This is a genomic window from Streptomyces sp. NPDC097640, from assembly GCF_040302705.1.
Lineage (GTDB): Bacteria > Actinomycetota > Actinomycetes > Streptomycetales > Streptomycetaceae > Streptomyces.
Genome location: NZ_JBEOSB010000001.1, coordinates 418,965 through 476,635, shown reverse-complemented (window position 1 = coordinate 476,635; position 57,671 = coordinate 418,965). Strand labels below are relative to the sequence as shown.

Annotated in this window: 40 protein-coding genes and 1 pseudogene (2 of these 41 cut by a window edge); 26 read left to right on the top strand and 15 right to left on the bottom strand. The window is 72.7% G+C overall.

Annotated features, from left to right (window positions below; genetic code table 11):
- Window positions 1–1,601, bottom strand: the 5' portion of a protein-coding gene (locus ABTY62_RS01510) for an MMPL family transporter (RefSeq protein WP_352127286.1). It extends 754 nt beyond the left edge of the window; only the first 1,601 of its 2,355 coding nucleotides appear in the window; its start codon is at window positions 1,599–1,601; its stop codon lies beyond the left edge, outside the window.
- A 102-nt stretch (window positions 1,602–1,703) separates the two neighbouring features.
- Between ABTY62_RS01510 and ABTY62_RS01505 the strand changes: the two genes are divergently transcribed.
- The 5 genes and pseudogenes from ABTY62_RS01505 to ABTY62_RS01485 form a co-directional block, all read left to right on the top strand.
- A complete protein-coding gene (locus tag ABTY62_RS01505) occupies window positions 1,704–2,345 on the top strand; it encodes a TetR/AcrR family transcriptional regulator (RefSeq protein WP_352127285.1) in 642 nt (213 codons plus the stop codon).
- 248 nt (window positions 2,346–2,593) lie between these two features.
- The gene (locus ABTY62_RS01500) at window positions 2,594–6,556 is read left to right on the top strand and encodes a non-ribosomal peptide synthetase (RefSeq protein ID WP_502997381.1); all 3,963 of its coding nucleotides are present in this window, start codon (window positions 2,594–2,596) and stop codon (window positions 6,554–6,556) included.
- The gene (locus ABTY62_RS01495) at window positions 6,556–15,831 is read left to right on the top strand and encodes a non-ribosomal peptide synthetase (protein WP_352127284.1); all 9,276 of its coding nucleotides are present in this window, start codon (window positions 6,556–6,558) and stop codon (window positions 15,829–15,831) included. Before ABTY62_RS01500 ends, ABTY62_RS01495 begins: the two co-directional genes overlap by 1 nt.
- 53 nt (window positions 15,832–15,884) lie before the next feature.
- Entirely contained in the window at window positions 15,885–16,757 is an 873-nt protein-coding gene (locus ABTY62_RS01490; RefSeq protein ID WP_352127283.1) for a TauD/TfdA dioxygenase family protein, read from the top strand.
- Between the two features lie 55 nt (window positions 16,758–16,812).
- Window positions 16,813–18,003, top strand: a pseudogene (locus ABTY62_RS01485) (glycosyltransferase); the annotation flags it as partial.
- A 17-nt stretch (window positions 18,004–18,020) separates the two neighbouring features.
- On the opposite strand, the gene ABTY62_RS01480 reads toward ABTY62_RS01485, so the two are convergent.
- The 4 genes from ABTY62_RS01480 to ABTY62_RS01465 are packed head-to-tail and all read right to left on the bottom strand — an operon-like array spanning window position 18,021 to window position 21,820.
- Complete coding sequence (locus ABTY62_RS01480; protein ID WP_352127282.1) at window positions 18,021–18,890, bottom strand: ABC transporter permease; 870 nt, start codon at window positions 18,888–18,890, stop codon at window positions 18,021–18,023.
- Entirely contained in the window at window positions 18,850–19,704 is an 855-nt protein-coding gene (locus ABTY62_RS01475; RefSeq protein ID WP_352127281.1) for an ATP-binding cassette domain-containing protein, read from the bottom strand. Before ABTY62_RS01475 ends, ABTY62_RS01480 begins: the two co-directional genes overlap by 41 nt.
- On the bottom strand, window positions 19,701–20,156 hold the full coding sequence (locus ABTY62_RS01470) for a MarR family winged helix-turn-helix transcriptional regulator (RefSeq protein WP_352127280.1): 456 nt from the start codon (window positions 20,154–20,156) through the stop codon (window positions 19,701–19,703). Before ABTY62_RS01470 ends, ABTY62_RS01475 begins: the two co-directional genes overlap by 4 nt.
- Before the next feature lie 35 nt (window positions 20,157–20,191).
- Window positions 20,192–21,820, bottom strand: coding sequence for a hypothetical protein (locus ABTY62_RS01465; RefSeq protein ID WP_352127279.1), 1,629 nt, complete (start codon window positions 21,818–21,820; stop codon window positions 20,192–20,194).
- A gap of 280 nt (window positions 21,821–22,100) precedes the next feature.
- Between ABTY62_RS01465 and ABTY62_RS01460 the strand changes: the two genes are divergently transcribed.
- On the top strand, window positions 22,101–24,656 hold the full coding sequence (locus ABTY62_RS01460; RefSeq protein ID WP_352127278.1) for a PA14 domain-containing protein: 2,556 nt from the start codon (window positions 22,101–22,103) through the stop codon (window positions 24,654–24,656).
- Window positions 24,657–24,769: 113 nt separating this feature from the next.
- On the opposite strand, the gene ABTY62_RS01455 is transcribed toward ABTY62_RS01460, so the two are convergent.
- Window positions 24,770–25,822: a LacI family DNA-binding transcriptional regulator gene (locus ABTY62_RS01455; protein ID WP_352127277.1), complete on the bottom strand. Its 1,053-nt coding sequence runs from the start codon at window positions 25,820–25,822 to the stop codon at window positions 24,770–24,772.
- 251 nt (window positions 25,823–26,073) lie between these two features.
- Here ABTY62_RS01455 and ABTY62_RS01450 point away from each other — a divergent pair, with 251 nt between their 5' ends.
- The 3 genes from ABTY62_RS01450 (at window position 26,074) to ABTY62_RS01440 (ending at window position 28,579) form a co-directional block, all read left to right on the top strand.
- Window positions 26,074–26,238 (top strand): hypothetical protein, encoded by a 165-nt coding sequence (locus ABTY62_RS01450; RefSeq protein WP_352127276.1) that lies wholly within the window; start codon window positions 26,074–26,076, stop codon window positions 26,236–26,238.
- A 149-nt stretch (window positions 26,239–26,387) separates the two neighbouring features.
- Window positions 26,388–27,092 (top strand): response regulator transcription factor, encoded by a 705-nt coding sequence (locus tag ABTY62_RS01445; RefSeq protein ID WP_352127275.1) that lies wholly within the window; start codon window positions 26,388–26,390, stop codon window positions 27,090–27,092.
- Entirely contained in the window at window positions 27,089–28,579 is a 1,491-nt protein-coding gene (locus tag ABTY62_RS01440; RefSeq protein WP_352127274.1) for a sensor histidine kinase, read from the top strand. The genes ABTY62_RS01445 and ABTY62_RS01440 overlap by 4 nt, the downstream gene beginning before the upstream one ends.
- Window positions 28,580–28,625: 46 nt before the next feature.
- On the opposite strand, the gene ABTY62_RS01435 is transcribed toward ABTY62_RS01440, so the two are convergent.
- A complete protein-coding gene (locus tag ABTY62_RS01435; protein ID WP_352127273.1) occupies window positions 28,626–29,177 on the bottom strand; it encodes a TetR/AcrR family transcriptional regulator in 552 nt (183 codons plus the stop codon).
- Between the two features lie 146 nt (window positions 29,178–29,323).
- Between ABTY62_RS01435 and ABTY62_RS01430 the strand changes: the two genes are divergently transcribed.
- A complete protein-coding gene (locus ABTY62_RS01430) occupies window positions 29,324–30,568 on the top strand; it encodes an MFS transporter (protein WP_352127457.1) in 1,245 nt (414 codons plus the stop codon).
- Between the two features lie 27 nt (window positions 30,569–30,595).
- On the opposite strand, the gene ABTY62_RS01425 is transcribed toward ABTY62_RS01430, so the two are convergent.
- The 5 genes from ABTY62_RS01425 to ureA all read right to left on the bottom strand — a co-directional run bounded on the left by ABTY62_RS01425 (window position 30,596) and on the right by ureA (window position 37,442).
- Complete coding sequence (locus ABTY62_RS01425; protein ID WP_352127271.1) at window positions 30,596–32,023, bottom strand: aminobutyraldehyde dehydrogenase; 1,428 nt, start codon at window positions 32,021–32,023, stop codon at window positions 30,596–30,598.
- The gene (locus ABTY62_RS01420) at window positions 32,016–33,686 is read right to left on the bottom strand and encodes a thiamine pyrophosphate-dependent enzyme (protein WP_352127270.1); all 1,671 of its coding nucleotides are present in this window, start codon (window positions 33,684–33,686) and stop codon (window positions 32,016–32,018) included. The genes ABTY62_RS01425 and ABTY62_RS01420 overlap by 8 nt, the downstream gene beginning before the upstream one ends.
- A complete protein-coding gene (locus ABTY62_RS01415) occupies window positions 33,683–35,032 on the bottom strand; it encodes an MFS transporter (protein WP_352127269.1) in 1,350 nt (449 codons plus the stop codon). The genes ABTY62_RS01420 and ABTY62_RS01415 overlap by 4 nt, the downstream gene beginning before the upstream one ends.
- 104 nt (window positions 35,033–35,136) lie before the next feature.
- The gene (locus ABTY62_RS01410; protein ID WP_352127268.1) at window positions 35,137–36,822 is read right to left on the bottom strand and encodes an urease subunit alpha; all 1,686 of its coding nucleotides are present in this window, start codon (window positions 36,820–36,822) and stop codon (window positions 35,137–35,139) included.
- Window positions 36,819–37,442, bottom strand: a complete 624-nt coding sequence (gene ureA, locus ABTY62_RS01405; protein WP_352127267.1) for an urease subunit gamma — start codon at window positions 37,440–37,442, stop codon at window positions 36,819–36,821. Before ureA ends, ABTY62_RS01410 begins: the two co-directional genes overlap by 4 nt.
- Window positions 37,443–37,567: 125 nt before the next feature.
- Here ureA and ABTY62_RS01400 point away from each other — a divergent pair, with 125 nt between their 5' ends.
- The gene (locus tag ABTY62_RS01400) at window positions 37,568–38,770 is read left to right on the top strand and encodes a PucR family transcriptional regulator (RefSeq protein WP_352127266.1); all 1,203 of its coding nucleotides are present in this window, start codon (window positions 37,568–37,570) and stop codon (window positions 38,768–38,770) included.
- A gap of 36 nt (window positions 38,771–38,806) precedes the next feature.
- On the opposite strand, the gene ABTY62_RS01395 is transcribed toward ABTY62_RS01400, so the two are convergent.
- Window positions 38,807–39,919 carry a TetR/AcrR family transcriptional regulator gene (locus tag ABTY62_RS01395; RefSeq protein WP_352127265.1) on the bottom strand — a complete coding sequence of 371 codons (1,113 nt, stop codon included), beginning with the start codon at window positions 39,917–39,919 and terminating at the stop codon, window positions 38,807–38,809.
- A 256-nt stretch (window positions 39,920–40,175) separates the two neighbouring features.
- Here ABTY62_RS01395 and ABTY62_RS01390 point away from each other — a divergent pair, with 256 nt between their 5' ends.
- Together ABTY62_RS01390 and ABTY62_RS01385 are read left to right on the top strand one after the other, a co-directional pair.
- Window positions 40,176–41,474 carry an SGNH/GDSL hydrolase family protein gene (locus tag ABTY62_RS01390; RefSeq protein ID WP_502997387.1) on the top strand — a complete coding sequence of 433 codons (1,299 nt, stop codon included), beginning with the start codon at window positions 40,176–40,178 and terminating at the stop codon, window positions 41,472–41,474.
- A 165-nt stretch (window positions 41,475–41,639) separates the two neighbouring features.
- Complete coding sequence (locus tag ABTY62_RS01385) at window positions 41,640–42,884, top strand: MFS transporter (RefSeq protein ID WP_352127263.1); 1,245 nt, start codon at window positions 41,640–41,642, stop codon at window positions 42,882–42,884.
- Between the two features lie 11 nt (window positions 42,885–42,895).
- Here ABTY62_RS01385 and ABTY62_RS01380 read toward each other — a convergent pair whose 3' ends face one another.
- Complete coding sequence (locus ABTY62_RS01380) at window positions 42,896–43,255, bottom strand: ArsR/SmtB family transcription factor (protein WP_352127262.1); 360 nt, start codon at window positions 43,253–43,255, stop codon at window positions 42,896–42,898.
- Window positions 43,256–43,381: 126 nt separating this feature from the next.
- Here ABTY62_RS01380 and ABTY62_RS01375 point away from each other — a divergent pair, with 126 nt between their 5' ends.
- The 11 genes from ABTY62_RS01375 (at window position 43,382) to ABTY62_RS01325 (ending at window position 55,923) form a co-directional block, all read left to right on the top strand.
- Window positions 43,382–44,656 (top strand): MFS transporter, encoded by a 1,275-nt coding sequence (locus ABTY62_RS01375; protein WP_352127260.1) that lies wholly within the window; start codon window positions 43,382–43,384, stop codon window positions 44,654–44,656.
- 143 nt (window positions 44,657–44,799) lie between these two features.
- On the top strand, window positions 44,800–45,954 hold the full coding sequence (locus ABTY62_RS01370; RefSeq protein ID WP_352127259.1) for a cation diffusion facilitator family transporter: 1,155 nt from the start codon (window positions 44,800–44,802) through the stop codon (window positions 45,952–45,954).
- Between the two features lie 381 nt (window positions 45,955–46,335).
- The gene (locus ABTY62_RS01365) at window positions 46,336–47,805 is read left to right on the top strand and encodes an ABC transporter substrate-binding protein (RefSeq protein ID WP_352127258.1); all 1,470 of its coding nucleotides are present in this window, start codon (window positions 46,336–46,338) and stop codon (window positions 47,803–47,805) included.
- A gap of 26 nt (window positions 47,806–47,831) precedes the next feature.
- Window positions 47,832–48,500, top strand: a complete 669-nt coding sequence (locus ABTY62_RS01360) for a haloacid dehalogenase type II (protein ID WP_311722020.1) — start codon at window positions 47,832–47,834, stop codon at window positions 48,498–48,500.
- Between the two features lie 5 nt (window positions 48,501–48,505).
- Window positions 48,506–49,783 carry an NAD(P)/FAD-dependent oxidoreductase gene (locus tag ABTY62_RS01355; RefSeq protein ID WP_502997386.1) on the top strand — a complete coding sequence of 426 codons (1,278 nt, stop codon included), beginning with the start codon at window positions 48,506–48,508 and terminating at the stop codon, window positions 49,781–49,783.
- Window positions 49,784–49,828: 45 nt separating this feature from the next.
- Window positions 49,829–50,776 (top strand): ABC transporter permease, encoded by a 948-nt coding sequence (locus ABTY62_RS01350; protein WP_352127256.1) that lies wholly within the window; start codon window positions 49,829–49,831, stop codon window positions 50,774–50,776.
- Complete coding sequence (locus tag ABTY62_RS01345; RefSeq protein ID WP_352127255.1) at window positions 50,763–51,668, top strand: ABC transporter permease; 906 nt, start codon at window positions 50,763–50,765, stop codon at window positions 51,666–51,668. Before ABTY62_RS01350 ends, ABTY62_RS01345 begins: the two co-directional genes overlap by 14 nt.
- On the top strand, window positions 51,658–52,344 hold the full coding sequence (locus ABTY62_RS01340) for a GntR family transcriptional regulator (RefSeq protein ID WP_352127254.1): 687 nt from the start codon (window positions 51,658–51,660) through the stop codon (window positions 52,342–52,344). Before ABTY62_RS01345 ends, ABTY62_RS01340 begins: the two co-directional genes overlap by 11 nt.
- A gap of 14 nt (window positions 52,345–52,358) precedes the next feature.
- Window positions 52,359–53,417: an ABC transporter ATP-binding protein gene (locus ABTY62_RS01335; RefSeq protein WP_352127253.1), complete on the top strand. Its 1,059-nt coding sequence runs from the start codon at window positions 52,359–52,361 to the stop codon at window positions 53,415–53,417.
- A complete protein-coding gene (locus ABTY62_RS01330; protein ID WP_352127252.1) occupies window positions 53,414–54,424 on the top strand; it encodes an ABC transporter ATP-binding protein in 1,011 nt (336 codons plus the stop codon). Before ABTY62_RS01335 ends, ABTY62_RS01330 begins: the two co-directional genes overlap by 4 nt.
- 29 nt (window positions 54,425–54,453) lie before the next feature.
- The gene (locus ABTY62_RS01325; protein WP_352127251.1) at window positions 54,454–55,923 is read left to right on the top strand and encodes an aldehyde dehydrogenase family protein; all 1,470 of its coding nucleotides are present in this window, start codon (window positions 54,454–54,456) and stop codon (window positions 55,921–55,923) included.
- Between the two features lie 12 nt (window positions 55,924–55,935).
- Here ABTY62_RS01325 and ABTY62_RS01320 read toward each other — a convergent pair whose 3' ends face one another.
- Complete coding sequence (locus ABTY62_RS01320; protein ID WP_352127250.1) at window positions 55,936–56,295, bottom strand: ArsR/SmtB family transcription factor; 360 nt, start codon at window positions 56,293–56,295, stop codon at window positions 55,936–55,938.
- Between the two features lie 171 nt (window positions 56,296–56,466).
- Here ABTY62_RS01320 and ABTY62_RS01315 point away from each other — a divergent pair, with 171 nt between their 5' ends.
- Together ABTY62_RS01315 and ABTY62_RS01310 are read left to right on the top strand one after the other, a co-directional pair.
- Complete coding sequence (locus ABTY62_RS01315) at window positions 56,467–57,276, top strand: alpha/beta fold hydrolase (protein WP_352127249.1); 810 nt, start codon at window positions 56,467–56,469, stop codon at window positions 57,274–57,276.
- 99 nt (window positions 57,277–57,375) lie between these two features.
- A protein-coding gene (locus ABTY62_RS01310; protein ID WP_352127248.1) for an alcohol dehydrogenase crosses the window boundary here: on the top strand, window positions 57,376–57,671 show its beginning. The gene runs 730 nt beyond the window's last position; 296 of the gene's 1,026 nt are visible here — the first part of the coding sequence; it begins with the start codon at window positions 57,376–57,378; its stop codon lies off the right edge, out of view.

Below are 57,671 nucleotides of genomic sequence, written 5' to 3'. Positions count from 1 at the left end.
TTGTCCCGCACGGAGGTGACGAGGGCCTTGGTGCCGTCGTCGTTCGGTCCGTCGCCGGGCACGAGACCGAGGACAGCCGTGGTGCCGGAGCTGTTCATGGCGGCCAGGGAGACCGTTGCGGCGCCCTTGGTGTCCTTCAGGTCGGCGGCGACCGCGGCGAGCGCGGTGGGGGTCAGAGGCCGTCCGCCGTCGGCGGAACGGGCGACGGCCATCAGGGGTCCGTTGAAACCGGGGCCGAAGGCGTCGCTGACCGCCTCGTAGCTCTTGCGCTGCGCGGTGTCGGAGTTGTAGCCGTCGCCGGACGGCAGGCCGAGCTTCATGGAGGCGGCGGGCAGCGCGAGGATCAGGGGAATCAGAAACGCCGCCGCCAGAGCGGAGTACTTGTGCCGGACCAGACGTGACCCCCAGCGGCTCGCCCGCGTGTGCGCGGCGGCGGATGCCTGCCGCTGGGCCCTGCGGCGGGCCTTGGCCGAGCAGATGCGCTCCTCGACCAGGCCCAGGAGGGCGGGCAACAGGGTCAGGGCGAGCAGGACGGCGATGGCGATCGTGGCCGCGGCGACCAGGGCCATGGTGTTGAGCAGGGCGATCCCGACCACCAGGAGCCCCGTCAGGGCGATGATGACGGTGCTGCCGGCGAACAGGACCGCGCTGCCCGCGGTGCCGATGGCCCGGCCGGCCGCCTCGTGCGCGTCCAGGCCGTCGTCCAGGATCAGCCGCCGCTGCCGGTTGACGATGAACAGGGCGTAGTCGATGCCGACGGCGAGTCCCAGCATCAGGGCCAGTACGGCGGTGAGCGAGTGGATCTCGAAAACGGTGGAGAGGGTGAAGGCGCCACCCACGCCCAGGGTGACGCCGACCAGGGCGATGACCAGCGGCAGGCCCGCCGCCACGACCGACCCCAGGGTGACCAGCAGGACGATGGCCGCCACGACGACGCCGACGATCTCGCCGACACCCACGATCTCCGGTATCTCCATCATCGACGCCGCCGGCAGAACGTCGAGGTGACCGCGCTCGGCCTGGCGCTCGGCGGCCCGGACGGCGCTGTCGATCGTCCCGGAGGGCAGCTCATAGGTCTGCTGGTCGAACTGGAACTGCATCAGGGCGGTGGTTCCGTCCGCCGAGACGAGGACCCCTGGTACGGGCCGGCCGTCCTCCTGTAGCGGCGTCGGCGCACGGCCTCCGCCCAGCTGCCCGACGGCCCGGGCCACCGCGGCCTGGGCCCGTGTCAGGGGACTCTTCTCGCCCTTGGCCAGCTCTGCGGCGAGGGCCTCGCGTGCGTCGACGACGTGGTCGTGGCGGTAGACCGCGTCCACCGCGGCGACGAGCGCGGTGCGGCTGTCCCCGCCGTCGACCCGGGTCCCGTGCTGTGCCCGGAACACCAGCATGCCCTGCCCGCCGGATGCCTCGGGCAGGGACTTCGCCAGATCGTCGATGACCTTCTGCGCCGGGGTGCCGTCGATGCGCACCTCGTTGCTCAGCTTGACGGGGTTGATCGCGAGCAGACCCACCACGGCGGACACCGCCGCCAGCCAGCCGGCGATGACGTACCAGGGCCTGGCGTAGGCGAAACGCCCCAGCCGGTACAGCAGCACGGACACAACTCTCTCCTCACTAAGTGAGAGGCTACTATCAAAGCGATAGGAAGCTATCACTTCCCGAGGGGTTGGGTAATCTGCGGTTCAGAGCGAGAGGAGTCGAAGGTGCCGAATGCCGCACCCCGTACACAGCGGTCCCGCCGGGTCGACGCCCGGTCCAGCGTGGAGCGCATCATCGCGGCCGGACGCACCGTTCTCGGCGCCGGCGAGGGCTCCTTGGAGCAGATCGCCACCGAGGCGGGCGTGGGGATCGCCACGCTCTACCGGCACTTCCCCAATCGCGAGGCCCTCGTCCGGGCCGTCCTGGACGACATCCTCGAGACCGACCTCCTCCCCCTGATCACCGACGCCGCGGCACTCCGCAACCCGCGCCAGTCCCTCCTGGACATCGCCACCCGGCTGCTCGACCTCATCACCGAGGAGCGCGGACTGGTCACCTTCGCCAGCAACTTCGCCGATGTCGCCGTGGACGTGCTCCAGCGCTTCACCACCTCCCTCCACCCCTTGCTGCTCCGCGCCCAGGAGCAGGGCGAGATCCGCACCGACCTCACCGCGGAGGACATCCCGCGCTTCCTCGTCATGGGCATCGCCGGCCTCGCGCTCCCCGGCACCACGCCCTCCACGCGGGCACGCTTCATCGCCCTGCTCTTCGACTCGCTCAACCCCGCCAGCGCGACCCCGCTCCCGCCCCTGCTCCCGGAGGAGAACGACCTCCGCACGGCGATCAGCGGCGTCACCCGCGACTGACCGGCGCGGCCCGCCCGCGACCCGACGCGTCCCCACCGGTCGCGTTCCGGGCTGCCATTGACATGGTCATCACGCTGCCGAAAAATCTTCCCGGCACGCTTCGCACTCCCTGATCCATGACCTTGGATCGTGGTCCCACGCTGCCGGTGAGCAGGTTCCCGGCGCGTCGTCGCATGGGCGCTGGTCGGTCCGCAGTACCTGGCTTCCGCATGTTCCGGCTCCACACGTGAGAAGGGCTGCTCTTGTCGATGACATCGTTGTGCGGTTCTGCCTCCTCAACCGGGCCGGCCCCCGTTCCGCGGCCTGACAGTCGGCCGCCGCTCTCCTACGGCCAGCGTCGGCTGTGGGCGCTTTCCCAGCGGGAGGGCGCCAGTGCCGCGTACAACGAGCCGATGGCCTTCCGGCTGCGGGGACGGCTGGACCGGACGGTGCTGCGGCGGGCGCTGGACGCCCTGACCGCCCGTCATGAGGCGTTACGCACCCGGCTGGTGCCGTTCGAGGGCGAGGCGTACCAGCAGGTCGATCCGGCGGACACCGGCTTCGCGCTGGCGGTGGACGATCTGACCGGCCGCCCCGATGCCGAGGACCGGCTGGCCGACCTGCTGCGCCGGGAGACCGTCGTGCCGTTCGACATGGCCGCCGAACCGCTGGCCCGCGGACGGCTGGTGGTGCTCGGCCCGGATCACCATGTGATCGTGCTGACCGTGCATCACGCGATGTTCGACGGCTGGTCCCGGAGCATGATGCTGCGCGAGACCGGCGCGCTCTACGCGGCCCTGCTGCACGGCGAGCCGGATCCGCTGCCGCCGGCACGGTGGCAGTACGCCGACTTCACCCACCGGCAGCGGACGTGGATGGCCGGCGAGGAGCCCGCCGCGCAGGAGGAGTACTGGGCCGGGAAGCTGGCCGGCGTGCCACCGCTGCTGGAGTTGCCGACCGACCGGCCGCGCCCGGCCGAGCAGGACCACTCCGGCGACCGGGTGCACCTGGAGATCGGCCCGGAGTTGACCACGGCGCTCAGGGCGGTCACCGAGGAGCACGGAGGTTCGCTCTTCGCCACCCTGCTGACCGGCTGGTCGATCGTGCTGTCCCGGCTGTCCGGGCAGCGTGACCTGGTGGTGGGCACCCCCACCGCCAATCGGCGGCGCGGCGATGTCGGCGGCATCATGGGCTTCGTCGTCAACACGCTGGCGCTGAGGTTCGAGTTGGCGGACGCGCCGACCGGCTCCGCGTTGCTGCGGCAGGTACGGGCCACGGTCCGGGCCGGGGTGAAGAACGTCGACCTGCCGTTCGAGCGGGTGGTGGAGCTGGTCAACCCGCCGCGCAGCGCCGCGCACACCCCGCTGTTCCAGACCATGCTCGCCTGGGTCCCGCCCATGGAGGGGGTGCTGGAGCTGCCGGGGGTGGCGGTACGGCTGTTGCCGATGCCGTTCGCCCCGGCCAAGTTCGACCTGGTCCTGGCGCTGGAGGAGGCGGAGGGGCGGATCGTCGGCGATCTGGACTACGCCACCGCGCTCTTCGACCGGGAGACCGTCGAACGCCATGTGCGCCATCTGGTCCGGGTGCTGGAGCAGCTGGCCCGGGAGCCCGGGCGGCCGGTCACCGAGTACGCGCTGCTGGACGAGGCGGAGACCGCCGAGCTGCTGGCCGACTGGGACGCCACCGCTCGAACAGCGGAGCGGGCCGCCGAACCGGCCGGGCTGGTCGAGCGGTTCGAGGCCCGGGTGCGGGCGGCCCCGGCGGCCACAGCGGTGGTGGACGGCGAGCGTCGGCTGGCCTACGCCGACCTCGACCGGCGGGCCAACCGGCTGGCGCACGCCCTGATCGCCCGCGGGGTGCGCCCGGACCAGGTGGTCGCGGTGCACGCCGGCCGGTCGGCCGAGCTGGTGGTGGGGGTGCTCGGCGTCCTCAAGGCCGGCGCCGGCTGGCTTCCCCTCGACCCGGGCCAGCCGGCCGAACGGCTGGCCGCGATGGTGGCCGACGCACGGCCGGCGCTGGTGCTCACCGACCGGCGGGGCGCGCCGGACGGCTGGCAGTCGCTGACGGCCGTCGAGGCCGAGGGCGCGCGGGACGACGCACCGGGCATCGCCGTTCCGCCCTCGCATCTGGCGTATGTGATGTACACCTCCGGCTCCACCGGCCGCCCCAAGGGTGTCGCGGTGACCCGCGGCAATGTGCTCAACCTCTTCGACCAGTGGCTGGCGCGGTTCGGCGCCACCCCGGGCGAGGCGACCTCGGCCTGGTCCAGCATCGGATTCGACGCCTCGGTGCACGAACTGCTGCTGCCGCTCACCACGGGCGCCGAAGTGCACCTGGTGCCCGAGGGGTTACGCGGCGACCCGGCCGCGCTGATGGGCTGGCTGCGCGAACACCGGGTGGTCCAGGCCTTCCTGCCGCCGGCCTATGTGCGGTGGATCGACGAGGACCCGGACGGCCGGCTGGCCGGGCTGGCGCTTCGCCAGTTGCTGACCGGTGTGGAGTCGCTGCCCGAGGCGGCGCTCCACCGGATGGCCTCGGCCCTGCCCGGGCTGCGGATCTGCTTCGGCTACGGACCGACCGAAACCACGCTGTACAGCACCGCCTACCTCGATCCGCGGCCGGTGGACCGGCCGTGCCCGATCGGCCGGCCACTGCCCGGCACCCGGCTCTATCTGCTCGACGAGCGGATGCGGCCGGTGCCGCCCGGCGTGGTGGGCGAGGTGTACATCGGCGGGGCGGGCGTGGCCCGCGGATATCTCAACCAGCCGGAGCTGACCGCCGAGCGGTTCCGGAGCGACCCGTTCGTCGCGGGCGGCCGGATCTACCGCACCGGCGATCTGGCCCGCCGGCTGCCGGACGGCAACGCCGAATACGCCGGCCGTCGCGACGACCAGGTCAAGCTGCGCGGCTTCCGGATCGAGCCGGGCGAGGTCGAGGCTGCTCTGCTGGCACTGCCGGGGGTGCGGGAGGCCGCGGTGGTGGTCGACCGCGACCCGGCCGGCGAACCACGGCTGGTGGCGGGGATCGCACGCGGCGGGGCGCCGCCCCGGCAACCGCACGAGTGGCGGGCGGCGCTGGCCGAGCGGCTGCCGGACTACATGGTCCCCGCGGTCTTCGTGGAGCTGCCCGATCTGCCGCTGGGCCGCAGTGGCAAGCTGGACCGGGCGGCCCTGCTGGAGCGGGCCCGGGCGGCGCTGCCGGCCCAGGTCAACACCTCGGCCCCGCGCGACCATGTGGAGCTGGCGCTGCACCGGATCTGGTCCCGGCTGCTGCTCCACCCCGCCATCGGCATATCGGACGACTTCTTCGATGTCGGCGGCACCTCCATCTCGGCCATCAAGATGGCCCACGCGATCGGCGAGGAGTTCGGCGAGACGCTGCCCATCCGCGAGGTGATCCGGCATCCGACCATCGAGGCACTCGCCGAACGGCTGCGCCGGGGCGCCCACGGGCCGCCGGGCACGAACCTGATCGAGTTCCGGGCCGGCGCCGGCCGGCGGCGGCTGATCTGTGTCCATCCGGCCGGTGGTACCGCCTTCTGCTACCTGCCGCTGGCCGGCGCGCTCCCCGAGGACATCGGGGTCTGGGGCGTCCAGGCCCCGGGCCTCAATCCGGACGAGGCGCCGCTGCCCACCGTCGAGGCGATGGCGCAGGCGTACCTGGAGCTGATCGACGCCCGACCGGACCAGTCGTTGGTGCTGTGCGGGCTGTCGTACGGCGGTCTGATCGCGCATGAGATGGGCCGACGGCTGGCGCTGGCCGGACACCCCCGGCTGAGCGTGGTACTGCTGGACACCCAGGCCTCGGACGACCCGGCCGAGCGGGCCGCGATCCAGCCGGTGGAGTACGAGGAGTTCACCGAGAAGCTGGTGCGGTTCAACGGCATGTATCCGGGCATCGAGGCCGCCCAGCTCACCCGGTACTTCGCGACCTACAACCACAGCCGGATGACCGCCCGCGACCACGAGCCGCGGCCGACCACCGCCCCGCTGACCCTGATCGAGGCCGCCGCCGACGGGCCGGGCGCGGCGGGCCCGCACCCGACCCGCGAGTTCTGGCGGCGGCGGGCCGGGGCGGGGCTCACGGTGGTACCGCTCGACTGCGGCCACTGGGAGCTGCTGGAGGCCTCGCAGGTGCCGACGGTGGCCCAGGTGGTCGTCGCGGAACTGGCCCGGCTGGACGCCGCGGAGCCGGGCCGCCCGGCCGTACCGTCCGTGGCGCTGGGGCTCTGATGACGACCTCGAGCGGCATACCGGCCAGGGTGGCGACCGGTCTGGCCCACGGCGTCCACCTCCAGACGCGGCTCACCCCCGACGCGATCGCGCTGGTGGACCAGGGCCGCCGGTTCAGTTACGCGGCGCTGGACGCCGCGGGCGCTCACGTCGCCGCGGCGCTGCGCGGCCACGGGGTGCGCCCCGGCGATGCAGTCGCGGTCGGCCTGCCCCGATCCTGGCAACTGGTCGTGGTGGTGCTCGGTGCGCTGCGGCTGGGCGCCCGGGTGGTGCCGCTGGACACTCAGAGTCCGCCGGAGCGACAGGCGCACATCCTGACGGACTCAGGCAGCGTGGTGCTGGTGCACGGCACCACGGCGCCCAAGGACCCGCCGGCCACGGTGCGTCCGCTGTCGGCGGCGCGGCTGCTGAGCGCCGTATCGGACCACCGGGCCGGGCCGGGAGAATTCGACGGGTTTCCGCAGCGGCCGGCCGGGCTGGTCCTCTACACCTCCGGCACCACCGGTCGGCCCAAGGGCGTGGAGCTGCCGGAGGCCGGTGTCATGCGGATGGCCCTGCCCGGCTGGCTGCGGCCGGTGGCGGGGGCGCGGTACTCCTGCCTGTCCAACCCGGCCTTCGACGCGATCGACTTCGAGATATGGACACCGCTGCTGACCGGCGGTTGCTGTGTGGTGCTGCGGGACGACGACGTGCAGTCGCCGCACCGGCTCGCCGCCGCGCTGCTGCGTGAGCGGATCGACACGGTGCTGGTCACCACCGCGCTCTTCCACGCCGTGGTGGACACCGTGCCCGCCTGCTTCGCCGGCGCCCGGGAGGTGCTGATTGGTGGCGAGCAGCTCAACCCGGCCGTGGTGCGGCGCTGGTACGGGCACAACGCCGGCACCTCCACCGTGCTGCGCAACGCCTACGGACCCACCGAGGTGTGCACCATCGCGCTCAGCCACCCGCTCCCCCGCGACGTCGACGCGGACGTGGTACCGGTCGGCCTGCCGATCCCGGGCACCGGCGCGCTGCTGGTGGTGCCGGGCTCCGAACGCGTCGCCGAACCGGGCGAGGTGGCCGAGCTGCTGCTGTCCGGGCCGGGCGTGGCGACCGGCTACCGCAACCTGCCCGAGGAGACCGGCCGGCGGTTCGTCCGGCTGCCCTGGTACGACGGCGGACGGGAGCGCCACTACCGCACCGGGGACCTGGTGCGGGCCGACCCCGACGGCGTGATCAGCTATCTGGGCCGGATGGACCGGCAGGTGAAGGTGCGTGGCTTCCGGATCGAGCCGGCCGAGGTGGAACGGCGGATAGCGGCGCACCCGGCGGTCCGGCAGGCGTATGTCTGCACCCGGGAGGATCCGGAGGCCGCCGGACACGAGCTGCTGGCCTATCTGGTGGCCGGCCCGGAGCTGGGCTTCGAGGAGTTCGACCGGCATCTGACGTCCGCTGTTCCGGCCTATATGAGGCCGCGCCGGGTGCACCGGGTGGACGCGCTGCCGCTGACCGGCAACGGCAAGGTGGACCGGGCCGCGCTGTTGCGCCGTACGGACCGCCCGTGGCAGCGCTCGGCCGACACCGGCCCGGTCGCCCCGGTCACCGCCCGGCAGCGCGAGGTGCTGGAGCTGGCCGAGACGGTGCTCGCCACTTCGGGGCTGCGCCCCACCGACCGATGGATCTCCAGCGGGGGCGACTCGCTGCGGGCTCTGCGGCTCCGGTTCGAGATCCGCCGCCGCTGGGGGCACGAGCTGAGCCAAGCGGCGGTGCTGCACGCCGACTTCGCCACCATCGCCGAGGCGATCGACCAGGCAGGCTCTGCGGCCGGACCGCGCTACCCGGTGCCGGCCCCGCCGTCCGGTGCCACCCGCGGTCCGGCCACCAGCGAGCAGCAGCGGCTCTGGCTGCACCACCAGCGCTTCCCCGGCTCCCGCGGCTACACGGTGGGCCAGGCGCTGCGGCTGGACGGGCCGGTGGACCGGGCCGCGCTGCACCGGGCCCTGTGCGGCCTGGTGGCCCGGCATCCGGCCCTGCATACCGGGTTCGAGGCGTCGCCGGACCGTCTGCTACAAGTGGTGGGCGAGCCGTACGACCCGTGGACCGAGCCGGAGGCCGCGGCGCTCGCCGATGAGGAGGCCATGTCCGCCTTCGCCGACCGGTTCTTCGCCGAGCCGCACGATCTGGCGCGCCCCCGGATGCTGGCCGCCTGCTGGCTGCCGCGGCGGAACGGCGGCACGCTGCTGCTTCGGCTGCACCACATCGCGGTGGACGGCTGGTCGTTGACCGTGCTCTTCGGCGACCTGTCGGCCTGCTACGCCCGGGCGCTGGGGGCGCCGGACACCGCGCTGCCGGAGGTGTCCGGGGCGCCCACCCCGCTGGACCACGCGGCCTGGCAGGCCGACTGGTTCGCCGGGGCGGGGTACCAGGCGCTCCGCGCCGGGCTGCGCGAGCGGTGGGCCGCCGAGGAGGAGCCGGACGAGCCGCTGCGCCCGGCCCGCCACGGGCCCCGCCCCGAGGGCCGGCTGTGGCACACCGTGCTGGGCCCGGACCGCCGTGCCGCGGTGGACCGGCTCTGCGGCGAACTGGAGCTGAGCCGCTTCGAGTTGCTGCTCGGCGTGTTCGCCTGGAGCCTGTACGCGGTGACCGGCCGGACCCGGCCGCGGATCGCCACGCCGGTCACGGGCCGTCCTGTGCAGGAGTTCGAGTCGAGTGTCGGGATGTTCGCCAACACCGTGCTGCTGCCCGTGTCGGTGGCGCCACGCGGCGAGCTGCGCGCCGAGCTGCTGCGGCTGGGCGCGGCGGTGCGTGAAACCCTGGAGTGGCAGGACGTGTCGCTCGCGGACGTGCTGGAGGACCGTGGCCATCTGGCCGGCGAGTCCCCCTTCGACATTCTGTTCGTCCTGGAGAACACCGACTTCGGCGCGCTGGAGCTGCCCGGGATCGCCGCCCGGCCGGAGTGGCGGGCACCGGCCGAGGCCAAGGTGGCGCTGACCGTCTCGCTGGTGGAACACCCGGACGGCTTCGACTGCCTGTGGGAGTACGCGGCCGACCACTTCACGGCCGCCGAGGTCGAGGCCATGGACCGGCTGTTCCGGGCCGCCCTGGACCTGCTCGCCACCGGCCGGTCCGGCACCCCCGTCGAGCTGGCGGCCCCATACCGGCGCGGGCTGCCGGAGTTCGGGCGCGGCCCCGAGCCGACCGGCGGCTGGACCACGGTGGCCGAGGGGATCGCCGCCCAGGTGGCCCGGGCCCCGGACGCGCCGGCCCTGGTGGCCGCGGACGGCCCGGTCGGCTATGCGCGTCTTGACCGGTGGGCGGCGGCGCTCGCCGGGGAGCTGCGGGCCGGTCACCCCCTGGCGGCCGGCGACGAGCGGCCACGGCAGGTGGCGCTGTTCATGGAGCCTTCGGTGGAGCACGTGGTGGCGCTGCTGGCGCTGGCCCGGCTCAACTGGACGGCGGTGCCGCTCGACCCGGCCTATCCGACCGGGTTGCTGCGGCAGATCCTGCGCCAGGTCGACCCGGTGTGCGTGCTCCTCGCGCCGGGCGGCGGGCCGGCGTTCGACGCGGTGGACCCGGGCGGCACGGCACGCCGGACGGTCACCCTGGCGGACGGCGAGCCGCCCGCCGTACCGCTGCCGCCGCACGCCGGACGTCCGCTGTACACGCTGTTCACCTCCGGCTCCACCGGGGTGCCCAAGGGCGTCCAGGTCTTCGACCACACGCTGGCCAACCTGTTGCACTGGCAGGCGGCCGAGGGCGGTCTCGGCGCACCGGCCGTGACCCAGCAGTACTCCATGCTGTCCTTCGACGTCTCGTTCCAGGAGATCTTCACCACCCTGTGCGCCGGTGGCTGTCTGCACCTCGTACGCCCCGGCTGGCGGCAGGACGCCCCCGCGCTGCTCGACCAGCTGGAGTCGGCCGGTGTGGAGCGGATCTTCATGCCATACGTGGCGCTGCAACTGCTCGCCGAACACGCCGTCCATCTGGGCCGCTACCCGTCCCGGCTGCGCGAGGTGGTCACCGCGGGCGAGCAACTGGTGTGCACCGACGCCATCCGCCGCTGGTTCGCCGGCCTGCCGGGCGCCCGGTTGTTCAACCACTACGGGCCGACCGAGACACACGTGGTCAGCGCGCTGTGTCTGGACGGCGACCCGGCGCACTGGCCGGAGCGGCCGGCCATCGGCGTGCCGGTGGCCGGGGTGCTGTTGCGGGTGGTGGACCCGGCCGGCGAGCCGCTGCCACCCGGTCGCGTCGGCGATCTGCTGATCGGTGGCACCATGGTGTCCCGCTGCTATCCGGGCGACGGCGCGCTGAACCGGGAGCGCTTCGTCGAACTGCCCGGAGCGGGACTGTGTTACCGCAGCGGCGACCGGGCCGCCTTTGGCCACGACGGGCTGCTGCACTACCACGGCCGGGTCGACCAGCAGATCAAGCTGAGCGGCCACCGGCTGGAGCTGGGCCAGGTGGAGGCGGCGCTGCTGCGCCATCCGGGGGTGGCGGGCGCGGTGGTGGTCCCGGAGGGTGGCGGGCTGACCGCCTGCCTGGAGTGCCGCGACGAACCCCCTTCGGCCCGGGAGCTGGCCGACCACCTGCTGCCGCTGCTCCCGCCGCACGTACGGATCGACCGGTTCCGTCGTCTGGAGTCGCTGCCGCGCACCCCGAGCGGCAAACTGGACCGCCGGGCGGCGCTGCGCGCCCCGGGCCGGGAGCTGCGGCGCGCCCCGGCCGACGGACAGCGGCTGTCGGCGCGAGAGGCCGAACTGTCCGCCGCGTTCGAGGCGGTGACCGGTGTGCCCATCGGCCCGGACCAGACGTTCTTCGAGGCCGGCGCGTCCAGCCTGGGGCTGATGCGGTTCCACCTGCGGTGCACCACCACGCTCGGCCTGAGGTTCGAGATCACCGACCTGTTCGAGCAGGTGACGGTGCGTGCGCTGGCCCGTTTCCTGGACGGCACGGGGCCGGGCCGCTCCGGCGGGGGCGCCGCGGCCCAGCCCTCGGCCCCCGCCGCGCGTTCGGCCGGCGCGGCGGACCAGGAGCCGATCGCGGTGGTCGGGATGGCCGTACGGCTGGCCGGCGCCCCGGACCTGCGGGCCTTCTGGGAGCTGATCCGCGGCGGCGGCCGTGGCATCGAGTACTTCGACGCGCCGGACGGGCTGGTGGGGGCGCGCAGCCAGATGGACGGGCTGCTCGACTTCGACCCGGAACACTTCGGCATCAGCCGGCAGGAGGCCCGGCTGATGGACCCACAGCAGCGGCACACGCTCATGACCTGCGTCGAAGCGCTGGCGCACGCCGGCATCGCCGACACCTCGGCGCTGCGGGTCGGGCTGGTGGCCGGTGCGGGCGAGAACACCTACTTCCAGGCCATGCTGCGGCAGACCGACCCGGACCGGCTGCCGGACGGATTCCAGCTCGCGCTCCACCACGACAAGGACTTTCTGGCCACCAAGGCCGCCTACCACCTCGGCCTGACCGGCCCCGCCTTCACCGTCCAGGCGGCGTGCGCCAGTTCGCTCTTCGCGGTGCATGTGGCCGCCGGGCTGCTGCGGCAGGGCGACGCCGATGTGATGGTGGCCGGCGGGGTGCTGGTGGACACCGGGCTGAGCGACGGCTACCGCTACCGGCCGCAGCACATCTACTCGGTGGACGGCCACTGCCGGTCCTTCAGCGACGACGCCACCGGCACCGTCGGCTCCAGCGGGGTCGGCATGCTGGTGCTCAAGCCGCTGCGGCTGGCCCGCAGCGCCGGTGACACGGTCTACGCGCTGATCACCGGGTCGGCGGTGAACAACGACGGTTCGGACAAACTCGGTTACAGCGCCCCCTCGCTCGCCGGCCAGCGCGAGGTGATCCGGACCGCGCTGCGCCGCAGCGGGCGTACCGGCGCCGACCTCGGCTATGTCGAGGCGCACGGCACCGGCACCCGGCTCGGTGATCCGGTCGAGGTCGGCGCGCTGCGCCAGGCGTTCGAGGTGCCGGAGTCCGGCCGTACCGCGCTGAGCTCGGTCAAGAGCCAGATCGGCCACCTGGGCGCGGCGGCCGGCGTGGTCGGGCTGGTCCGGGCGGCGCTGTGTGTCCACCACGGCCTGATCCCGCCCACGCTGGACTTCCGCGCCCTCAACCCTCGGCTCGGCCCCGACCCGACACCGTTCTATGTGCCGACCGAGGCGCTGCCCTGGCCGGCCGACCGGCCGCGGGTGGCGGCGGTCAGCAGCTTCGGCATCGGGGGCGCCAACGCGCACGCGGTGATCGAAGCGGGCGAGCCGGGGCGGCCGGCCGACGCGCCACCGCCCTGTCTGCTGCTGTCCGCCTCCAGCGAGGCGGCGCTGCGCGCCGACGCGGACCGGATCGCCGCGTACCTCGCGGAGCGCCCGGAGGAGTACCCGGCGGTGCTGCGCCATCTCCAGGCCGGCCGACCGGCCCGCCGCCGGCGGATGGCGGCGGTCTGCCCGGACCCGGCCTCGGCGGTGCGGTGGCTGCGCACCGCCGCCACCACCGAGGTACGGCCGGACCATCCGGACACCGGGCCGGTCCCGGCGGCGGACCGCGGCGCGCCGCGGCTGGTCGCCGACTGGCTGGCCGGCCGGCGGATCGGCTGGCCGGCGGGGCCGGCGCAGCCGCCGTGGGACTTCCCCCCGCCTTCCTTCGACCGGGCGGAGTACGACGTCGAGCGGGCGGCGGCCGGGCCGGCGCCGACCGGTGCCGGCTGGCCGGCCCGGCTGGCCGAGGAGCGGTGGCTGCACCAGCCGCACTGGGTCCGGTTCCGCCGGGCGGGCGCCACCGCCCCGGCTGCCGCTGCCCGCCCGCTGGTCCTGGTCACGGACGGCCCGGCCGACCCGGAGCAGGTGCGGGCGCTGCGCTCGGCCCGTCCGCGGGTGGTGCTGGTGGCCGCCGCGGGCGGGTTCGCCCGGCTCGACGACGACTCCTACCTCGTGGACCCGGCCGACCCGGCCTCGCTCGGCGCGCTGCTGGACGCGCTGGGCGGCCTGGGCGCCGTGGACTGGCTGCACGCCCTGCCGCTGAGCGTGGCGGGCCCGGTCGACACCGACCTGCTGCGCCGGGCCCGCTGGGCCTGCCTGGACGCTCCGGCCGCGCTGGTCCGGGCGGCGGCCGGCCGCACCGGCATCACGCCGCGCCCGGTGTGGCTGTCGTACCGGGCCCGGCCGGTGGACGGCCCGGTGGACCGGCCCGAGACGGCGCTGCTCGCCGGGGTCACCGAGGTGGCGCCGCAGGAGGGCGCCGCCGCCGGGCACTGGGTCGACCTCCCGGCCGCCGCGCCGGCCGGCTGGGCGGCGCCACTGGCGGCGCTGCTGGCCGCCGACAGCGCCGACGAGCCACTGCCGGCGCACCTGGCGCTGCGCCACGGCTACTGGTGGCGGCGTGCCACGGTGCCGGTGGCGGCTCCTTGGCCGGCCGCCGACCCGGTGTTGCCGACCGGGGCGGAGACGGCCCACCTGGTGCTGGGCGGCACCGGCGGAATCGGCGCCACGATCGCCGGCTGGCTGCTGGAGCGGACCGCCGGCCGGGTGCTGCTGCTGGCCCGGCGGCCGGAACTGCCGGGCGCGCTGGCGCCATGGGCCGACCGGATCGAGCTGGTCGAGGCCGACCTGGCCGCGGATTCCGCCGCCGGCTCCCCGGAGCGACTCGCCGCTCTCGTCGCTCTCGTCGCCGACCGCACCGGACGGCTGGACACCGTGGTGCACGCGGCCGGCGCGGGGGCGGGAGGGCTGATCGCGCGCCGCGACCCCGCCGTGGCGCGGGCCGGTTCGCTCGCCAAGCTGCACGGTGCGCTGCTGGTGGAGCGCCTGGTGGAGCGGTTCCGGCCGCGGCTCGCCGTCTACTGCTCCTCCATGGCCGGGACGCTGGGCGGGGTCGGCCAGCTCGACTACGCCGCGGCGGCCGGGGTGCTGGACGCCTTCGCACACCACGAGCCGGAGGGCGGCGGGGCGACGCTCCGGCTGGCCATCGGCTGGGACGTGTGGCGCGAGGCCGGGATGGCGCTGCGCGCCCCGGCCTCGGACGCCCGCCACCAGGCCCATCTGGCGGTCGGGCTGACGGTGGCGGAGGGCCGCCGGACCTTCGCGCGGGCGCTGGCCGCACAACTGCCGCAGGTGCTGGTCTCCACCACCGAACTGGAGGCGTCCCGCGCCTTCTACGCCGGACCCGCACCCGCCCCCACCACCGCGGCCACATCGGACACCGGCATGGTGCCGGACACCGCGGGCTCGCGGCCCGGCCCCGCGGAGAGCGGGAGCGAACCGGCCGGGCTGCTGGGCGACCGGCTGTGCGAGTGGCTGGGTCTTGACGCCCTCGACCCGGACACCTCGCTCTACGACCTGGGCGCCGACTCGCTGACCCTGCTGGACCTCATCGGCGAGATGAAGCGCCATTTCGACGTGGAGCTCGACCTGGCCGAGCTGAGCCACCAGGTCTCGCTGAACGAGGTGCTGACCCTGCTGGACCGGGCCCGCACCGCGGCGTGCGACACCGGCGGTACGGCCGGGGCGGCCGATGCCGTCCCGGTGGCCGGATCGCAGGTGGCGCTCGAGGTGTGGCAGCAGGGCACCGGAACCGAGGTGCTGTGCCTGGTGCACCCGGTCGGCGGGGACATCCAGGCGTACCGCGCGCTGGTCGCGGGCCTCGACCCGCGGCTGACCGTGGCGTTGATCGCCGACCCGGCGCTGCGCCGGCCCGGCGGCCCGGAGTGGACCATCGCCGAGCGGGCCCGCCACTACCACGCGGCGCTGGAGGCGCGCTTCCCGGCCGCCGGCTGGCACCGGCAGCTCGCCGGGTGGTCGTTCGGCGCCTGGGTGGCCCTCGGCATGGCCGCCGAAGCGGAGGCGGCCGGCCGGCCCGTGGACACACTCCACCTGCTGGACCCGCCGCCACCCGGCTCAGGACCGCTCTACCGGACGTACGGCGAGGCGGAGTTGCAGGCGCTCTTCGCGCATGAGCTGGGGCTCGGCGGCGGTGGCCGGGACGGCGAGGCGGCCCGGGAGTACGCCGACCGCCTCACCCGGCGCTGCCTGGCCAACCTCCGTGCCATGGCCGGGCACCGGCTGCCGCGGCTGGCCGCCACCCCGGCCCGGATGTGGCTGGCCCGGCTCCCGGAGCAGGGTCTGCCGCCCCTCGGCTCGCCCGCCGAGCAGCGGGAGCTGTGGCGGGCCCATCTGACCGCGCCGGGCGCCTGGGAGGAGCTGGAGACCACCCACTACGGCCTGGTCCGGCCACCCCATGTGGCGGCGGTGACAACCGCGGTCAACGACGTCCACCGCGAGGTAGCCGGTCGGCGCTGACGCCCGGAACCGGCCGCCCGGAACCATCCGCCCCCATACCGGCAGGGAGAGCCATGGAAGACTACGAACTGGACGCCATCAAGCGGATCACCACCCGGCCACGGGCCGAGTACCGTACCATCGAGGTCGCGCCGATCACCCCGGTCATCGGCGCCGAGGTCTCCGGTCTTGACCTCACCCGGGAGCTGACCGAGGAACAGCTGGCCGAGGTCCGCCGCGCCTTCCTCGACCACCATGTGCTGGTCTTCCGCCGGCAGGACATCAGCGTGGACGACCACAAGCGGTTCGCCGGCCACTTCGGCGAACCCCGTCCGGTCAACCCGCCGCCGCCGGAGGGCGACCCGTACGTGCTGGAGATCCGCACCAGCGCCGAGGCGAGCAACGTGGCGGGAAACGGCTGGCACGCCGACGGCACCGCGGACGCGGAGCCGTCGCTCGGCTCGATGCTGCACATCACCCGGACACCCGAGCCGGGCTGCGGCGGCGACACCCTGTTCGCCAACATGTACCTGGCCTACGACATGCTCTCCCCCGCGCTGCGCGGGCTGCTGGACGGGCTGACCGCCGTGCACGACGGCGGGCTGTCGCTCAAGGGGTACCCCCTGCCACCGGACTACGTGGTGCCGAAGTTCGAGCACCCGCTGGTGGTCCGGCACCCGGAGACCGACCGCCGGGTCCTCTACGTCAACCCCGCCTACACCGACCGTATCCCGCAGCTGTCGGGCGACGAGAGCCGAGCGGTACTGGACCTGCTCTTCAAGGTGGTCGCGGAACGCCCGTTGCTCTCCTGCCGGGTGCGCTGGGAGCCCGACACCCTGGTGTTCTGGGACAACCGCTGCGTCCAGCACCACGCGACGTACGACTACTACCCGCACACCCGCTACGGCCGCCGGGTGGCCATCAACGGCGGCCCGCTCAAGAGCTGAGCCGGGACCGAGCCCGGATACCCGAGCCCGGCTACCCAAGGAGACGGGAGTCCGCATGCGTGTGTTGCTGTCGACGTACGGGTCGCGCGGGGACGTCGAGCCGATGGTGGCGCTGGCGGTGCGGTTGCGGGCGCTGGGCGCGGAGGTGCGGATGTGCGCGCCCCCGGACCAGGAGTTCGCCCGGCTGCTGGCCGGTGTCGGCGTGCCGATGGTGCCGCTCGGCCGGCCGGTCCGCCCGCTGATGCACGGGTCGACGCCACCGTCGGAGGCTGAACTGTCGTGGCGGCGCGTCGAGTTGGTCGCCCAGCAGTTCGATGTGGTGGGCGCGGCGGCGGAGGGTTGTGATGCGCTGGTGGCGGCCGGCCTGAGCCAGGTCGCCGCGCGGTCGGTGGCGGAGAAACGGGGCATCCGCTACGTGTACGCGAGCTACTTTCCGGTCGCCCTGCCGTCACCGCACTACCCGCCGCCACCGCGGGAGGGCCTGCCGTTCCCGGCGGACGTGACCGACAACCGGGCGCTGTGGGACCTGGACGCCCAGGCCATCCAGGAGCTGTTCGGCGCGGCGCTCAACACCCGCCGGGCGTCGATCGGCCTGCCACCGGTGGACAACGTCCGGGACCACGTCTTCACCGACCACCCATGGCTGGCGACGGATCCGACCCTGAGCCCGTGGCAGGAGACCCCGGACCTCGATGTGGTGCAGACCGGCGCGTGGATCCTGCCCAGGGAACGCCCGCTCCCGGCCGGGTTGGAGGCGTTCCTGGACGCCGGCACACCACCGGTGTACGTGGGCTTCGGCAGCATGCGCGCACCGGAGGACGCCGCCCGGGTGGCCGTCGGGGCGATCCGCGCGCAGGGCCGCCGCGTGGTCGTCTCCCACGGCTGGGCCGGGCTGGCCCCGGTCGACGACCGGGACGACTGCTTCGTCGTCGGCGAGGCCAATCTCCAGGCGCTGTTCGGCCGGGTGGCCGCCGTTGTGCACCACGGCGGCGCGGGCACTACCACGGCGGCCGCCCGGGCGGGCGCGCCCCAGGTGGTCGTACCCCAGATGGTGGACCAGCCGTACTGGGCCGGCCGGGTGGCCGAACTGGGCATCGGCGCGGCGCACGACGGCCCGACTCCGACCGCCGAGTCCCTGTCGGCCGCGCTCAGGACGGCCCTGGCCCCCGAGACCCGGGCCCGAGCGACCGCCGTGGCAGGGGCGGTCCGCACCGACGGGACGACGGTGGCCGCGGAGCTGCTGCTCGGCGCCGGCCGATCGGGTCAGCGCGCCAGCCGTCCCAGCAGCGAGGAGGCCGCCGCGATCCCGGCCCCCGCGGCCAGCACCAGGACGACGAAGTCGAGTACGAGATGGTCCGGGGTGCCGAGCAGCAGTCCGCGCAACGCGTCGACCTGATAGCTCAGCGGATTGGCGGTGCTGACGGCCTGGAGCCAGGCGGGCATGAGCGCCAGCGGATACAGCGCGTTGGAGCCGAAGAACAGCGGCATGGTGATGGCCTGCCCGATGCCCATCAGCCGGTCGCGGGTCAGCACGATCCCCGCGATGGTCATCGACAGACAGGAGAAGAAGGCCGAGCCGAGGATCACCGCGACGGCCACCCCGAGCAGCCGCAGCGGATTCCAGGTCAGCCCCACCCCGAGCAGCGCCGCGATGACGATCACCACGACCGCCTGGATCAGCGCCTTCACCCCGGCGGCGAAGGCCTTGCCGGTGATCAGGGCGGCTCGCGGGGTCGGGGTGACCAGCAGTTTGGTGAGGATCCCGGCGTCCCGCTCCCAGATGATCTGGATCCCGTAGAAGATCGCGATGAACATCGCGGACTGGGCGATGATGCCGGGCGCGAGATAGTCGATGTACGGTATGCCGCCGGTCGGTATGGCCTTGAGCCGGGTGAACGTCTCGCCGAAGATCAGCAGCCAGAGGGCGGGCTGGACGGCCCGGGTGTACAGCTCGGTGCGGTCATGTCGCAGCTTCTGCAACTCGACCACGCACATCGCGCCGACCCGCGCGGGCACCATCCGCCAGCCGGTGCGGGGGCGCGGCGGGGTCAGCAGCGGATCGGACCGGGCGTGCGGTACGAACCCGGGGGCCTCAGCCGACCCGGGACGCGGTGCGACGGGTGCTCCGGACATCGCGGAAGTCTCCTCCCTGCTCATCGAGGCCGCTGCCGGCGACATCCCGGAAGACGTCCTCCAGGGTCGGCCTCGGATCGGCCTCGCCCTCCGCCCGGCGGCGGTCGGCCAGCGCGGAGCGGAGCTCGTCGGGCGTTCCGAGGGCGTGGATCCGGCCGCGGTGCATCAGCGCGACGCGGTCGCAGTACTGGTCGGCCTCGTCCATGTAGTGCGTGGTGACCAGCACGGTCATCCCGGTGGCCGCCCGTACCGCGTTGATGTGCTCCCACACGCTGGTCCGGGCGATCGGGTCCAGGCCGATCGTCGGCTCGTCCAGCATCAGCAGCCGGGGCGCGCTGACCAGCGCCTGCGCCAGTTCGAGGCGGCGGACCATGCCACCGGAGTACGTCTTGGCGAGCCGGTCGGCCGCCGAGGTGAGGCCCACCGCCTCCAGCGCCCGCGCCACGCGGGCGGCCCGCTCCCGGCGGGTGACGTCGAAGACGCGGGCGAACAGCTCCACGTTCTCCCGGCCGGTGAGCCCGGCGTCGGCGGACAGCTGCTGCGGTACATACCCCAGCAGCCTGCGGACCGCCATCCGCTCCTTCGCCGCGTCGTGCCCGAACACCCGCACCATGCCCGCCGGGACCGGCAGCAGGGTGGTGATACAGCGGATCGCGGTGGTCTTGCCCGCTCCGTTGGGGCCGAGCAGCCCGAAGACCTCGCCGGTCCGGACCGACAGCTCCAGGCCGTCGACCGCCCTGGTCGCCCCGAACGCGTACCGCAGCCCCTCGCAGACGAGCGCGACCGGAGTGGCGCGCTCCGAGACGTCGGTCACAGCCCGTCCACCTCCTCATGAAGGTTCTCGGCCAGTTTGCGCAGCGCCGGAACGGCCGCGGCCAGCGCCGCCCGCTCGTCCTCGGACAGCCGCGCCACCTGCTCGCGGACCAGCGCCCCGCGCCGCGCCCTCCACTCCCGCAGCCGGGCCTCGGCGGCGGGGGTGGCCGTCAGCAGTCCGGAGCGCCGGTCCCCGGGATCGGTCTGGCGGTGCAGATAGCCCGCCTTCACCAGCTGGTTCACCAGGGTGGAGACCGAGTTGCCCGCGAGGTAGAGCTCCTTGGCCGCGGCCGACACCCGGATCCCGGGACGGGCCATGACCAGCCACAACAGCTCCACCTGCGCACCCCGCAGCCGCGGCTCCGTCATCCCGGCCCGCAGCCGCCGCCGGATCAGCCGCTGGACGCCGCCCAGCACATCGGCGAACGAGTCCGGGAAGTTCTCTGTGGCCACACCTCCACTTTACCTCTCAATGAGAGGTAAACGGGTCACGTCCGGCGGCCGGGACGGGCCGTCACCGATACCTCGCCGAACTTCGCCCTGCCGGTGTGCGTGGAGGTCTGGAGGCCTACGAAGCTCCTGGCCGGTATCAGGGTGGGATCGACGACGGACAGGACGATCCGGTCGTCGTCATGGAGATCCAGCCGGGAGCCGTTGAGCGTGAATCTCAGACGGTGTGTCTCGCCGGTCCTGATGTCGGAGGCGGCGCCCACACCGGCGAGTTTGGTGTTCACCCCGTTGGCCATCACGCCGATGGCGTACTCGTTCCCCCATGACGCGATGCCCGCGTAGTAGTAGCTGTCGCGGTCCGTGAAGCGGGCGAGAAGGACGTTGTCACGGTCCGCGACACGTTCGCTGACCGGTGTGACCGACGCGGACACCGCGTAGTCCAGGGAGTCGATCCGCACATTCCCCTGAAGTGTCTGGCCATGCCCGTCCGGGGCGTTGCCCAGGGACACCGCGCACCCGTCGCGCACCTCGAACGACGCGCCGTTGGGCACCTGCCAGTCCTGGGTCATGCACCACTTGGCCGGGTCGATGATCTCCAGACGGTCGTTCCGGATGGCGAGGTTGATGGTCTCGGTCCACTCGGGGAGATGGTTCTTGGTGTTGTAGTAGAGGTACTCCCTCCCCTCGTGCTCCACCACGAACTGGCGATAGATCATCCTGTCCTCGGGGCCGTCCGCCACGCCGAGGTCGAGGTCCATGGCGGTGCGGTCGAGCCGCCAGCCGATGCCGTCGCGGGAGGTCAGGCGGCCGCCCCGGGACGGGTAGTCCGCCTGCCAGCCGACGATCCGCGTCTCGTAGTCGCCGTTGCCCAGTCTGCGGACGTTGGAGCCGCCCACCCCCAAGGACGCCCATCCGCCGTCGTCCATGGGCCGGATGACGGGGTTGCCCGGATACTTCGTCCAGGGACCGGCCGGTGTCCTCGCGGTCGCGTAGCAGATGTACTCGGGTTCGCCGCCCGCGGAGGCGATCTTCCCTGCGGTGTACCACATCTTCCATAAGCGCGCGGCCGCGTCGTACATGAGGGAGGAGTTGTAGATCCAGCGGTCTTCCCAGGGCATGGTCGAGGTCAGGACGACGCCGTGCTTCTCCCAGGGTCCCGCCGGGTCGTCCGCCGTCGCATAGTGGATCTGGCCGTTCCCGTCGCCCGCCACTCCGAAGTAGGTCATGTGCCACCGGCCGTCCTGGTGGACGACGCTGGGCTGGTTGAGCGCGTTGCTCTCGGAGGGCAGGGTGGGTCTCAGCACGGGATCGGCGGCCTTGGTCCAGTGGACGCCGTCGCCGCTGGTCGCATAGCCCACGGCGTGCAGCGATCCGTACCACATCCTGAACAGCGGCCCTCCGCCCTCGCCGTACACCAGGCAGGGGTCCTGCATCAGGGAGCTCTCCCAGGGCAGTGACCGGCTCAGGATCACGCCCTGCCGTTCCCAGCCGCCGATCCGCGAGAAGTCGTCGCGCAGCACCACCTTCTCCGCGGAGCCCTGGCGCGGGGCCGCCTCCGCTCGGGGCAGGGGTCCGGCGAGTGTTCCCAGCAGCGCGCTTCCCGTGACGGCCCCGGCGCCGTGGACGAGCAGGCCACGTCTGCTGATCCCGGTGGTCTCATCGGTCATCTCGATCTCCTCACCGCGATGTCGTCGCTCGTCGCACCTGGCCTCAGCGCCGTCCCGGGATCTCCTCGGCATCGGCGGGTGCTCCTGAACCGGGAGCCTGTGCATGGTCTGGACTTACAACCGGAAGCCGTGCTCTCATGCCAACTGCTCCTGATGACAACGTTGTACAGACTGAAGCACCGAGCCGCCACCCTTCCTCAGCCAAGGAGGATTCGTGCGCATCAGATCGTTAAGTCCGTTCAGACCGCTGAGAAACCGACTCGCCCCGCTCCTCGCGGCGGTGCTGGGTGCCGCGGGACTGGCCGCCGCGCCCGCCGCGACGGCCGCGGACGATCCCGCCGAGATTCACGGCCTCAAGGGCGAGTACTACACCCAGTCCGCCCCTGGCGCCTTCGACTTCCACGAGCTCAAGGCCACCGGATTCGACCCGCAGCTCGACTTCGACTCCCTGGAGTCCCGGCTGAGTTCCGCCACCGGCCGTTCGGACGACGTCAGCGTCCGCTGGACCGGCCGGATCGTGCCGGAGAAGACCGGCCCCACCACCTTCTCGATCACCGGGGACAACGGCTTCCGCCTCTGGGTCGGCGACAAGCTCGTCATCGACCACTGGGTCGACGACTGGGACCGCGAACAGACCAGCGCGCCGGTGGAGTTGACGGCGGACACGGCGTACGACATCAAGGTCGAGTACTTCGAGCACTACGGAGGCTCCAACCTTCATGTGCGCTGGACACCGCCCGGCGGCACGAAGACACGCGTCCCGCAGTCCGCCTTCCTGCTGCCCGAGGGCTACGACTACGACGGCGCCATCGCCACCACGGTCCTGGGGGACGGCCGGACGCTGAAGCTCGACTTCGCCCAGAAGCTCCAGACGCCCCCGGCCGGGCTCACCGACCACCTGACCGCGGTGATCGGCGGCGCCACCTGGCCGCTCGGCAAGGCCCGGCTGGACCAGGCCGACCCCAAGTCGCTGCTGGTCGCGCTCGAGGAGCCCGTCGTCGGCAACAAGACCGGCACCGCACGCGGCACCGCCGACGTCCGCTACGACGGAACGGGCGGCCTCACCGGCACGACCGGCAACGTTGTCAAGCCCTTCTGGAGCAGCGGCGCCAACCACTCGACGTACGAACTGCGCACCCGGTGGGCCGATGACGTCACCCCGGCCAACGCCCACCGCGAGTACCCGAGACCGCAGCTGACCCGCGGCGACTGGAAGAACCTCAACGGCACCTGGCAGTTCGCCGCGGCCAAGTCGGGCGAACAGCCGCCGGTGGGCAGGAACCTCGCCGAGCGGATCCTCGTCCCGTACCCCGTGGAGTCCCAGCTGTCGGGCATCGAGCGGCACGAGGACCGCATGTGGTACCGGCGCACCTTCACCGTCCCGGCCGACTGGAAGATCGGCTCCGGCAAGCAGCTGCGGCTGAACTTCGGCGCGGTCGACTGGCGGACGGAGGTCTATGTCAACGGCGCCAAGGTCGCCGATCACCAGGGCGGCTACGACAAGTTCAGCGCCGACATCACCGACGCCCTCAAGCCGGGCCGCACCCAGGAGCTGATCGTCGGCGTCTACGACCCGACCGACGCCGCGAGCGGCGAGAACCCGCCCCTCGGCAAGCAGCGCCTCGACCCCAGCGGCATCTGGTACACGCCGTCCTCGGGCATCTGGCAGACGGTGTGGCTGGAGCCGGTCGCGGCCGACCATGTCGATTCGCTCAAGCTCACCCCGGATGTGGCTGCGGGCACCGTGACGGTCGAGCCGCGGGGCGTACGGGACGGTCTGCCGGTCACGGCGACGGCCTACGACGGCAAGCAGGCCGTCGCCACCGTCAGCGGGCGCAGCGGCGCCCCGCTCACCCTGAAGATCCACAACGCGCGCCTGTGGTCGCCCGACGATCCGTTCCTCTACGACCTGAAGGTGAGTGTCGGCTCCGACCGCGTCCGCAGCTACTTCGGCATGCGCTCCATCGCGGTCGAGAACGTGAACGGCACCCCGCGCACGGTCCTCAACGGCAAGCCGGTGTTCATGATGGCCACCCTCGACCAGGGCTTCTGGCCGGACGGCCTGCACACCGCGCCCAGCGACGAGGCCCTGGCCTACGACCTGCGGGCGCACAAGGAAATGGGCTTCAACTCGGTCCGCAAGCACATCAAGGTCGAACCGGACCGCTGGTTCTACTGGGCGGACCGGCTGGGCCTGCTGGTGTGGCAGGACATGCCCGCGATGACCGCGGGGGTCAACCCGGACGCGGCCTCCCGCGCCGAGTACGAGCGCGAGATGAAGCAGATGATCGACGAGCACATCAGCAGCCCGTCGGTCGTCATGTGGGTCACCTTCAACGAGGGCTGGGGCCAGTACGACATGGCCCGCATCGCCGACCAGGCCAAGGCCTGGGACCCGACCCGGCTGGTCAACAGCATGTCGGGCCTCAATCTCGGCGCGGACGGCGGCACCGGCGACATCATGGACGAACACGGCTACCCGAGCCCCGCGCTGCCCCCGCACCCGGACGGCAAGCGCGCCCAGGTCAGCGGCGAGTACGGCGGCCTCGGCCTGGCCGTGCCCGGACACGCCTGGTCGGTACAGCAGTCCTACGTCGACGTCGACCCGGCCACCTACACCGATGACTACCTGACCAAGCTGGCCGAGGTGCACGCCCTGGCCTGCAAGGGTGGCAACGGCGCGGTGTACACCCAGATCTCGGACGTCGAGGGCGAGCTCAACGGGCTGCTCACCTACGACCGCAAGGTCGTCAAGCCCGATGTACGGCGGCTCAAGGCGGCACACGAGGCGCTGATCGACGACGCGTCGCAGGCGGCCCCCGCCAACTGCGCCTGACCCCGGGCCGCCCGGCGACCTCCCCGTCTCGCCGGGCGGCCTCCGGCGATCGCCCGCGCGGTCTCGCGTGACGGACGTTGTGGGTGACGGGCCCGTGCGGCAGCCCGTGTCCGTCAGCGCGCCGGGCCGGTCGATCCGCGGATCACCAGGTGGGGGGCGAGGCTGAAGTCCCGGGTCTCGCCCTCCAGGCCCGCGTCGAGCCGTGCGACGGCGGCCTGGACGGCGAGCCGGGCCAGCTGCTCGGTGTCCTGGCGCACGGTGGTGAGGTCGATGTGCGCGAGCCGCGCGAGGCTGCTGTCGTCATAGCCCACGACCGAGACCCGGCCGGGGACGTCGACCCCGGCGCGACGCAGTTCGACGAGCAGTCCGATGGCGCACTGGTCGTTGCCCGCGACGACGGCCGTGGGAAGCTCGCCGCCCGCCAGCAGGGCGCGCGCCGCCCCGGAGCCGGACAGCTCGGTGTAGTCGCCCGGCAGCACCCGCGCCCGGCTCTCCAGCCCATGGCCCCGCATCGCGTCCAGATAGCCCGCCCGCCGCGCGGCCGCACCGGGCTGTTCGCCGCCGTCGATGTGGACGATCTCCTGATGCCCCAGCGAGACGAGGTGGTCCACGGCGAGCCGGGCGCCCTCGTCGTCGGCGGTGTGGACCGCGTCGAACACCGTCTCGTTGGGCGGGCGGCCGATCTCCACCACCGGGAGCCGGGTGCCGAAGTCGATGGTGCACGCCTCGCGCGCACCGATCAGGATCACCGCCTCGCAGCGGGAGGCGATGAGCGCCTCGACAGCGCGGCGCTCGTCGTGGCTCGGGGCCACCGCGCTGAGCGCCACGTCATAGCCGACCTCTTCGGTGGCGGCGTAGATGCTCTTGATCAGATCGGCGTGGAAGGGCTCCTCGACGCTGAACATCACCCCGATCAGCCGGCTGTTCCGGCGCCGAAGCGACCGCGCGGCCTGATCGGCGCGGTAGCCGAGCTCGGCGGCCGCCCTGAGCACACGCTCGCGGGATTCGGCGCTCGGGCCCGCCGCGTCCCGTATGACCAGCGAGGCCGTCGCCCGCGACACGCCGGCGCGGCGCGCGACGTCCAGCAGAATCGGCCGTCGCCCCGCGCCCGCCTCCGAGGGGTCGCCCTTCGAACCCGGGGGGCGGGACGCCTTTGGGGTGGACATACGACCTCCGGGGCCTCGGCTGCGGCAGGGCTTACGCCCGCACCGTCTGGCGACCAGCATAGATCGATCTAAGTCAACCCTTGACGACGAGTCACCCGAAGGCCGAACTCGTGCGGGTCTGCGACCCCGTCCCGTGGAAGCCCACGTCGATCTCCTGACCCGGGCGGTCACGGCCGTGCCGCTCTGGCGGTGGCCGACGCGGCCGAGGAGAGCCTGCGTACCGGACGCGTCGTGCCCGTCGGAGGCGCCCGATGAAGCCGGTCCGCTGGGGCATGCTCTCGACCGCCGGGATCGGCAGGGTGGTCGCCGCCGCCCTGAGGTCCTCGCCGCACGCCGAGCTGGTCGCCGTCGGCCGGCGCGACGCGGAACGCGCGTGGGGCTCCGCCACCGGCACCGCTTTCTGTGAGTTTCTGTGAGTCTCCGGCCGGCCGGCCGCCGTCACCTGCCGCTTTGCGTCGGCCGGGCCTCCCGGTTCACATGGCGCACTCATACTCGTGCGGATCCGCCCCGCAAGAGCGGAAGACTGACCGGCGGCGGACGACCGGGCGGGGACGGGACGGAACGGATGACGGCATCGGAACGGTTACTGGTGGTGGAAGACGAGCCGACGCTGCGCGAGTTGCTGTCCGCGAGCCTGCGGCTGGCCGGATTCGCGGTGGTCCCGGTCGCGACCGGCGCGCAGGCGCTGGCCGCGGTGCGGGAGCGGCGTCCCGACCTGATCGTGCTGGATGTGATGCTGCCCGACTTCGACGGCTTCGAGGTCGTCCGCCGGCTGCGCGGGCAGCATCCCGCCGCGGCGGCGGGGCATCCGCCGGTGCTGTTCCTCACCGCCCGCGATGCGGCCGAGGACAGGATCAGCGGGCTCAGAGCGGGCGGTGACGACTATGTCACCAAGCCGTTCAACCTGGAGGAGCTGGTCCTGCGCATCCGGGCCATCCTGCGCCGCACCAGCGGCCGGCAGGCCGACGGCCGGCTGGTCGTCGGCCCTCTGGAGCTGGACCCGGACAGCCATCAGGTGACCCTGGGCGGGCGCCCCGTGCAGCTCTCCCCGACCGAGTTCAGCCTGCTGCGCGTGCTGATGGAGAACGCCGGGCAGGTGCTGTCGAAGTCCCAGCTCCTGGAGCTGGTCTGGCAGTACGACTTCGGGGGCGACGACAGCATCGTCGCCTCGTACATCAGCTATCTGCGGCGCAAGGTGGACCTGGACGAGCCGAAGCTGATCCATACGGTGCGCGGCACCGGTTATGTGCTGCGCAGGCCCCGGCGGTGAGCGGACGCCCGGCGCATGCGCACGGTCTGCGCGGGCGGCTCTCGCTGCGCGGGCGGCTGCTGGCGATCTCCCTGCTGCTTCTCGTGGTCGCCCTGCTCGGCAGCAACGCCCTGGTCGTCGTCCTGCTCCAGCGAGACCTGGTACGTCAGCTGGACGACCGGCTCCGCACCGCCGCCACGGTCACCGCGGGCCTCACCGACCTGTCCGACGTGGCGGGCGACCGGGCTCCGCGGGTGCGCGCCACCGTGGAGCAGCACCTCACCGGCGATGTCTATCTCGCCTATCTCGGCCGCAGCGGCCGCGTGGAGCGGGTCGTCCGACCGGCCGTACGGAGCGCTCCAGCGCTGCCCCCGCTCGACGCGGCGGCGGTCGCCGAACGCGACAGCAGGCCCTTCGAGGTCCCGGCCGTCGACGGCGACGAGTCCTGGCGGGTGATCGCCGTTCCGCTCGACGCGCCGGGGGAACCGAACGGCCGCAGCGTCGTCATCGCCGGCTCGCTCGCCCAGGTCGACGCGACCATGACGCAGCTCGGCGCCCGGGTGCTGCTGATCGACTCCCTGGTGCTGGCCCTGCTCGGGGTGGCCGGGTGGTTCGCCGTGCGCGCCGGGCTGCGTCCGCTGCGCCGGATCGAGACCACCGCGGCGGCCATCGCGGACGGCGATCTGTCCAGCCGGGTCCCGGAGTTGGCCGCCTCCCGCACCGAACTCGGCCGGCTGGCCGCGGCGCTCAACGGCATGCTGGACCGGATCGAGGCGAGTGACGCCGCGCGGGCGGCCGCCGCCGAGCTGATGCGCCGGTTCATCGCGGACGCCGGCCACGAACTGCGCACCCCCCTCTTCGGCATCAAGGGGTTCACCGAGCTGTACCGGATGGGCGGCCTGCCCGAGCGGGCCGATGTCGACGCCGCGATGAGCCGCATCGAGCGGGAAGCGGCACGGCTGGTGCGGCTGGTCGAAGACCTGCTGCTGCTGGCCCGCCTCGACGAGCACACCGCCGCCGCGGGGATCCCGCTCCGGCTCACCCCCATGGACCTGCGCACCCTGGCCGCCGACGCGCTGCATGACCTCCGCGCGCTCGATCCACGGCGCACCGTCACCCTCACCGGCCCCGGCGGCGGCCCGCCGGGGGGCGCCCCGGTGCTCGGCGACGAGGCGAGACTGCGGCAGGTGACCTCCAACCTCGTCGGCAACGCGGCGGCCCACACCCCGTCCGGCACCCCGGTGCGGATCGGCGTCGGCGCCCAGGGCGGCCTGGCGGTTCTGGAGCTCCAGGACGAGGGTCCGGGGATGTCCGAGGAGCAGGCCGCCCGTGCCTTCGACCGCTTCTACCGCGCGGACGACGCCCGCGGCCGCACCGAGAGCGGGGGCGCGGGCCTCGGTCTCGCGATCGTCGACTCGCTGGTGACGGCCCACCACGGCCGGGTGGAGGTCCGCACGGCCCCGGGTGAGGGCGCCACCTTCCGGTTACTCCTCCCCCTGCACGGCTGAGCGCCCCACGGACCCTGCCGGGACGGGACCGCGGGACCGCCCGCCGTCACTCGGCCTTGGCGCTCTCCCCTTCGGTCAACTCGGCCAGCCGGTCCCGCAGGGCCGCCCTGACCGGTTCCGGGAGCGGGATCTGGCTGGTGGCCTCCAGCAGCCACAGGCCGTCGACGGCGAGCCGCGCGAGAAGCAGGTCGATGTCGTGCGGCTCGGCGGAGGCGGGAGGCGGCGCCCAGCGGGTGATGTGGTCGTCCCAGACAGCGGCGAGCTCCGGGCTGGCCGCCGACTCGACCATGAAGGCGAGGTCGGCCTTGCTCGCCCCGCCCTGGGCGCCCACCCGGGTGTACGCCGCCACGGTCTCCCGCTCGGTCGCCTCCTCCAGCGGCTTGCCCAGTTCCGCTTCGAGCAGCTCCTCCCAGCTCCGGGTCAGATGCTTCTGAATGGCCACCAGCAGAGCGTCCCGAGTGCGGAAGTGGTACATCAGTCCACCCTTGGTGACGCCGGCCTCCTCGGCCGCCGACTCCAGGGTGAGGCCGGTGATCCCGTCCCGCTCCGTCACACGGATCGCGGCATCCAGGATCACGTTCTTCTGACTCGGTCGCATACCGTCACCGTAGCGTCCGGACGGTGCGGTTCTGAATGTGCGACCGTCTCGGTCAGGAGCCGGCGGCGAGAAAGACCTTGTCCGCTGCGGCCGCCGAACACCATGATGTTTGCGTGAACATCGGACAGGACGGGGACGCGCGGCGGATGCCCGCCGGGTTGATCGCGCTCGGGCTCGGCAGCTTCGGGATCGGTCTGACCGAGTTCGTGATCGCGGGCCTGCTGCCCCAGGTGAGCCGCGACCTGGAGGTGTCCGAGGCCGCGGCCGGGTGGCTCATCTCGGCATACGCCCTGAGCGTCGCGGTCGGCGCCATCCTGCTGACCGCCGCCACCACCCGCCTCCACCGCAAGGCCGTCCTCGTCGGGCTGATGGCTCTGTTCGTCCTCGGCAACCTGCTGTCCGCCGTCGCGCCCAGCTACGCCGTGGCGATGCTCGGCCGCGTCGTCGCCGCCCTGTGCCACGGCTCCTTCTTCGGCATCGGCTCGCTCGTCGCCCGCCGCATGGTCCCGCCGGAGCGGGCCTCGCGCGCGGTCGCCGTGATGTTCGCCGGGCTGACGGTCGCCAACGTGCTGGGCGTGCCGTTCGGCGCCCTGGTCGGCGAACGCTGGGGCTGGCGCGCCACGTTCTGGGCGATCACCGGAATCGGCGTGCTGGCCGTGGCCGCCATCGCGGTGTGGGTCCCGGCCTGGGCGGGCGCTGTGGACCAGGCCCACCGGACGGGCGGCCTGCGCCCCCAGCTACGCGCCTTCCGTTCCTGGCAGGTCTGGCTGACCCTCGCCGCCACCGCCCTCGGCTACGGCGGCATGTTCGGGGCGTTCAGCTATATCGCGTACACCTTCACCGAGGTCACCGGCTTCTCCGACGCCGATGTCGCCTGGCTGCTCGTCGTCTACGGCAGCGGCCTGGTGATCGGCAACATCGTCGGGGGCCGGGCCGCCGACCGTGACCGCGACCGCACGCTGATCGTGTCCCTGGCGGGACTCGCCGCCACGCTCGCGGCGTTCGGGCTGCTGGCCGACGGCCGGGTCGCGTCGGTGGTCCTGGTCTTCCTGATGGGCGTCTTCGGGTTCGCTGCCGTCCCCGGCATGATCACCCGGGTCACGGACGCCGCCGGCGGCGCGCCGCTCGCCGCCAGTGCCAACGTCTCGGCCTCCAACGTCGGCAACGCCCTGGGCGCCTGGCTCGGCGGCCTCGCGATCAGCGCCGGCCTGGGCTACGCCGCGCCGCTGTACGTGGGCGCCGCGATCGTGACGCTCGGCCTCGCCGTCATGGTGGTCACCGCCCGCACCGCCCCTGCCGCCTCGCCTCCGGCCGCCGCGCCCGCTCCGGCGGCCGGGCCTGCTCCGGTGGCCGGTCACGCCCAACTGGACCGGGCTCGCCGGCCCGGCTGAGTGCGGTACGGGCGGGCGGGCGGTGGCTCAGGGCGCGGCGTGGGAGATCATCACGTGCTTGACCCGCGTGTAGTCGTCGAATCCGTAGCGGCTGAGGTCACGCCCGGCGCCGGACTGCTTGTAGCCGCCGTGGGGCAGCTCGGCCACGATCACCTGGTGGCAGTTGAGCCAGACGCAGCCGAAGTCCAGTTCCGCCCCGATCCGGGTCGCGCGGCCCAGGTCGGTGGTCCAGACGCTGGACGCCAGTCCGTAGTCGACGCCGTTGGCCAGCGCCAGGGCCTCCTCCTCGGTGTCGAAGGGCTGGACGGTGACGACCGGGCCGAAGGTCTCCCGCTGGACCACGGCGTCGTCCTGCCGTACGCCGGAGACCACGGTCGGGGCGAAGAAGTGGCCGGGGCGGTCGAGCCGGGTGCCGCCGGTCTCCACCACGGCGTGGGCGGGCAGCCCGGCGACGACCGACGCCACCCGTTCGGCCTGGTCCGCGTTGTTCAGCGGACCGTAGAACGCCTCCTCCGACGGCGCGCCGGTGCGGGTGTCGCGGGCGGCCGCGACGAGGGCCGCGAGGAGCGCGTCATGGGCCTCGCGCTGGACGAGCACCCGGGTGACGGCCGTACAGTCCTGGCCCGCGTTGAAGAACGCGGCGTCGGCGAGGGCACGGGCGGTGCGCACCGGGTCGACGTCGGCGAAGACGATCGCGGGGGCCTTGCCGCCGAGTTCCAGGTGGACGTTCTTCAGATCGGCCGCGGCGGCGCTCATGACCTCGGCTCCGGCCCGGGTGCTGCCCGTGATGGCCACCATGTCGACATCCGGGTGCGAGACCAGGGCCCGGCCGGTGTCCCGGTCGCCGCAGACGATGTTGACGACGCCGGGCAGGAAGACGCGGGCGGCCAGCTCGCCGAGGAGCACGGTGGACCACGGTGTGGTGTCGGAGGGCTTCAGGACGACCGTGTTCCCGGCCGCCAGGGCCGGGCCGAGCTTCCACACCGCCATCATCAGCGGGTAGTTCCACGGGGTCACCTGGCCGATGACACCGACCGGCTCCCGCCGGAGGTAGGAGGTGTGGCCCTCGGCGTACTCCCCCGCGGCCAGCCCTTCCAGGACCCGGGCGGCCCCGGCGAAGAAGCGCAGCTGGTCCACGCACCGGTCGACCTCCGCCGCGCGGGTGGTCTCCCGTGGTTTGCCGGTGCTCCGCACCTCCGCGTCCAACAGGCGGTCGGCGTTCTCGGCGAACAGGTCGGCCAGGCGCAGCAGGGCGGCCTGACGCTCGGCCGGTGTGGTGCGGCGCCAGGTGGTGAAGGCGCGGCGGGCGGCGGCGACCGCGGTGTCGACGTCGGCGGCGGTCGACCGGGGCGCGGTGCCGTAGATCTCGCAGGTCGCGGGGTCGGTGAGGGTCATGCGCCCGGTCACGGCCACGGTTTCGCCGTCGACGATGTTGTGCAGGGTCAGATCAGCCATCCTGGTGCTCCTTGCCGGGGCGGGCGACGGTTTCTCCTGGGGCCAGCCGGCCCTCGGTCCTGAGCTCGATCAGGGCGGCGGTGCCGCCGGCGAGCGCGCGGTCGAGGGCGGGGGCGAACTCCTCGGTGGCGGTGACGGTTTCGCCGTGGGCGCCAAAGGCGCGGGCGTACGCCGCGAAGTCGGGGTTGACCAGCCCGGTGCCGCTGACCCGGCCGGGGTAGTGCTGCTCCTGGTGCTGCCGGATGGTGCCGTACGTGCCGTTGGCGACGACGAGCACGAGCGGGGCGGCGCCTTCCGCCACCGCCGTGGCGAGTTCCTGGCCGTTCATCAGGAAGCAGCCGTCGCCGGCGACGGAGACCACCTGGCGGCCGGGGTGGGCGATGGCCGCCGCCACCGCGGCGGGGATGCCGTATCCCATGGAGCCGTTGCGCGGGGCGAGCTGGCGGGCGCCGTCGCGGTAGGTGAGGAAGCGCTGGGCCCACAGGGCGTGGTTTCCGGCGCCGAAGGTGACGATGGTGTCGTGCGGCAGGCGGGAGTCCAGCTCGGCGAAGACGGCGCCGAGGTCCAGCCGGTCGTCGTCGTGGACCGGTGCGCGGTGGGCGAGGTGCGCGGCACGGTCCTCCTTGGTCCGCGCGGCCCACGGCACGGGCGCGGCGGGGCGCAGGTTCCGTACGGCCAGCCCGAAGGCCTGCGGCGCGGCGAGCAGGGTGAGGTCGGGGGCGCGGAGCAGCCCGGGGGCCCCGGCCTCGGGGAGGGCGAGCACGACGCGCGGTTGCCTCCCGTCGGCGGTCAGCAGGGTGAAGCCGTCCGTGGTGACGTCACCGGGGGCGGCGCCGACGCAGATCAGCAGGTCGGCGTCGCGGAGCCGGGTGGCCAGCGCGTCGGATCTGCCGTAGCCGAGGGCTCCGGCGTAGACCTCGCTGTCGTTGTCGAGGAGGTCCTGGCAGCGGAAGTCGACCGCGACCGGCAGCGACCACGCTTCGGCCCAGTCCCGGAGGTCCGCCCGGGCCCCGGGGGTCCAGCGGCTGCCGCCGAGCACCACGAGCGGGCGCTCGGCTGCGTTCAACAGCTCCGCGAGCGTGTCCAGTTGGGCGGTCGAGACGGCGCCTTCGGGCGCGGGCACCGGGGCCGCGTCGGACACCCGTACCGTGTCGGTCAGCATGTCCTCGGGCAGTCCGAGGACGACCGGGCCGGGCCGTCCGCCGGTGGCGGTGGCGAAGGCACGGGCGATGTACTCGGGGATCCGGGCCGCGTCGTCGATGGTCTCGACGCGCTTGGCGCAGGCGCCGAAGGTGGCGCGCAGATCGAGCTCCTGGAAGGAGCGGCGGTCGGTGTGGCCGCGCGGCACCAGCCCGACGAAGAGCACGAGCGGGGTGGCGTCCTGCTCGGCGGTGTGCAGGGCGACCAGGGCGTTGGTGGCGCCGGGGCCACGGGTGGTGAAGCACACCCCGGGGCGGCCGGTGAGCTTCCCGTGCGCCTCGGCCATATAGGCCGCGCCGCCCTCGTGGCGGCAGACGACCATCCGGACGGACGCGTCGTGGAGGGCGTCGAGCGCGGCGAGATAGCTCTCTCCGGGGACGCCGTACACGGTGTCCACACCGTGCCGGATGAGCTGGTCGATCAGGACCTGCCCGCCGGTGCGGGCGGGGTACTGCGGTGTCATGCGGTGGCCTTCACGGTTGCGGGGTGTTCCGGTGAGGAGGAGCCGAGGCGGCGCTGGAGCGGCGGTCCGGCGAGGTAGGAGCCGGTCGCCGTGCAGGCCGCGATGAGGATCAGGAGCAGCGCCACGCCCCAGGAGGCGCCGTTGGCGAGGCCGGTCAGCCATGCGGCGACCAGGGGCACCAGGCCGCCCAGCACACCGGCGAGGTTGTACGACATGGCGACCGCGCTGTAGCGCACGGTGTCGGGGAACATCCCGGTGACGACGGCGCCGATGGCCGCGTACGGGATGGAGATGGCGGCCACGCCGAGGGAGACACCGAGCAGCACGGACCCGGTCTGCCGGGTGTCGATGAGCCAGAAGGCGGGGAAGGCCGCCAGCACGGAGACGACGCCGCCGACGGCGCACACCTTCCAGGCGCCCACCCGGTCGGCGAGCCGCCCGGCGATCACGATGACGGCGATCTCGGCGACGGCCGCGAGCAGGGTGGCGTTGATCATCACGGACTTGCCGATGCCGAGTCGCTCGGTGCCGTAGGAGATGACGTATGTGGTCAGCAGGAAGAAGCCGCCGATGCCGAGGAAGGCCGCGGCCACTCCGATGAGCATGCGCCCCCAGGCCGTGCGGAACGCCTCGACCAGCGGGGCGGACGGCGGCCCGTCGCGCTCGGCGTCGGCGTGCATGGCACGGAAGACCGGGGACTCCTCGATGCGCAGCCGCAGATAGAGGGCGAAGCCGAGCAGGGCGAAGGCGGCCAGGAAGGGGATGCGCCAGCCCCAGGAGTAGAAGGCGTCGTCGGGCAACATCCCCACCAGGGCGAAGGCGCCGCTGGAGAGCAACGTGCCGACGGGCGAGCCGAGTTGGGGGACGGAGGAGTAGCTGCCGTGCTTCTCCTTCGGGGTGTGTTCCAGGGTGAGCAGCATGGCGCCGCTCCACTCGCCGCCGACCGAGATGCCCTGGAGAAAGCGGAGGGTGGCGAGCAGGGCGGGTGCCCAGACACCGATCGCGTCATAGTCCGGGAGCAGTCCGATGCAGCCGGTGGAGGCGCCCATCAGGACGACGGTGATGATGAGCGCCGCCTTGCGTCCGTAGCGGTCGCCGATGTGTCCGAAGATGGCGGCGCCGATCGGCCGGGCGAGGAATCCGACGGCGAAGGTGACGAACGAGGCGATGGTGGCGGTCGTCGGGTCGAGGGAGGGGAAGAAGAGCTTGTTGAAGACGAGAGCGGCGGCGGTGCCGTAGAGGAAGTAGTCGTACCACTCCAGGGCGGTGCCGATGAACGCGGCGGACAGCAGCCGCTTGATGTCTCTGGGGCTCGGGCCGGGTGGTTGCGTCGTCGTGGTGCTCACGGGGTCTCCATGGGGACGGAGGGGCCGCGCCGCGCGGGCAGGCTGCGGCCTGGGCTGGAGGTGGAGGTGGGAGTGGGGCTGGGGATGGCGCGGAGCGCCGCCGGTCAGGCCAGGTGGTGGAGCTGGGCGAGCGGCAGTTCGAGGGCGGGGTCGGTGGTGGTGGGCACACCGTCCACGAGGACGGGCGCGGGCTCACGGGGCACTTCCACCCGCGGGGTCGCGGTGTTGTGGAGCATGTCGGCTCGGGTCAGCCCGCGGGCGCCGCGCACCGCCGCGTAGCGCAGCCCGCCGGGGAGGGCGGCGCGGGCCCTGGTGTCGTCGAGCGCGGCCTGGGCGACGAAGATCCGCGACAGCCGGGACGGTGCGCCGCCGAGGCCGCCGAAATACGGGCCGTAGGCGCGGGGCTGGGTCAGCCGCGTCGACCCCGAGCCGGAGCCGCTGTTGCCCCAGGCCACGAAGCCGCCCTTGAGGACGAGTTCGGGCTTGGTGCCGAACCAGGCCGGATGCCACAGCACGAGGTCGGCGAGGCGTCCGGGCCGGAGGGTGCCGACCTCGTGGGCGAGGCCGTGGGCGATCGCCGGGTTGAGGGTGATCTTGGCGAGATAGCGCAGCACCCGCTCGTTGGCGGGCCGCTCCACTCCGCCCTCGCCGGCGCGCAGCGCCTGGACATGGGCGAGCTGCCAGGTGCGCCGTACGGTCTCGGCGATGCGGCCCATGCCCATCGAGTCGGAGTTGACGATGCTGATGGCGCCGAGGTCGTGCAGCGCGTTCTCGGCGGCGATGGCGTGGCCGCGGATGCGGCCGCGGGAGATCTCGACGTCGGTGTCCACGTGATGGTTCTGCCGGTGCACGGTCATCGTCATCGGGAACAGCTCGCCGACGGTGTTCGCCGTGTACGGGATGGTGGGGGTGGTCGAGGAGGGCAGGATGTTCGGCTCGGAGAGGATCTCCAGCAGATCGGGGTGCCCGCCGCCGCCCTCGACGTGGTACGCGTGCACGGTGCGGCCGCGTGTCGCGCTCACGGTGTCGCGCAGATAGCCGGATTCGTTCATCGAGTCGGTGTGCAGCGCGACGGGCAGGTCGGCGTGTTCGGCCGTGGTCAGGCAGGTGTCGATGATGCGCGGGGTGGCGCCGAAGTCCTCATGGATCTTGAAGCCGCCGGCCCCGGCCAGCACCGACTCGTCCAGCAGGGCGCGGGAACTGGAGGAACCGCGGCCGAGGAAGGCGACGTTGAGCGGGGTGCCGCGCCAGGAGCTCATGAGGGTGTGCAGATTGTGGGCCGGGTTGCAGCCGATGTCCCAGACCCCGCCGAGCCCCATGCCCACGACCGTGGTGACGCCGGAGGCGAGCGCGGCGGGGGCCACCTGTGGGGAGGACAGATGCACATGGCTGTCCACGATCCCGGGGGTGGCGATGAGCCCCTCCCCCGTGACCACCGCGGTGTGCGAGTCGATGGCGAAGTCCACGGGCCTCAGATCGGGGTTGCCGACCCCGCCGACCGCGACGATCCGCCCGTCCTTGACCCCGATGTCGGTCTTGCGGACGCCGAGGACGGGGTCGAGCAGCACCACGCTGGAGACCACCAGGTCCAGGGCCGAGTCCCGGTCGGAGCGCGGGGAGGCCAGCAGTCCGTCGCGGACGGTCTTGCCGCAGCCGCCGAGCAGTTCGTCGCCGGGGGTGCCGTCGTCGGTCTCCACCTCGATCCACAGACAGGTGTCGCCCAGGCGGACACGGTCACCGGTGGTGGGGCCGTAGAGGGCGTTGTAGGTGCGCCGGTCGAGCCGTGTCACGCCGACTCCTCCTGTTCGTCCGCGTCGTGGTGGGCGGCCGCGCCGTCGTGGCGGGAGGCCACCAGGTCCACCTCGCGGGCGGTCCCCGGCTCGAAGGCCAGGGCCGTCCCCGCCGCGATGTCCAGCCGCATCCCGGCGGCGGCCGCGCGGTCCAGTTCGAGGGCGGGGTTGGCCTCGGCGAGCGGGTAGTGCGAGGAGAGGTAGACGGTGCGGTCGCCGTTGTTACGGATCGTCAGCCGCAGCCGGGGCCGCCCCGCGTTGATCACCACCGGCTCCGCGGCCGGGCGGACCGCGCCGGGAGCTGGGCCCTCGCCACCGCCCGCGATCGGGTTCTCCACCGCGACCAGGGCCGTTCCGCTCGGGAACAGCGCCTCGACCTGGACCGTACCCACGAGCGCGGGCACGCCCTCCAGTACGTCGTCCACGGTCAGCAACGACCGCCCGACCTCGATCACCTCGTCCAGGCTCGCCCCGTCCCAGGCCGCCTCCAGCATCTCGTCGCAGATGAGGGCGATGGCCTCCGGGGCGTTCAGCCGCCGGCCGCGCGCACGGCGGCGGCGGGCCATCTCGGCGACGGTGAAGAGCTGGACACGCTCCACTTCGCGAGGGGTCAGATGCACTGCGGTGACCTCCTGGACGGTAGACCCCGCCGCGTGTCGCCCGGGGTGGGTCACATCAGAATCCCGGGACGATGGAATCCAGCCAAGGTTGAAATGCATCCGATACGCCGCCCAGAATCGTGCACATGCACAATGCGGCCGTCGCCTTCCCTCCCCCCGACCCACGCATCGCCGAGCTCGCCCGGGAGTGCCTGGCCGATCTCGACGGGCTGATCGATCTGTGGATCGACGTGGTGGGCCCCATCCGCCGGACCTACGCCGACCGCGTGCCGGACGCCGACTTCCGGGACTCCGCGCGACACGCCCTGGAGATGCTGCTGCGCACCGTCGCCCAGCTGCCCGTGCCCGACCACATGGCCGAGGTGTCCGAGCGGGTCGGGACGCGGCGCGCACGGCAGGGGGTCCCGCTGGAGGCCCTGCTGGACGCGGCCCGGCTGGACTTCCGGGTGGTGTGGACGGCCCTGGTGCGGCGGGCCGAGGACCGGAACATGACGCACCTGGTGGCCTCCGCGTACTACGTCTGGGAGGCCGTCGAGCGCCATGTCACCGGCATCATGACCGCCTACCAGCGCACCGTGCTGGAGATGGGGCGCCTCGCCGACGACGAACGTCAGATGTGGTTCGCCCGTCTGATGGACTGCGACGGCCGCAATCCGACCGTGGTGGGTGACACCGCGCTGGCCCTCGGCTTCCAGGTCAGCGGGGAGTACCTGTGCGCCGCCGCTGCCGCGCAACACGGCGCCGCGCTGCGCCAGGCCGCCACGGAGCTGCGCACCGCGGGGGTGCCGGTCCAGCAGCAGGCCCTCGATTCGGCCGTGGTCCTCACCGCCCAGCTCGGGCCGCGCACCACCGCCCGCACCGTGCTGGGACACCTGGGGGACACGCCCTGCGGGGTGTCATCCACCGCCGGCCGCCTGGCCGACGTACCGCGAGCGGTCCGGCTGGCCATCACCACGGCGCGCAGTCTGCCCGCGGACGCCCGCGGGCCGCGGTGGCTGCGGGAGAGCTGGCTGGACGTCCTGGTCCACCACACCTCGGAGCTCGCGCACGACCTCGTCGACGATGTGCTCGGCGGACTCGACCGGCCCGACATCGGCGACGCCGAGAAGGAGCGGCTGCTGCGCACCGTGCATGTCCATCTCACCGGGAACGGTGCGATAGCCGACACCGCCGCGGCCGTGTACTGCCACCGCAACACCGTTCAGCACCGCTTCAACCGCTTCTGCGAACTCACCGGCCGCGACGTACGCCGCCCTGAGGACGCCGCCCTCATCGCCGTGGCCCTGCGGGCCCGGGCGCGGCGTGACGGGGTGGCGGACACCGGCTGAGCCCACGGCCGTGAAGGTGGGTCGAACCGGGCGGGGTCACGCTCCGCTCCGGCGGGATCGCGGGGCCTTCGGGGCGTCGGCGGTCGCCGCGGCGTGGACCGCGCCCCGGCCCTCGGCCCGGGCGACGATCCTGCCGTCCCGGACGCGCACCGCGGCCTCGGTCGCGTCGTCGGCGTCCGTGAGGCCGAGCGCCGAGGCGGTCAGGGCGCGGTCGTCGAGAACCAGACGTAGGCCCGGCCACGCGTCGGGGGCGAACACGCGCCGCAGACAGCCCCCGAGGTCGCCGACCCGGAGCCGGACGAGCCGTCCGATCTCGGCCGGATCGCTCGTCAGGACGGCCACGGTCACCTGCTCTCCGGGGGGTGCGCCGCGGACGGCCTCCTCGGCGGCGGCCAGCCGGCCCGTCCCCAGGACCGCGATCACGCCATCGGCGTCGAGGGCGACGCCGCGGCCGGTGATCTCGTCGGACACCCCGGCCGGCGGGGTCCAGGCCTCGTCGCAGGGGTGCGCCGGGGGCACATAGGGCAGGTGCGGCGGGTCCCACACATCGGCGAGGTCGATCCCGGCCAGATGCTCACAGGCGCGCGCCACGTCGAAGGGGTCGCCGAATCCCGGCGCCGTCTCCGCCAGGCCCGCCGAGCCGTTCAACAGCGTCAGCGCCAACTCGGCCAGCCGCACCCGCCGCACCCGCTCCGTGTCCCGGGGATGGTGTGCTTCGAGCGCCAGCGCGAGCAGCAGGGCCTCCAGCCGGACGACCTGGGCCAGCCCGGCCCGGGCCCGGTCGTCGTCGAACACGCCGGACAGCGAGCGCAGGCGCAGATGGCCGCCCGCCGACGCCTCGCCGACCAGCGGCAGCCGTTCGAGCCAGACCCGGGCGAACGCCCCCAGGGCATCGGCCACCGACGCCGGCGACTTCCGCGGGACCTCCTCGGTGGCGGCCGCGCCCGCCATGTCGACCAGCACCGCGAGATACAGGGCCCGCTTGCTCGGGAAGTTCGAGTACACCGCGCCACGGGTCAGTTCGGCTCGCTCGGCGATCCGGTCGACCTTCGCCTCGGCGTATCCGCGGTCGGCGAACTCCTCCCGCGCCGCGGCCAGCACCGCCGCACGCGTGTGTTCCTGCTGCTGCGCCCGAGTCAGGCGAACCATCACGACTCCCTTCCGTGGCCGCGCCAGGATATCCGGGGAATCCAGATGTTCTGAGTATCCCAGCGCGGCGAAGTACCCCCGCCCCCCAACTCGGCGTACCGCGGACCGTCGGTGGGAAGGGTGGGGTGCGTCGACCCCGACGACAGTCCGGCACACACCCTGCCCCCTGCCCGGAAAGAGATGATCCGTGCGAAAGAACACCCGAAGACTGAGTCTGCTGACGGCGGCCGCACTCGCCGCGGTTGTGCCTGTGGTGATGCTGGTGTCCGGCGCCCAGGGAGCCGAGAGGAGCGAGGCGCGCACCGAACCGGCCGACGCGGGCCCGGGCGCACCGCCCGCGGGCACCCACTGGGTTGGCACCTGGACCGCCATGCCCCAGCTGACCGAGCCGGGAAACATGCCGCCCGCGCCCTACACCCAGGACGGCACGGTCCTCGCCGACAGCACACTCCGGCAGACCGTGCATGTGTCGGTGGGCGGCAGCCATCTGCGGCTGCGCTTCTCCAATGCGTTCGGCGGTGCGCCGCTGCCCATCACCAGGGTTTCCGTGGCCATGCCCGTGGACGGCCGGGCGGGTGTGAGCGCGATCAGACCGGGCACGTCCCGGCCGGTCACCTTCCACGGCCGGGCCTCGACGACCGTGCCGACCGGCGCGCACGTGGTCTCCGACCCCCTGGACTTCACGCTGCCGGCGGGCTCGAACCTCACCGTGACCGCCTACCTGGCCACGGGCCAGCAGTCGACCGACATCACGTCCCACCCCGGCTCGCGCACCACCTCGTACCTGCTGCGCGGCGACCATGTCGAGGCCACGGACCTGGCGGGAGCGACCCCGGTCGACCACTGGTACTTCCTGAACGCCGTCGAGGTGTGGTCGCCGGCGCGGACCCGGGCCACCGCCGTGCTGGGGGACTCGCTCACCGACGGGCGGGGCTCCACCACCAACCACAACGACCGGTGGACGGACCGGCTGATGACACGTCTGCGCACGGACCGCAGGACGGCCGACACCGCGGTGCTGAACCAGGCGGCCGGCGGAAACCGGGTGCTCCATGACGGGTTGGGCCCGGGCGGCCTCTCCCGTCTGGACCGTGATGTCCTGGTGCAGCCCGGTGTCACCTCTCTGGTCGTCTTCGAAGGCGTCAACGACATCGGGACCGCCCCTGCCACCCCCGACGCACAGCGGGACGTCGCGGACCAGCTCATCGCCGCCTACGACCAGATCGTCATGCGCGCCCACGCGCGGGGCATCCGCGTCTACGGGGCCACCATCACTCCGTTCGGCGGCAACACCCCCTACGACGACGCGGCGGGCCACCGCGAAGCGACACGGCAGCGGGTCAACGACTGGATACGCACCAGCGGTCGCTTCGACGCGGTCGTGGACCTGGACAGGGCGGTGCGGGACACGGACGATCCACGGCGCCTCCGCCCGGACCTCGACGTGGGTGACCATCTGCACTTCAACCCCGAGGGCTACCGCGTGCTCGCCGAGGCCTTCCCCCTGCGCCTCTTTCTGAACCGGCCACTGCCACCCGGCTTCGGCTACAACTGACACGCACTTCGCCCCAGGACCGGGAGTCGGCGGTGGTGCCCCTATCCGCACAACGAATGGTTGCGCTTACCTGTCGCGACGGTTGTTTGATCCCGCCATCCCCTACTCGCTTTGATGCCGTTGGTCAGCGTGTGGCTGTTCGGAGCGGCGAGAGGTGCGTCGGGTATGGCGGGTAAGCGGGGGCTGGGGAGACGGTTCGGCTGGCTCTGGGCCTCATACGCGGTCAGCTCGTACGGCACGGGGCTCGGGTTCGGCGCGTTCCCCTTGATCGCGATCCTCGTGCTGCACTCCGGGCCGACCGAGGTGGCGGCGCTGTCCGCCGCGGGGCGGGCCGTGGGAGCGGTGGTGGCGGTGCCGCTCGGCCCGTGGGTGGAGTTCCGCCGCAAGCGGCCGGTCATGGTGGCGATGGACCTGACCCGGTTCGCGGCGCTGATGAGCGTCCCCCTCGCGTTCGCGCTCGGCCGGCTCAGCTTCGCCCAACTCCTCGTCGTCTCCGTGGTCGTCGCCGCGGCCAACATCGCCTTCAACGCGGCAAGCGGCGCGTTTCTGAAGGCGCTGCTCCCGCCGGAGGACCTGCTCGTCGCGAACGCCCGGTTCGAGTCCACGATGTGGAGCGCGACCACGGTCGGACCACCGCTCGGCGGGGCCTCGATCGCGATATTCGGCCCGGTGACGACCGTGGCGGCCGACGCGGTCAGCTATCTGCTCTCGGCGCTGGGCATCCGCGCCATCGGCGGGACGGAGCCGCGACCCGCGCGGTCCGGCACACCGCGGCTGCGAGCGGGCGATCTGTTCGAAGGATGGCGCCACCTCCTCACCCACCCCACGCTGCGCCCGCTGCTCTTCAACACGGTCGTGGTCAACGGCCTGATCATGGTGACGGAGCCGCTGCTCGCCGTGCTCCTGCTGGAGGACCTCGGGTTCACACCGTGGCAGTACGGCCTCGTGTTCGCGGTCCCTTGCGTCGGCGGCCTGGTCGGCTCGCGCCTCGCGCGCCGGCTCGTGCCGCGGTTCGGGCGGCACAAGGTGATGTTCACCGCCGGTGCGCTGCGCGCGTGCTGGCCCATCGGCCTGGCGTTCGTCCAGCCCGGCGTCCCCGGGATCGTGCTCATCATCGCCGTCCAGTTCGGCCTGGTGACCTGCTGCGCCGTGTACGGCCCGGTGCTGGCCACCTACCGGCTCGACCACACCGCCCCCGACCGGGTCGCCCGCACCCTGTCCGCGTGGTCGGTGAGCAGCAGCCTCAGCATCGCGGCCCTGACCGCCGTGTGGGGTCTGCTGGCCGCCCTCACCGGCCCCCGCACCGCGATCGCGGTCGCCGGGGTCCTCCTGCTGGCCACCCCGCTGCTGCTCCCGCGCCGCGAGAAGGCGCCCCTGAACGCGAAGGAGCAGGCCGCGAGCCTCACCTGAGGGGCGGTGACTCAGTCGTGCGGCGCCTGGCCGCTCACCCGATGGTCCGCGTGGCTGAGGGCTTCCAGGACGAGGCGGCGCAGATGGCCGTCGCTGAGCCGGTAGTAGATGTGCCGGCCCTCGCGCCGCGTCTCGACGAGCCCCGCGAGCCGCAGCTTGGCCAGGTGCTGGCTGACAGCGGTCCGCGACGCCGCGCACCGCTCGGCCAGCGAGCCGACGTCCGACTCCTCCTGCGCCAGCAGCCACAGGACATGCAGCCGGGTCGTGTCGGCCAGCATCGCGAACACCCCGGTCGCCTCGGCGAGGCGCGCACCGTCCGGCGGGCGCAGATGCGCATCAGGTGCAGTTGACATCGGTTCGCGATCCGTCATGCGGACAGCTTAGGGCTCGCCTTCGCGGCGATGTCGATGACCGGAAACCCACCTCCACATGTGCGCAGATGCGCATCTGTACGTATAGTGATCGGCCGCCCGCCCCTCCGACCAAGGGACCGCCGCATGCTCTCCGTCCTGCGCGACCGCGCCTATCGCCTGCTCTTCACGGCTCAGGTGATCGCTCTGGTCGGAACGGGTCTGGCCACCGTCGCGCTGGGCCTGCTGGCCTATGACATCGCGGGGGCGGACGCCGGTTCGGTGCTCGGCACCGCGCTGGGGATCAAGATGGCGGCGTACGTGCTGATCGCCCCGGTCGTCGGCGCCTTCGCCGACCGGCTGCCGCGCCGGGCGCTGCTGGTCGGCGCGGACCTGATCCGGGCCGGGGTGGCGCTGACGCTGCCCTTCGTCGACCAGGTCTGGCAGGTGTACGTCCTGGTCTTCGCGCTCCAGTCCGCCTCGGCCGCCTTCACCCCCACCTTCCAGGCCGTCATCCCGGAGGTCCTGCCCGCCGAGCGCGACTACACCCACGCGCTCTCCCTCTCGCGGCTCGCCTACGACCTGGAAAGCCTGTTCAGCCCGGCGCTCGCGGCCGGGCTGCTCACGCTGATCAGCTACAACTGGCTGTTCACCGGCACCGTGCTCGGCTTTCTGGCCTCGGCGGCGCTGGTGGTCTCCGCCGTCCTGCCCAAGCCGGTCGCGGCACCCCGCGCCGGCTCCGCCTACACCAAGGCCACCGCGGGCACCCGGCTCTTCTTCGCCGTTCCGCGGCTGCGCGCCCTGCTCGCCCTCAATCTCGCGGTCGCCGCCGCCGGCGCGACCGTCACCGTCAACACCGTGGTGTACGTGCGCGACCATCTCGGCCGCTCCGCCGCCGATGTGCCGCTCGCCCTCGGCGCGTACGGCGCGGGCTCGATGGCCGTCGCCCTGCTGCTGCCCCGGCTCCTCGACAGGGTCACGGACCGGGCCGTGATGCTGCGCGGCGCCCTCCTGCTCACCGCCGTCCACGTCGCGCTCGGCGCCCTGACGGCGGCCTCCGCGGGAGGGTGGCGATGGCCGGCGCTGCTCGCCGCGTGGGCCGCGTTCGGTGCCGCGTGCTCGATGGTGCTCACACCCGTCGGCCGCCTGGTCCGCCGCTCGGCGCCGGCCGAGGAGCGCACGTCGGTGTTCGCCGCGCAGTTCTCGCTCTCCCACTCCTTCTGGCTGCTGACCTACCCGCTCGCCGGATGGCTCGGCGCGACGGCCGGGCTCCAGTCGGCGGTGATCACGCTGGGCGCGATCGCCTTCGCGGCGGCGCTGCTGGCGGTGTGGCTGTGGCCGTCGCACGACCCGGACCACCGCTCCGGAGCGGGCTCCGGCCCGCTGAGGTCGGCGCACCCGGAACCCACGCGAGCCCGGTGAGGCAGTTCACCGCCCTCAGGCAGTGACTCAAATCTTTCCGTACGATCCTACAAGTGCATTGGTGCACGCGTATGCACATAATGATAGGAGGGTGCCCCGGCACCGTTCTCCCCGCGGCAACATTCCTGGAAGGTGAGCCACGCATGAAGGCCCACGAACACCCTCATCCCCCAGCCCCGGCAGATGCCCACCCGAAGGCGCACGCGTCGGCTCATGACCATGGGCACGATCACGGGCACCACGAGGATCACAGCCACGACCACGATCACGGGCACGACCATGGCCACAGCCACGACCACGGCGAGGGCCGCTGGTCCCGCTGGAAGCACCAGGTCACCCATGTGGTGAAGCCGCACTCGCACGAGGCGGCGGACAAGGTCGACTCCGCGATGGAGTCGTCCGCCGAGGGCATGCGCGCCCTCTGGCTCTCCCTGGCGATCCTGGGCGCCACCGCGATCTTCCAGACCGTGGTCGTCCTCATCTCCGGTTCGGTGGCGCTGCTGGGTGACACCATCCACAACTTCGCCGACGCGATGACCGCGCTTCCGCTCGGCGTGGCCTTCGTCCTGGGACGGCGTGCGGCGAACCGCAAGTTCACCTACGGCTACGGGCGCGCCGAGGACCTGGCCGGAATCGTCATCGTCCTCACCATCGCCGCCTCGGCGGCCCTGGCCGCCTACGAGGCCATAGACCGGCTGATGAACCCGCGCGACGTCTCCCACCTGGGCATCGTCTCCGTCGCGGCGGTCATCGGCTTCATCGGCAACGAATGGGTGGCCCGCTACCGGATCCGGGTCGGACGGAAGATCGGCTCGGCGGCCCTGGTCGCCGACGGACTGCACGCCCGCACCGACGGCTTCACCTCGCTCGCCGTGCTGCTGGGCGCCGGCGGTGCCGCGCTCGGCTGGCAGCTCGCCGACCCGATCGTCGGCCTGCTCATCACGGCCGCGATCCTGCTCGTCCTCAAGGACGCGGCACGCGAGGTCTTCCGCCGCCTCATGGACTCCGTCGACCCCGCCCTCGTCGACAAAGGCGAGGCCGCGGTGCGCGAGGTTCCCGGGGTGCGCGGCGTGAGTGAGCTGCGGATGCGCTGGATCGGGCACAAGCTGCGCGCCGAGGCCACGGTCGAGGTGGACGGAGGGCTGAGCGTACGGGAGTCGCACGGCGTGGCGGTCGACGTCGAGCATGCGCTGATCCACGCGGTGCCCCGGCTGACCGCCGCCCTGGTGCACACCGACCCGGCTCTCGGACCGGACGTGGACGACCCCCATCTGGCGCTCGCCCACCACATGACATGACATCAGGCCCCGGCTGACCCGGCCGGGGCCGCCACATCGGGCATTCGTCCAGACCAATTGGCGTCAGGGTCCTGGATCCATTCGGCATGCCCTTTTCCGGGAATTCAACTGCCGCCCGCCCATTCCGGCTTCGACGAGCAGGTGACATGACGGCAATAGGTTGTTTACAAAATATCATCGACAACCTATCGACAGCGCCGTCATCGCCTCTTACCTTCGTCAACCAAGCGCCACCTCCCCGATTCCGGCCATCTTCGGCCGCGCCGACTCCCCGAACGCTGGGAAGTCTCAGTTGCCCCGATCGGATCAGTGAGACCCATGAACAAACCGCGCTTGGCCCTTGTACTGACAGCAACGACCCTGACGCTCACGTCCTGCGGAATGGGCGGCCAGACCTCCAGCGGCAGTGACGCCGCAGGCGCTCGGTCCATCGTGGTCGACGAACCGTTCGCGCCGGCCGCCAACTGGGCCCTGGAGACCGACGACTCCTTCGTCCTCAGCAAGGCGGGCTGCCTGGAGACCCTGGTGAAGTACCAGACGGGCGGCGGGATCAAGCCGATGCTCGCCGCCTCGTGGAAGCAGACCCGCCCGACCACCTGGGACTTCACCCTCCGCTCGGGAGTGACGTTCCAGGACGGCTCCCCGCTCGACGCCAAGGCGGTGGCCGGAGCCCTGAAACACGCGCTCGCCGCGAAGACTCCGGCCCCCGGATTCTCGCCCGACACGATCGCCGGCGTCACGGAGGTGGACGGCTCGACCGTGCGGATCACCACCCCCGCCCCCGACGCCCTGCTGCCCTTCCGGCTCGCCGCCCCCAACACCGGAATACTCGCCCCGAAGGCCTACACCGGATCGTCGACCGATCCCGAAGGAACGTGCACCGGTCCGTTCCGCATCACCAAGGAAATCCCCCAACAGGCAATCCAGCTCAAGCGCAATCCGAAGTACTGGAACGGCCCGGTGAAACTGGCCTCCGCCGAGGTACGGTTCATCGCGGACGGCGCCAAACGGGCCACCCAGATACAGACCGGGGAAGCCCAGATATCCAGAAAGCTTCCCGTCCCGAGCGTCCAGGACCTCAAGGGGAACTCCTCCGTCGAGGTGCTGACCGAACAGCTTCCCCGAACCACGGAACTCGTCCTCAACAACAAAAAAGCCCCCTTCGACAATGAGAAGGTGCGGCAGGCGTTCCAGGCGGCGATCGACACCAAGGCGATCACCGACGCCGTCTACCAGGGGGCGGGGCGGCAGGCCGTCGGCCCGTTCGGCCCCGGAGAACCCTGGACGCCCGACGGGGCCGCCCCGGTGAAGGCCGACCCGGCCAAGGCCAGGGCCCTGCTCTCCGAGGCCGGGGTGAAGCCCGAGTCGATCAAGGTGTCCCTGATCGCCTACAACGAGGGATCGGGCTTCTCCGATCTCGCCGCCATCATCCAGCAGGAGCTCAAGGCCATCGGCGTGAAGGCGAGCATCCGCACCGGCGACTACGCCTCCGTGGAACCCGACCTGCTCTCCGGCGACTTCCAGGCCGCCCTGCTCTCGCGCAACCACCTCGGCGACATGCCCGACCCGCTGGGCTATCTGACCGCGGACTACACCTGCAAGGGCAGCTACAACCTCTCGCACTACTGCGACCCGAAGACCGACGCCCTCATCAAGAAGGCCGCTTCCGCGAAGGACCCCGAAGCCCGCTACGCCGACTACGCCAAGGTCGCCGCGGAGCTCCAGTCCCGCGCCGTGGACGTCTTCCTCGTCCACGAGACCGAGTCCGTCGCCGTCGCCTCCGGCCTCAAGGGCTTCGCCGTCCACCCGTACTACACCCTCACCGCGAACCTCTCCCTCGGCACCAAGTGACGCCGCACCACCCAAAGGAGCACGCTGTGATCGACTTCCGGCCCAAGTACATCACGTTCGACTGCTACGGCACCCTCACCGCCTTCGGGATGTCCGCCCTCACCCGTGAGCTGTTCGCCGACCGCGTCGCGGCCGAGCGGATGGAGGACTTCCTCGACGACTTCGAGGCGTTCCGGATCGACGAGGTGCTGGGCGCCTACCAGCTCTACCCCGACGTCATCAGGCACGCCCTTCAGCGGGCCTGCGCCCTGTGGAACATCGAATACCGCGACACGGACGGCGCGGCCATCGTCGCCGCCGTGCCCACCTGGGGTCCGCACCCCGATGTGCCGGACGCGCTGCGCACCCTCGCCGAGAGCTATCCGCTGGTCATCCTCTCCAACGCGGCGAACGACCAGATCGGCGGCAACGTCGAGAAGCTGGGCGCCCCGTTCCACGCCGTGTACACGGCCGAGCAGGCCCGTGCGTACAAGCCGCGCTTCCAGGCGTTCGAGTACATGCTGGAGCAGTTGGGCTGCGCCCCCGATGAGATCCTGCACGTCTCCTCGAGCCTGCGCTACGACCTCATCCCGGCCCACGATCTGCGGATCGCCAACAAGGTGTACGTCAACCGGCGCTATGAGCCCAGCGTGCCGTACTACGGCTACCACGAGGTGTCGGCCCTGTCCGAACTGCCCGCGCTGCTCGGGCTGTGAGCGCCGTGAAAACCGTCCCGTACTGGCTGGACACCTCCCCGGCCGGCCCCGACCGCAGCGCGGTGGAGATCGGTGGCCGCACCGATGTGGCGATCGTGGGCGCCGGGCTGACCGGGCTGTCCGCCGCGCTTCATCTGGCCCGCAAGGGCGCCCAGGTCACCGTGCTCGAGCAGGAGAGCGTGGGCTGGGGAGCGTCGGGACGCAACGGCGGCATGTGCACCACGGGGCTGGCCATCGGCTTCCTCACCGCCGTGGAGCGCTACGGCCTTCCCACCGCCAAGGCGGCCTACCTGGCCTACAACGAGGCCATCGACACCGTCGAGAAGCTGGTGGTGGAGGAGGACATCGACTGCGACTTCACCCGCACCGGAAAGCTCAACCTGGCCGCCAAGCCCGCGCACTACGAGCGGCTGGCCCGCACCCATGAGGCACTCGCCGACCTGATCGGTTACCCCACACAGCTGGTCCCCAGGAAGGACATCAGGTCCGAGATCGGATCCGACCACTACCACGGCGCGATGGCGGATCCTCAGGGCGCGGGCCTGCACGTGGGCAAGTTCGTCCGCGGTCTGGCCGAGGCCGCCGCCGCCCAGGGGGTGCGGATTCTGGAGAAGGCCCCGGTCACCGGGGTCCGCCGGGTCAGCGGCACCACGCACGATGTGACCACGCCCATCGGCACCCTCCGCGCCGATCAGGTGCTGGTCGCCACGAGCGGCTACACCGGCTCCCCGTTCCGCTGGCTGCGCAACCGGATCATCCCCGTCGGCAGCTTCATCATCGTCACCGAACCGCTTCGGCAGGAGGTGGTCGACGAGCTCATGCCCACCCGCCGGATGGCCTCCGACTCCAAGAACATCCTCTACTACTTCCGCATCACCCCCGACAACCGGCTGCTGTTCGGCGGGCGGGCGCGGTTCGCCATGTCCAATCCCCAGTCCGACCGGAAGAGCGGACAGATTCTGCGCAAGGGGATGCTCTCGGTGTTCCCGCAGCTCGACGGCGTGCGCATCGACTACCTGTGGGGCGGTCTCGTCGACATCAGCCTCGACCAGATGGTCCACTCCGGCGAGCGGGACGGCCTCTACTACTCCCTCGGCTACTCGGGCCACGGGGTCCAGATGGCCACCCACATGGGCCGGCAGATGGCCGATGTCATGGACGGCCGGCCCGAGGCGAACATCTGGCGCGGCATGAAGTTCCCGCGGGTCCCCGGACACTTCGGGCCCCCCTGGTTCCTGCCGTTCGCCGGGGCCTACTACCGGGCCCTCGACATCATCAAGTAACCCACCGCCCACCTGCCGGAAGAGCCCGGAAAGGAGGAGTGAACGATGGTCAGATTCGCCGTGCGGCGGCTTCTGGTGCTGCTGATCACCCTGCTCGCCGTATCAGCGGCCACCTTCGCCATCCCGTACGCCTCGGGCGGCGATCCCGTCCGGACGATCCTGCGGTCCAGAGTCTCCGACCAGGCCCTCGACCCCTCGGCGATCGCGGCCCTGCGCTCCGAGCTCGGGCTCGACCGGCCGATCCTCGTCCAGTATCTGAGCTGGCTCGGCCATGCGGTGCGTGGGGACTTCGGCCTGTCCTTCACCAGCCGCACCCCGGTCGACCAACTGCTGTCCACCGCCATCGGCGTGTCCGGCACCCTGGCTGTCATCGCCATCGGGCTGGCCTTCCTCGCGGCCCTGCCGCTGGGCACGCTCGCCGCGATGCGGCCGGGGAAACGGGTCGACAACGGAGTGACCCTGGTGACGCAGAGCTTCGTCGCCGTCCCCGAATACTGGCTGGCCCCCATCCTGGTGCTGGTCTTCTCCCGCTACCTCGGCTGGCTGCCCTCGGCCGGATGGCGCGACCCGACGTCCATCATCCTGCCCGCCCTCACCCTCGCACTGCGGCCCATGGCCTACTTCACGCAGGTCACCAGAGCGGCGATGAGCGATGTCCTGGCATCGCCCTATATGACCGCCGCCCGCAGCCGGGGACTGAGCGGAGGCCAGGCGCTGCTGCGGCACGGGCTGCGCAATGCCCTGCTGCCCGTGATGACGCTGTTCTCCCTGTGGTTCGCGGGGCTGCTCGGCGGGTCGGTGGTCGTGGAGGTCATCTTCGCCATCCCCGGAATGGGCCGGCTCGTCTACAACGCCGTGGTCAACCACGATGTCCCGCTGATCCAGGGCGGAATCCTGTGCACCGTGGCGCTGGCGGTCCTGATCACCACCGTGACCGACCTTCTGTACGCAACTGTCAACCCGGCCGTGAGGGTGCACGATGGCGCTGTCTAGCTCGCTTTCCCACGATCCGGTGCCCGCCACCGCCCCCCGGCGCCTCGCCCGCCGGACCGCCACCGGTCTGCGCGTGGTCACCGGCCGGCACTGGACGCTGCGCCTCGGCGCCGTCGCGCTGGCCCTGGTGCTGATCGTCCTGCTGCTCACCCCGTGGATCGCGCCGTACGACCCGGCACACCAGGACCTCGGCCGGCGGCTGGCCGGGCCCGGCGCCCACCATCTGCTCGGCACCGACCAGTTGGGCCGGGACATCCTCAGCAGGCTGATGTACGGCGGCCGCTTCTCGGTCTCCATCGCGGCGGTCACGCTGCTGCTCTCCGCCGTGATCGGCACGGTGATCGGAGCCTTCAGCGCGCGGCGCGGCGGGGTGGTGGACGAGGTGGTCATGCGCACCACCGACCTGCTGATCTCGATCCCCGACGTGATCGTCGCCCTGTTCCTGATCGCGGCCTTCGGCACCGGCTACGGCATGCTCATCGCGGCCCTGACCCTCGTCGGCTGGACCCCCTTCGCCCGCCTGATGCGGGGCCTCGCCCTGGAGATCAACAGCCGGGAGTACATCGAGGCCGCCGAGGCGCTCGGCTGCTCCAAGGCCTTCATCATCTTCCGCCACGTCATCCCCAACGCGCTGCGGCCCGTGCTCTCCCTGGGCTTCCTGCGGTTCGGCCACAAGCTCATCACCGTCGGCGGGCTGTCCTACCTGGGGCTGGGCGTGCAGCCCCCCGACTCCGACTGGGGCGCCATGCTGCTGGACGCCCAGCCGTACATGGAGCGCCTCCCCCTGCTGGTGATCGCGCCCGGCGCCGCGATCTTCGTGACGGCGCTGAGCGTCACCCTGATCGGCCACGGCATGGAGCTGAAACGCAAGAGGAGGACGGATGCCACGTGAGACCACGCCGCCGGCTCCCCCGGTCCGCCGCACCACGCTCACCGCACAGGTCGTGGAGCAGATCCGGTCCCGGCTGCTCACCGGCACCTTCCCGCCCGGCTCCCAGCTGGGCGAGGCCGAACTCGCCGAATCCCTGGGGGTCAGCCGCGGCCCGGTGCGCGAGGCCCTCGCCCGCCTCGTCCACGAGGGACTGCTGCTGAGCCAGCCCCATCGCGGGGTGTTCGTGCCGCTGCTCGGCGAGGCCGACGTCCTCGACATCTACTACGCCAGGGAGGCGCTCGAGGCCGCCGCCTTCCGCCGGGTCATCACCTCGCCCAGACCGCCCGGCCTGCTGCCGGCCCTCGGCGAGACGGTGGACGAACTCGCCCGTGCCACGCGCACCGGTGACTGGTCGAAGGTGGCCGACCTCGATGTGCGGTTCCACTCCCTGGTGATCGAGGCGGCCGGCAGCCCCCGGCTGACCCGCATGTTCGGCACCGTGATCGCCGAGACCCGGCTGTGCCTGAACCTGCAAGCCGACGCCGACCCCGCGCGCCTCGACCTCGTCGACGAACACCGGGAACTGGCGCGGCTGATCGCGGGCGACGACGTCGACGCCGCGCTGGCCACCCTCGCCCAGCACTTCGAAGAAGCCACCGTGACCGTGCGGAACCGCCTTCGCGCGGTCCGACGCTGAAGGGAACCCGGACCATGCGCCTGCCTCACCGTCCCCCGCCGGCCCCCGTGACCACCGGCGACACCGCGCTCGAGATCCGGGACCTGCGGGTGGAGTTCCCGGAGTCCGGTCACGCCTCCGCCACCCCCGCGGTCGACGGCCTCGACCTGACCGTCCGGCGCGGCGAGATCGTCGCGCTGGTCGGCGAGTCGGGCTCCGGCAAGACCATGACGGCGCTGAGCGCCATCGGGCTGCTGCCGCCCGGCGCCCGGGTCACCGGCGGCCGGATCACCCTCGGCGAGGAGAACCTGACCGCCCTGCCGCCGAAGCGGATGAACCGCATCCGCGGGCACCGGCTGGCCATGCTCTTCCAGCAGCCCAAGGTCATGCTCGACCCGACCTGCACGGTGGGCAGCCAGGTCGCCGAGCCGCTGCGGCTGCACCGAGGGCTCAGCCGCCGCCAGGCGAAGGCGCGCGTCGTGGAACTCCTGCGCGACGTCGGCATCCCGGAACCCGAGCGCAGAGCCGCCTCGTACGCACACCAGCTCTCCGGCGGCATGGCCCAGCGGGTGATGATCGCGGCGGCCCTCGCCGCCGACCCCACCATGATGATCGCCGACGAGCCGACGACCGCGCTCGACGCCACCGTCCAGGCCCAGATCCTGCGGCTGCTCCGCCGCAAGCAGCGCGAGTCCGGCATGGCCGTGCTGCTCATCACGCACGACCTCACCATCGTCACCTCGATCGCCGACCGGGTGGCCGTCATGTACGCGGGGCGGGTGGTGGAGGAGGGATCGGTGCGCGAGGTCTTCGACGCCCCCGAACACCCCTACACCCGCGCCCTGCTGAAGGCGTCGCTGCTCCAGTCCGAGGAGGGCAGGCTCTTCTCCATCCCGGGCAGCGCGACCCAGTCCCGCGGCCTGGACCGCGGATGCCGGTTCCAGCCCCGATGTCCGCTCTCCCAGGACCTGGGCATCACCGGCCGGTGTTCGGGCGCCGAGCCGCCGCTGCACACCCACGGTGGTGAGCACCGCTGCCGCTGCTGGGCGTCCCAGCCCGGCGGCGAGCCCGTCGGCGAGGCGGTGGCCGTATGACCGCGCTCGTGGAAGCGGACCGCGCCCCCGGCCCCGCGGCGGGACAGCCGCTCGTCGTCGTGGAGGACCTGGTCAAACACTTCCCGGTGAAGGGCCGCGCGTTCGGCGGCAAGAGCTATGTCCACTCGGTCGACCATGTGTCGTTCACCATCGCCCCCGGAGAGGTCCTGGGTCTTGTGGGTGAGTCGGGCTGCGGCAAGTCCACCCTGGCCAGGGCCATGCTCGGGCTCACTCCGGTCGACTCCGGGCGTGTCTTCTTCGACGGCGTCCATGTCGCCCGGACCAGGGGCCGCGGCCGCAAGGCCCTGCGCCGTTCGATGCAACTGGTCTTCCAGGACCCGTTCGCCGCGCTGGACCCGCGGATGCGACTGGGCACCAGCCTCGAGGCCCCGCTCGCCCAGCACGGCCTGGGGACCCGGGAGGAGCGCCAGCAGCGCATTCTCCAGGTCCTCGGCCAGGTGGGGCTCGACGCGTCGTTCCTCGGCCGGCGCCCGGGCGAATGCTCCGGCGGCCAGCTCCAGCGGCTCGTGGTGGCCCGCGCCCTGCTGCTCCGCCCACGCCTGCTGATCTGTGACGAGCCGACCTCCGCGCTCGACGCCTCCGTCCGCGCCCAGATCCTCAACCTCCTCGTCGAGCTCAAGGACGAGCTGGATCTGACCCTGCTGATGATCTCCCACGACCTGCGCGTCGTACGGCACATCTGCGACCGGGTGGCGGTCATGTATCTCGGCGAGATCGTCGAAGTGGCCTCCCGGGAGGAGCTGTTCGAACGCCCCGCCCACCCCTACACCCGGGCGCTGCTGGACGCCTCGCTGCCGGAGGCGTCCGCCGGGGAGGGCGAGTTCGGCGCACTGCGCGGTGAGCCGCCCAGCCCGGTGAGCCCGCCCTCCGGGTGCCGCTTCCACCCCCGCTGCCCCCTGGTCGGCGAGCGGTGCCGCACCCAGGCCCCCACGCTGGGCGCGGGCCCCGCGGGCCGCCTCGTCTCCTGCCACTACCCGAGCGCGTGACGCGCCGCCCGAACGAAGAGAGCGAGCCGATGACCACTGTCGAGACCGCGCCCGCCACCCCGCTGACCTGGCGGCCGCCCGCCGGGGCGCTGTGGTCCGGGAGATGGGTGGACGGCGCGTCCACGATGCCTGTGCACGATCCGGAGGACGGCCGCCTGCTCGGCCATGTCACGGACACCAGCCCCGCCGAGGTCGACGAGGCCGTCACCGGCGTGGCCGCCGCCGTCGCCTCCGGGGCGAGCTGGCCCGCCTGGAGGCGGCGCGAGGCGCTGGACACGGCCGCCGGGCTGGTCCTGCGCCACCGCGAACGGCTGGCCGAGGTGATCTCCCGGGAGGGCTGCAAGACGCTGCGGGAGGCGAACGGCGAGGTGTCCCGCGCCGCGGAGACCCTGCGGCTCTCGGCCCAGCAGACCCACCGCCTCACCGGTGAGACCCTGCCGTTCTCCGACACCTCCCGCGGCGAGGGCCGGCTGGGCTGGTACACCCGGGAACCGGTCGGGGTGGTCGCCGCCATCACCCCCTTCAACGACCCGCTCAACCTGGTCGCGCACAAGGTGGGCCCGGCCCTGGCCGGCGGGAACGGCGTGGTCCTCAAGCCGGCCGAGGCCACCCCGCTCACCGCGCTGGCGTTCGCCGAGATCCTGCTGGACGCCGGGGTGCCCGCCGGGCGGATCGCGGTCGTCCCGGGCACCGGCGGCGGTGCGGGCCGCGCCCTGGTCAGCCACCCGCTGGTGGACCTGGTGTCCTTCACCGGCGGCCACCGGACCGGAGACGCGGTGGCCGGCGCCGCCGGAGCCAAGAAGACCCTCATGGAGCTGGGCGGGAACAACGCCGTCCTCGTCCTCGACGACGCGGACACCCGGGCGGCCGCGCAGGCCGTGGTGGCGGGGGCCTTCGGTGTGGCGGGGCAGAACTGCCTGTCGGTGCAGCGGGTCTTCGTCGCCGCGCGCGTCTTCGCGCCCTTGCTCCGGGATGTGCTCGCGGCCACCGAGGAGCTACGGGTGGGCAGCAAGGCCGATCTCCGTACGGACATCGGTCCGCTCATCAGCGAGCGCGAGGCGCGCCGGGTCGAGGAGTGGGTGCGGGAGGCGCGCGAGGGCGGCGCGGTGGTGCGCGCCGGAGGCCGCCGGGACGGCACTTTTTACTGGCCGACCGTGCTCACGGACGTCCCGGCGGACGCGAAGGTGATGACCGAGGAGATCTTCGGCCCGGTGCTGGTGGTCGAGCCGGTCGACACGGTGGACCAGGCCGTCGCCCGCGCCAACGACACCCGCTACGGCCTTCAGGCGGGCGTCTTCACCACCTCGCTGGACACCGCCTTGGACATCGCGGAACGGCTCCGGGTCGGCGCCGTGATGATCAACGACAGCAGCGACTTCCGGATCGACGCGATGCCCTTCGGCGGGCCCAAACGGTCGGGCGTCGGCCGTGAGGGGGTGCGGTATGCCGTGGAGGCCATGACCGAGCCCAAGGTCGTCGCCGTACGCCGTGGCGCATGACCGTCTGCCGTCTCAGTCGTGCGACGGAGCCCCGGTGACCATGTGATCGGCGTGGTTGACGGCCTCGACGACCAGCCGGCGCAGGTGGCCGTCGTGGAGCGAGTACACCGAGCGGCGGCCCTCCTTGCGCACCCGGACCAGCCCGGCCAGCCGCAGCTTGGCCAGGTGCTGGCTCACCGCGGGGCGGGCCGCCCCGCTGGCCTCGGTGAGGGTGTTGACATCGGCCTCGCCCCGGGCGAGGGACCACACCAGATGCAGCCGGGTCGGGTCGGAGAGCAGCGAGAAGACATGGGCGGCCGCGGAGAACTGCGCCGCGCCGCTGGGATGCGTATGCGACCTGGTCGGGGTCGCCGGCCCGTCATTCACCGGCATCCGCCGGCCCAGCGAGCTGATTGATGCATGCGTGCATTCATATGCACATAATGGTACAGGCGCATGCATGGTGTCCAATGCGACCCCCGTCACGCCCCGGCGCGGCTGTCCGCCGAGAATGGCCACCGGCGAGATCAGGGCCCGACCGCAACAGCTTCGCAGGGAAATGGCATGACAGACGGCGCACAACACATCCACGGCACCACCCGCGCCCAGGACGGCACGGCCCTGGCCTATCAGCTCCAGGGGTCCGGGCATCCGCTCGTGCTCCTGGCCGGGCAGGCCAACAACCACCACTGGTGGGACGGCGTGCGCGAGGACTTCCACGCCACGCACCACACGATCACCGTCGACTACCGGGGTACCGGCGCAAGCGGCAGACCCCACGAGGGCTACTCCACACGGCAGTTCGCCGAGGACGTGATCACGGTCCTGGACCAGCTGGGCGTCGAGCGCGCCGATGTCTACGGGACGTCCATGGGCGGCCGGGTCGCCCAATGGGTCGCCGCCCGCCACCCGGAGCGGGTCCGGCGCCTCGTCCTCGGCTGCACCTCACCCGGCGGCCCGCACGCCGTCGAGCGCGACGCCTCGGTGCGGCGCGCCCTCGCCCAGGCGGATCCGCGCGCCGCGCGCGAGGCCCTGCTGGATCTCATGTACTCCCCCGCCTGGCTGGCCACCCACCCCGGCCCGTACTCGACCCTCGGCGATCCGGACATGCCCGCACACGCCCGGCGGGGCCACCTGAGGGCCAGCAACGAGCACGACGCCTGGGACGCCCTCCCCGGCATCGGCGCCCCCACCCTCCTCCTGCACGGCGACCAGGACCGGCTCACACCGCCGGACAACATCCCCCTGCTCGCCGCCCGCATCCCCCACGCGACGACACATGTCTTCCCCGGTGCCCGACACGCCTACTTCGAGGAGTGCCGGCCCGCAGCCGGCGCCCTGGTGTCCGGGTTTCTCACGGCGGAGCGGTGGTGAGCGGACGCGCGGTCCCGGGGCCGTGCCCTCGGCGCGCGCGATCGGCCCGGAGCTGATCTGCTGGTTGAGGGGCCTTCGTACGTGTTCTCCGGAGGAACCATGAGTCGCTATCGAGTCGCGCAGGTCACCGCCCCTGGCGGTAGGTTCGAGCTGGCCGAGCGAGAGGTGCCGCGGCCAGGACCGGGCCAGGTGAGGATCACCGTGGAAGCGTGCGGGATCTGCCACAGTGACGCGCTCTTCGTGAACGGCGGACTACCGGGCGTGTCGTTCCCCGAGGTCCCCGGACACGAGATCGCCGGGCACCTCGAGGAGCTGGGCGAAGGCGTTCAGGACCGTGGATGGCAGGTCGGTGACCGGGTCGCGGTCGGCTGGTTCGGCGGCAGCTGCGGCTACTG

What these genes read in the sequence shown, in the direction of transcription:
- ABTY62_RS01500 (WP_502997381.1), top strand. Translation starts at nt 2,594, where the DNA reads ATGACATCGTTGTGCGGTTCTGCCTCCTCAACCGGGCCGGCCCCCGTT.
- ABTY62_RS01495 (WP_352127284.1), top strand. Translation starts at nt 6,556, where the DNA reads ATGACGACCTCGAGCGGCATACCGGCCAGGGTGGCGACCGGTCTGGCC.
- ABTY62_RS01490 (WP_352127283.1), top strand. Translation starts at nt 15,885, where the DNA reads ATGGAAGACTACGAACTGGACGCCATCAAGCGGATCACCACCCGGCCA.
- ABTY62_RS01480 (WP_352127282.1), bottom strand. Translation starts at nt 18,890, where the DNA reads ATGTCCGGAGCACCCGTCGCACCGCGTCCCGGGTCGGCTGAGGCCCCC.
- ABTY62_RS01465 (WP_352127279.1), bottom strand. Translation starts at nt 21,820, where the DNA reads ATGACCGATGAGACCACCGGGATCAGCAGACGTGGCCTGCTCGTCCAC.
- ABTY62_RS01455 (WP_352127277.1), bottom strand. Translation starts at nt 25,822, where the DNA reads ATGTCCACCCCAAAGGCGTCCCGCCCCCCGGGTTCGAAGGGCGACCCC.
- ABTY62_RS01450 (WP_352127276.1), top strand. Translation starts at nt 26,074, where the DNA reads ATGAAGCCGGTCCGCTGGGGCATGCTCTCGACCGCCGGGATCGGCAGG.
- ABTY62_RS01445 (WP_352127275.1), top strand. Translation starts at nt 26,388, where the DNA reads ATGACGGCATCGGAACGGTTACTGGTGGTGGAAGACGAGCCGACGCTG.
- ABTY62_RS01435 (WP_352127273.1), bottom strand. Translation starts at nt 29,177, where the DNA reads ATGCGACCGAGTCAGAAGAACGTGATCCTGGATGCCGCGATCCGTGTG.
- ABTY62_RS01430 (WP_352127457.1), top strand. Translation starts at nt 29,324, where the DNA reads ATGCCCGCCGGGTTGATCGCGCTCGGGCTCGGCAGCTTCGGGATCGGT.
- ABTY62_RS01425 (WP_352127271.1), bottom strand. Translation starts at nt 32,023, where the DNA reads ATGGCTGATCTGACCCTGCACAACATCGTCGACGGCGAAACCGTGGCC.
- ABTY62_RS01420 (WP_352127270.1), bottom strand. Translation starts at nt 33,686, where the DNA reads ATGACACCGCAGTACCCCGCCCGCACCGGCGGGCAGGTCCTGATCGAC.
- ABTY62_RS01400 (WP_352127266.1), top strand. Translation starts at nt 37,568, where the DNA reads ATGCACAATGCGGCCGTCGCCTTCCCTCCCCCCGACCCACGCATCGCC.
- ABTY62_RS01395 (WP_352127265.1), bottom strand. Translation starts at nt 39,919, where the DNA reads ATGGTTCGCCTGACTCGGGCGCAGCAGCAGGAACACACGCGTGCGGCG.
- ABTY62_RS01390 (WP_502997387.1), top strand. Translation starts at nt 40,176, where the DNA reads ATGCTGGTGTCCGGCGCCCAGGGAGCCGAGAGGAGCGAGGCGCGCACC.
- ABTY62_RS01385 (WP_352127263.1), top strand. Translation starts at nt 41,640, where the DNA reads ATGGCGGGTAAGCGGGGGCTGGGGAGACGGTTCGGCTGGCTCTGGGCC.
- ABTY62_RS01380 (WP_352127262.1), bottom strand. Translation starts at nt 43,255, where the DNA reads ATGACGGATCGCGAACCGATGTCAACTGCACCTGATGCGCATCTGCGC.
- ABTY62_RS01375 (WP_352127260.1), top strand. Translation starts at nt 43,382, where the DNA reads ATGCTCTCCGTCCTGCGCGACCGCGCCTATCGCCTGCTCTTCACGGCT.
- ABTY62_RS01370 (WP_352127259.1), top strand. Translation starts at nt 44,800, where the DNA reads ATGAAGGCCCACGAACACCCTCATCCCCCAGCCCCGGCAGATGCCCAC.
- ABTY62_RS01365 (WP_352127258.1), top strand. Translation starts at nt 46,336, where the DNA reads ATGGGCGGCCAGACCTCCAGCGGCAGTGACGCCGCAGGCGCTCGGTCC.
- ABTY62_RS01350 (WP_352127256.1), top strand. Translation starts at nt 49,829, where the DNA reads ATGGTCAGATTCGCCGTGCGGCGGCTTCTGGTGCTGCTGATCACCCTG.
- ABTY62_RS01345 (WP_352127255.1), top strand. Translation starts at nt 50,763, where the DNA reads ATGGCGCTGTCTAGCTCGCTTTCCCACGATCCGGTGCCCGCCACCGCC.
- ABTY62_RS01340 (WP_352127254.1), top strand. Translation starts at nt 51,658, where the DNA reads ATGCCACGTGAGACCACGCCGCCGGCTCCCCCGGTCCGCCGCACCACG.
- ABTY62_RS01335 (WP_352127253.1), top strand. Translation starts at nt 52,359, where the DNA reads ATGCGCCTGCCTCACCGTCCCCCGCCGGCCCCCGTGACCACCGGCGAC.
- ABTY62_RS01330 (WP_352127252.1), top strand. Translation starts at nt 53,414, where the DNA reads ATGACCGCGCTCGTGGAAGCGGACCGCGCCCCCGGCCCCGCGGCGGGA.
- ABTY62_RS01325 (WP_352127251.1), top strand. Translation starts at nt 54,454, where the DNA reads ATGACCACTGTCGAGACCGCGCCCGCCACCCCGCTGACCTGGCGGCCG.
- ABTY62_RS01320 (WP_352127250.1), bottom strand. Translation starts at nt 56,295, where the DNA reads ATGCCGGTGAATGACGGGCCGGCGACCCCGACCAGGTCGCATACGCAT.
- ABTY62_RS01315 (WP_352127249.1), top strand. Translation starts at nt 56,467, where the DNA reads ATGACAGACGGCGCACAACACATCCACGGCACCACCCGCGCCCAGGAC.